The organism is Lysinibacillus sp. NPDC097279 (genome assembly GCF_044761745.1).
GTDB lineage: Bacteria > Bacillota > Bacilli > Bacillales_A > Planococcaceae > Lysinibacillus.
Genome location: NZ_JBIWDA010000004.1, coordinates 57,672 through 115,342, shown reverse-complemented (window position 1 = coordinate 115,342; position 57,671 = coordinate 57,672). Strand labels below are relative to the sequence as shown.

Below are 57,671 nucleotides of genomic sequence, written 5' to 3'. Positions count from 1 at the left end.
GGTCACGAGATTGCATTAAGCCACTGTCAAATTGTTTTTCGCCATCAACAAACACTTGGAATGTAACAGAGCCGATTGAACCATACATTTGACGGTCCACACCAACATAAGCAGAGAAGATATCTGCGTTTTTATCTGTTAAATCATAGATGATGGTTGAGTTTGAATGTGCACCGATGCCTCGTTCATATGTTTTCTCACGACCATCGTCGCCTGTTAAGCGGATTGCATGGTGACTAATAGAGATATCTTTAACAGGTGCTGCATAGCTGTTTTGTGTAGATTGCCATTCAAAATCAGTTAAGTAATGATAATCTTCCATATTTACTACAGAAATTGTGCGTTTTTTTGTTGCTTCATTGCCATCACTATCCACGACTGTGTACGTAATGTCGTAGTGACCAGCTCGATTGAAGTTTACTTGTTCTAAGCCAGTAACTTGTACTTGAGACGTTAAATCACCATCTTCAGCGTCGATTGCTGAATAGGTTTCGTTGATATTAATAGGCGTTCCTACTGTTGTTGCGACTGATTTAGGAATTGTTAATTCTGGCTTACCATTTGAAAGATAGAATTTAGCGTCAGCAAAGTTTGCATGATCTGAAGCATTGCCATTGCCAGAATCATTAGCAACTAGTTTTAACTCTTTCACACCTTGAAGCGGTACTCTCACAAGTTTTGCTTCTGTTTGATATTTCATGACACCACTGTTATATACTTCTTGCCCGTCAGCTAATACTTTAAATGTCACGCTAGAATTTCCGTTTTCAGCGATGTTGCGATCAATACCAACAAGTGTTTCAAAGTAATCGTAGTTTTTATCTGTTAAATCATAGACGATTTCAGAGTTTGCATGTGTACCAATCCCTTTGGCAAATTCCTTCACTTCTCCATTTGTTAATACTTTTATTGAACCACCTGAAGAAGATTTGTCTTTGTTGACAGTACTATACGCTGTTTGAGCAGATTTCCAGCCGATATCTGAGGCGAATTTCTCATCGCTATAGACATACACATTTCTTGTCGCTGTTGCAACGTTATGATCACTATCCGTTACTGTATATTCGATTTGGTAAATACCTGTTTTATTTGTATTGAAGCCATTAGTTGTTACTTGGATGTGCTTACTTAAATCGCCATCCTCAATATCAGAGGCAGTTACATCTTTTAGAACATCAAATTCACTATTTAATTTAACGAGAGTCAAGTCTTCAGATAGTTTTAACGTCGGGAGACTTGAGTCTTTACCAAATTTAGCATCTGCCCAAATTGTATGGTCAGATGAATTGCCGCTATCATTGGCATCCGTTGTAATTAACTTTACTTCTTTTGCACCTGTAACAGGAACGTTCACATAGCCATGATCAGTATTGGCTCTAAAGACATCACTTGCAAATTTCTTTTCACCATCGACCCAAACTTCAAAAGTAGCAGAAGATTTTTGACCTTTTGCTGCTTGATCGATGCCGATATAGCTTTCAAAGAAATCAAAGCCTTTTCCTTCAATATCATATACGACTTCAGAGTTTGCATGAGCACCAAGCCCTTTTGCGTAGGTAGCATCCATACCTTGTCTTAGTAATGTAATGGTACCGCCAGCAATTGATTTATCTTTTTGTAATGAGCCCCAACCTACTTTTGCAGATTTCGCTGTCAGATCAGAAAGATATTGCATGTCGCTAATAACGTTGACGTTCATTGTTTTTGTTTCTTTGATACCTTCATCATTTATTTCATAAACAACTTCATAGCTACCTTTTTGTGTAACATCTACCGTATTGGATTTGATGCTAATTGTTTTCGTAATATCTTTACCACTATAGGAAATTGCTTTTACATAATCCATTGGATCAAATGCTTGATGTAGTTTAATAGTGACAAAGTCTTCAGTAGATAGGGAAGGTGTAAATGCCTTAACCTCTACTGGTTTTAGTGTATTTAACTTCTTGTCGTAACCAACCACTTTATACGTATAATTTTTTGTTGTATCCACATTTTTATCGATAAATTGTGCAGTGCTAGTAAAGCCAATTAATTCATCATCTCGATAAATTTCATAGCCTAAGAAATCATCTTGGTAGGCTTTATCGATTGATAAATTTAATGTATTAGTTTTGGCAGCTTGGTTTGCAGCAAATGATACATTTACTTCTTTACCTTTCAAACCATTACCTTTATAGTCGAATGCACTATTATTTAAATACCATATTTTTTTATCTGGTTTTGGATATTTGCTTGTTTTTTCTTTCGTTTCGTCAGTTACAACAAACCCGTGACGAGCAAAATGTTCACTTAAATCTAAACCAAGTACTTCTGAAGAGAATTCGACTAAATATTGTTGCTTAGATTGTTCACCATCTTTTAATGAAACATTACGTTCACGATATAATGAGTTTAATTTACCCCAATAGCCTGGACTATACATTTCAAGTTGCCAATAAACAGCAAGTTTTTCAAATAGGCCTTGGTCGTTATAATCTTTTGTGTTTTCTTTCAGTACGTTTTTATAGATGTTTGACTCATATGGAATACGTTCATCAATTTTGCCGTAAAATCCTGACATATACTGTGGTAGCATATTATTTGTTACTTCACCGTAAGTTCTTACGCCGATATCCATACGGTGCCCGATTTCATGAATAAGGCCCCATGATCCGCCTTTTTCTTCGATAGGCACTAAAATATCAGACACAACATCATCTAATGTGCCGATATGATCGCCAGCTGCATACATATATGCATAAGGCTGCGCAAGTCGTACATTTTCTCGAATTAATTTCGGGTCATTTTTTTCATTATGACCATCTAAACCGTTATATTTAAATAATTCATCCATTAGACGATTGTACGATTCAATAGTTTGTAGTGGGCTATAGCCATTTTCGATATACGTTTTATAAGCACCTGTTGCAGTACCTGTCCAGAATAAATGGTCACTAACAACTTCTACGATATCCAGTACTTCTCGATCTTCAACCTTTGGATGCTTCGCTTTGTCTTCATCTAACTTCTTCTTATAGTCGATTAAAAATTGTTTGAACTCTTCAACATTCGTCGATTTCGTTGCAAAAGGAATTCGCTCAACGCCTTCAAAACGTAATGTCGGTGCTTTTCCTTGTTGTTCAGCTGTATAAGGGTTATCAATGTAAATTGTGCCCCCTGGTGTAACAGCCTTGTTATAAGCTGAAGTTTTTGGAATAGCAGGCACGGTAATCACGTTTTTACCAACATTTAAGCTGACATCTCTTCTCCAACTGTTCCAAGCACCTTCTTGTTGTGTAAAGGATAAGCGAGGTAGTGGACCATTTGCCACTGCGTCAACATAAACGATGATTTCATCGCCTGGTTGGGCAGCAAGACCTGTTGGTTGAAGGTTATTACCTAAACCGATTTTTAAGTTTTCGTTAGCATGCTTCACCATATTGCCGTGTTGTTCCGCTACGATAATTCTTCCTTCTGTAACGACCTCACCTTTAATGACTTTCTTAGCTAACTCAATGTTTTCTTGATAAGTAGTATATAGTGGATGCGATTTTGCTTCTTCTTCTAGTGCATGAATTAGCTCGATACTATTGAATTCTGGTGAAACAGTATTCATCGTTCCATCTGTAAATAACTTCGCCATCTTATCGTTTACTGTATCTTCTTTATAGAACGCTAATTCAGAAAGTGTTGCCCAATTTTGATTGGACTTTTTAAATTTGAATTTCACTCGTTTAAATGTTGTTGGTTCAAACTTCGCTTCTACTAATCCAGCAACCATATTATGTTTACCTGTTGCAACGAGCTCATAAGTATCACCTTTTGTTGTTTGTGAAGCGTAAATTTCAAATTCCTCTGCAAAGCCTTTACGGTCCGATGGTCTTGCTCCATAGACAACGCGATTTAATGTTACAGGCTCTATAAATTCGACTTCTACTTCATTTGAGAATGTAGCTGTGTTGCTACTATTCGTTTCCCAATATGTATTGACATTACCATCGATGGCATTTTCTATAACAGCACTAGCCCAGTGCCCGCCGTTATTGCGAATGCTCTTAATGTTTTCGTAGTCCATTCTAAATAACTGAGAGTAGGCTTCGTTTGCAAAATGGCTAAATGTTGAAGTTACTGCTGTTGTTGCGTCGATTGCCTCGGTGCTTAGTAGTGCTTTTGCATTGTCGATATCTTCTTTAAATTGAGCGTAGAACGGATGTCCTTGTGCTTCAGCATCTAATTGATTGATTGCATCAATCGAATGGAACTTGTCACTAACAGCGCTCATTGTGTCGTCAGTAAAAAGGGTTGCCATTTTGTCAGAGATTGTATCTTCTTTATAAAACTGAAATTCTGAAGCACTTGCCCAATCTTGATTTGCTTTTGTGAATACGAATTTTACTCGTTTAAATTCTGTAGGTTGGAACTGAATTTCAACGATATCACCAGTAGATCCTTTATATTCACCTGATGAAACAAGTGTAAAGTCATCACCTGCATCCGTTGTTGAGCTATAAATCTCAAACTGTTGGGCAAAGCCTTTGCCTTTTGTAGATGATTGACGAGCTGCATAAACCATTCTATTTAACGTAGTTGCTTCATTGAACTGAATTACGACTTCGTTTGTGAACGATGCGCTATTTGGATTTCCTGTTTCCCAGTGGGTATTCATGTCACCATCAATTGCTTTATCAATAGATGAACTTGCATATTTTCCACCGTTGTTCGTAATCGACTTAATGTTTGTAATGGCCATTTTAAATACATCATCGTATGCTTTTAAGATATCCTTACCATACAAATCAAATTTCTTCACTGAAGCGATCGAATGCTTAGTGCTTGCTTCAGCTGTAGTTTTGACAATATTCCCATTAGGATTTTCACTTGCCAAAACATTCAATGGTCCGCCTACTAAATTTAAAGCTAGAGCAGACACGGTTACAATCTTTACAACTTTCATATTTAAATCCTCCTTATGAAGTTTTGAATTTTTCCTACGGAGTACATAAAAAAAACTACTCATAAAAGAGTAGCTTTATCTCAAATAAGGATATAAAAAATATACAAATATACCCATTTGTAATGGGCACTGAAAAAACTAAAAGATAAACAATTCATCTTTTAGAAGTTATATTAAAAAAATATTTTTCAGTAATATGTTTTTTTATGACCTTACTAAACAAAAAGTAGTATGTACTCTTCGGCAACTGGCTGACATAGTTATAAACCTTAGTCCCTATAGCTTTGCGTCCCTAAATTTCCTTAGGTTTGCCTATTCAATTTTTCTACTATAAAGAATAGCATAGTGAAAATAATTACCACAGAACAATTTGTCCTATATTTTACCACCCTTCTTTAGGGTAAAATGGTGAAGGTTTATGACTGAATGGTATAATAATGTATTTTATTGATAGGCAATATGTTAGGTGTAAATTACTTTAGTAAGAGAAGGGTAGTTTAGTTGTAAACTACTTTTGTCACGTGTTAATAAACAAAAATATTTTCAGCGGCGACATTAGTACACAATTAGCGAAAACAACTTTCAAAATGGTGGAATTCTAAAATATTGCTGTACATATTTATCTGGTGTTTAGAACTGTTAACTTTCTACTTTGTTTTATGAGTAGAAGGTTTTTTACTTTGATTAGGTACAATATTTCATTTGTAATGGTTTGTTCATTCTCCGTTCATTTTCAGTTCATGCTCTGTTCATTTAGGCTCTATATTCTAAAAATGTGAAAAGAAATAGGAGGGGTTTTAAGATGAACCTGGCTTTAAAAGAAATGAAGAAAAATAAAGTGCGATTTGTGATTTTAGGTTCCATTGTTTTTCTGGTGAGTTTACTAACCTTTATTATTTCAGGTTTGGCAAATGGATTATCACAAGACAATGCTGCGTTAATTAAAGATTTACCAGCAGGACAGTTTTATATGAATGAGGAGGCAGATGAAACGTACAATCTGTCAAAAATAGATAGCAGTACCCAAAATGACATGTTAAACAAACAAAAGGACGCTGTTGCTTTTTCAATTCAAATGGGCTTTATAAATGACGAGGCTGGCAAGCAGCAAAGCGTTGCCTTTGTCACTGCTACCGATTCACCACTATTTGAAAAGGTGAAACATGAGGAAATTATTTTAGATAGCTCACTAAAGGATAAAGGTATACAGGTAGGCGATACAGTAACGAATAATCAATTTAGTGGCAAGTTTATTGTAAAAGGCTTTGTTGAGCAAAAGAAATATAGTCATGCCCCTGTAGCTTATATTAGCATGGAGGATTACAAAGAAATTTATCGTGTCGAAGAAATGCAATTAGTGTTCGCTCCAAATGCAGATGCTTCTCAAGACTATACAGGATTACAAGCTTTTTCAAAAAATGATTTTCTAAAGACAATTTCAAGTTATAGCGCAGAACAAATGTCTCTTAATATGATTGTTTGGTTTTTAGTTGTGATTAGTGGCATGTTGTTTGCAATCTTCTTTTACATGATGAACGTTCAAAAGATTGGTTTGTACGGTATTTTAAAGGCAATCGGTTTAAAAACAAGTAAGCTATTTAAAATGATTTGGACGCAAATGGTTGTTATAACTGTTATTTCACTCGCGTTATCAATTGTGCTAAGTCAAATCTTTAATCAATTCGCACCACAAGGAATGCCATTTAGTTTAAGTTTGGCAACGACAACCCAATTGTCGATCGTATTCATCATTATTGGATTTATCGGTGCAACGATATCAGGGATCCAAATTAAAAAAATTCAACCATTACAAGCGATACAGCAAGGAGAGGTCTAATATGACACTATTTACAATGGAGAATGTTAGAAAAACGTTTACGAATGGTGAAGTGCAAGAAGAAATATTAAAAGGTATTAATATGACGCTTAAAGAAGGAGAAGTAACCGCTTTAGTAGGTGCTTCGGGGTCTGGTAAAAGTACACTATTAACGATTGCTGCTGGACTGCAACCTACATCGGAGGGCCAAGTAATTTTTCAAGGGAAAAACATGACGGCTTTGACAGCTGAGCAAGTGCGACAAGTGCGGGCAAGTGAATTTGGTTTTGTTTTTCAATTTGCACATTTAGTTCCCTTTCTAACAGTAGAAGAACAGCTATTACTTATGCTCGAAGTGTCGGAATCAGCATTAAAGAAACACGAGCAGCAAAGAGAGGTAGAGCGTATTTTAAAATTAGTAGGGATGGACCATCGGAAAAATGCATATCCTTCGTCATTATCAGGAGGAGAGAAGCAACGAGTAGCTATTGCGCGAGCGATTATTCATAAACCGAAAGTACTTTTTGCCGATGAACCTACAGCAAGTTTAGATTCCAAAAGATCTAGGGACGTCATGGAGTTAATTAGAGACCTTACCAAAACATTAAACATTACAACGTTAATGGTTACACATGATGAAGAAATGTTAGCTTATACAGATCAAGTCATTAAAATGAATGATGGGAAAATTGTTCAAAATGTGTGATTCATTTATAGTCTAAATGGTTTTCGAAAAAAGTGTTAGATTGACACTCATGTCAATCTAACGCTTTTTTGCTATATGCTGTTTTCCTCTAATATGGCGGTTACTTTCTGCGTAGCCGACTATAATCTGTAACGCTCAATCGCCTCCGCTTCTATCGACTAGAAATACTAAATAGTTTTTACTGAATAGGGACTAATATTTCACATAGATGATTATCAATCATTTGCGATGTATATCTTTCAATGATTGGCTGTTGTCTGATGGATAGATGATTTTTGGCGATTTCAGAAAAAATATTACCCCAAAATTCGCTGACTGCCTCTTTCGTATGGTCTAACAAGAAAACTGCATATTTCCCGCCAGGTAATGTTCCACTCTGAGCAGGCTTTGCTACATGGAAATCGTTTGGAATCATGACGCAAACATCATATCGACACTCTTCTTTAGGTGTAACTTCAGGATTATCTTGAGGAATGGCAAAAATGGGTGAATCCTCAAATAAGGCATTTAGCTGTGCCCATTGTTTAAAAGATTCCATTAGCTCTTTGTTGTGCTTTTCACCATATTCCCCGACGTTTCTAAAGTAGGCAATTTTTGATTCTGCCAATTCTTCGATAGTAATTTTCAATATTTCATCCCCCTTCCTAAGTAAAGGTAATATGATTAAAAATGTTTCTCAAGTGCTTTTTAAAAGTTTTTTAGAGGGAACTTCCTCTATGCATTCAGTTAGGGCATTTTTTATGTCTTCGATGACATACCTTCTTAAGTAGGGGGGATAGCATGTTTAAAAGGAAATGGATTTTTGTGGGGATACTTACTATGGTAGTAGCTATATTTAGCCTAGTCGCTAAACTTATGGAGGTTGAAAGTACGGAAAATAAAGAGATGCAGCAATCTTTCATTACGAAAGAACAGTTAAGCATTGCGAAATTGAAAGAAAAACTGCGTGAAATATATGTTGGAGTTGATGTGAAAACGACGCCAAAGAAGCAATTGGTGTTACAAGTTGTAGCAGATGAGGATTATTTTAATTTAGTAAAAAAAGATATGGAGCCGATTGCAAAAAGTGTTATGGAAACTTCTCCATTTAAGGACTATACAGTTATTTTTGAAAGGTGGGAATTTACCTCAGAAAAGGATGATAAAAAACTTATAGATAAAGAGCTTTCTAATTTTTTGAAAGCAATTGTAGTAGGGCTTCAAGAATTTGATGTATTTAAAAATATAACGACAGATCATCACACATTTATTACTGTGCAAACGTCTATCATTGGTTCGGAGAAAAATGCACAAAAGGTTGCATTAGAAATGGAAGAAATCATATATGGAATTTTACGTTCACAAGAGAAAAATGAAGTAACTCCGATAAATGAATATAAGGTGAAAGTAATGAATTCGCAAGGGGAAGTATTAAATGAGTAGAAGATAAAATTGTGTGGGTGCCTGACACTCAGTTCCAGCAAAACTGGCTCCTGAAATCGTAAAAATCTACTGCGCTTTCCGCGAGCCCGACGTAAGCCGCAACCCTCGCTGACGCGCGGTTTGTTGCGTCTTCCGTTAGGTGAGTTCCCGCAGGAGTCACCGTAGATTCTTACTAAGCTAATCCTTGTGGGGGGGCGCTATTTAGATACGAAATTGTGTGGGTGCCTGACACTTTCCCTACACTTTCTCTGTATTAAAAATCCACTGCGCATTTTTAGGGCACAGTGGATTTTTATTATGCTCATCATCAAATGGATGACGAGCGTAGTAAATTGTAGTGAATTGTTTGAGTGCCAGGCACTTATTTTTTAAGGAAATCAGGTTTAGAGAAGCTTGGGTTTGGATATTTGTAGAAGCCTTCTCCTGTTGCGCGTCCTAATTTGCCTTTATCGATGTACTCTGTTTTTAATAAGTTTGCTAGCTTTTTCATGTTTTCATCACCAGTTGCAGCAGCTTTTGCCTCTACAATGTTATGAGCGGTATTAATACCTACAACGTCTAGAATAGCAAATGGTCCAAGAGGAGCGCCTGTCCCAATCATCCAAGTTTTATCGATTGTTTCAGGGTCAGATACTTCTTTTACTAATAGCATTTCAGCTGCATCTAAAAATGGCACGAGTAGAGAGTTCAAAATATAGCCAGGTTGTTCTTTATATAATGTTAACGGCACCATTCCAATAGCTCGAGCAAATTCAACAACTTCATCAAACACCTTCATATCAGTACCTGGATGTTTCATAATTTCGGCTGTATTATTTACCCAAATCGTATTAGCAAAATGTAATGCTAAAAATTTCTCAGGGCGACCTGTAGCTTCAGCAAATTGACTTGGTAATAAAGTAGATGAGTTTGTGGCGAAAATTGTTTTTGCTGGAGCAACTTTGCCAAGGTTTGTGTAAAATTCTGTTTTGATTTTTACAACTTCAGGAATAGCCTCAATAACAAGATCTGCATTTGCTACAGCCTCTGCTAAGTCGCTTTTAAAAGTAAGACGAGCATATGCAGCATCTACTTCTTCCTGTGTTGCGCCCAAATCGTGTTGGTATAATGGTTTTAACTTTGTAATGCGATCCTGTGCATTTTTTAAAGCATCATCATTAATATCGTATACAGTAACGTTGAATCCTTTAAAAGCAGACTGATAAGCAATCTGACTTCCTAATACGCCACTTCCTGCTACAGTAATGTTTTGATAATTCATCCTGACTTCCTCCTCTGAAATTGTTACGTTAATATAATAGTTTCTAATTAAAATAATTTTCTTATTACAATTTCATACTACTGCTTTCATTGAATGAAAATCAAATTATAAACTCAAATATTATAATGGTATAAAATTTTGTTTCATTGCTACAGAAATTTATACCTTCAAGTATGTGCTTATTAAGAAGGAATATAACCATTACCTATATTCATTTTATTGAATGGAGACTATAAGGAATATACAAAATAGTGAAAAAGGATTATTATGTAATATTTTAAATTTATAGGTATTTAAACCTTTAGTAGATAATTACTTCGAATATTTAGACTTAGATACATAATGATTTAGTAGGACTGTATGATTGTGTAAAAATAGGCCTATTATATAATTTTCAATAATTTACATATATTTATAGATTTGTTAATAGATGTTTTAGTAAACTGAATTTATGAATTGAAAGGGGCAAGAAAAATGAAGAAGACAATTTTAGCTGGCGCTCTAAGTATTGCATGCTTTACAGGAGGTTTTGGCTTACAAGCACATGCACAAGAAAAAGTAGAAGTTGCCAATATTATTCATCCTAAACAAGTTGTTGCATCGACTAATCAAGTACAATCGATGTCCTATCAAGATATTTACAAAATGTTTTTACTTTCTAAGCTAGTCATTGAGGATGATGATGATATAACAATCGTTACTTCTAAAAATAGCATTATTGTAAAAATGTCCCTTAAAGGATTAATGGCATCCTACACAGATGGGACAAACTTATTCCCAGAAGGGGAACAGGCACTAAAAGAAAACTTTGATGAGTTTAAAAAGCTGTATGGTGATGCGATTCAAATGCGCATTACTCAATCTGGTAATGGCTTCAAGACTGAAATTTTTATAGCGGGAAAATGGGAAGCAGCAAGTGATACAGATATGTTTGATTTAGTTACGGTATTTAACCGTGCTGACCTTGATTTAAAGCCAGGTGGGTATTTTACAGATGCGATTGGCCATTGGGCTGAAAGCTATATCCAATTACTTTATCAAGCTGGCGTTGTAACTGGTACTACTGATACGACATTCAATCCGAATGGGCAAGTCACTCGTGGTCAATTAGCTGCAATGATTTTCCGTGCTTCGGGCTTAGATGTAAATGAAGATTATGAAGGACCTGCTTCATATAAAGATATGCAAGGTTTCTGGGGAGCTAAGGAAGTAGCAATTTTACAAGAGTATGGCTTACTCGAAATTTTTGATGGTAATTATTTTGAACCAAACAAGCCTGCTACTCGTGAAGAGATGGCTCATGTAACTGCAAGTTACTTAGAAGCAATGGAGTTTGATGTAGCAAAGGCTAACAAAAATAATACCTTTACAGATAAGAATCAAATGCGTCAGGAAGCTGTTGAATCTATTGGCTTATTACAGCAATTAGGAATTATTGACGGTGCAAACGGAAAGTTTAATCCAAAAGGCAATTTAACACGTGCACAGTTTTCTAAAATTTTAGCACTTACGTTGATGACAGTAAGTGAAGAGTAATACTTTCTAAGCTAAAATATAGAACTTAAAATAATCCACTTCGCAGCGCTTTTGCTGGAGAAGTGGATTTTTTTAATACCTTTTAAAGTGCCAGTCACCCGAACAATTCTGATAATTTTAGCGTTTATTCCACGAATATATGAAACATATAGCTTAAAAAATAGCCCAATAAAATATATGTTATAAAGGATTTTAAGGTTACTGCTCGTACATGGTGCAAAATAAACTCTGAAATACTAGCCGTTCCGATTAACCCTATTGATAGTCCCATCAACACGCCTTGTGCCTTAATTGTTAAATTCCAATATTGACCAACTAAAATGAAAAGTATAAAAAACATCGAGAATCCGATGAAATAAATAAATAGTTTCCACAGCTTTCCGTTTTGTGAAAGAGATGCTGTTGTAAGTGCAAACCCCTCAGGAAGATGATGAAGAATGATTGATGCTGTCATTGTAATACTAAGTGCGGAATTGCCAAGTAAGTTACCAATAGCAAGACTAATAGGAACTGTATGAATGACCATTGCGATTGCAAGCAAAGAAACGGAGGGATTTTGTTGATTTGTAGGGTGAAATAAACTACTAAGTAATTGAAATATTAAATAGCCAATTAGAATGCCTAATATAATTCCAAACGACTTGTACACTTGAAAAGAAGATGGAATGATGTCTAGTACGAGCAAGCCGACTAAAAATCCACCACATAATAATGATAATCCTTGGGTTGTATGTTGAAAAAGCTTAGAGAAAACCCAAGCGATTGTTCCTCCTATGCTAACACTGAAAAAAAGAAATCCACCAATAATCATTGCACTCAACTGCGAAATTCCTCCGCCCTATAATAATCTAAGTTCGTTTTACAAAATATATGCAACGTAAGAGGTTATATGATGGAGCCCAGTGAAAATAAATGACCATTGCTGCGTGTAAGCGAAGTAAACTATGACAACTAGAACAGAACGTACAAAGAAGTGAAATGATAAGCTTTCCCAAAAAGATTTTATTTTTTAAAAAAGGGTAGTTATATTTATGAATTAATAAGTTATATAGTAGCTTAATTATGTATATTAGGGGGATTGCTATGAAGTGGGTTACGCTTTTAAGCTTTTTATTGATGATTACCATTAATGGTATAGCAAGTACAATAGGTATTAATGGCAAAACGACAGGAGAAATTTCGAACCAACAACAGGTGCTGTTTATGCCAGCGGGCTATGTTTTTTCTATCTGGCTTGTAATTTATATAGTATTAGGAATATGGATGGTTATTCATTTATTTCGTAAGAAAGCCAATCAGGAGACTGCTATTTTAAGCCTTGTTACATCAACTTGTTTATATAACATTGCTTGGCTTTTATGTTGGCATTATGAATACTTTACATTATCAATCGTCATGATGATTGGTCTCCTTGTTAGTTTAATCTTTATTTATAGAAGTTATCCGAAAGGGGATCGCCGTTTTGCAGGGAGATTACCATTTTCGATTTACATGGGCTGGATTAGTGTTGCCTTAATGGCAAATATTAGCTATGTGCTTACATATTATCAGTGGGATGGCTTTGGTATAGCTGATGTATGGTGGGCGAATTTGTTACTTTTGGTTGCCACATGTCTTGCTATTTATATTCGCTACATTGAAATCGATGTTTTGTTTCCAATTGTTATTATTTGGGCTTTTATCGGTATTGCTGTAAAAAATGGAGTAGATGCTGGAAGCTTATTCTATATGCCTTTACTGTATAGTGCCATCCTTGTTATCTCGATTTTCATCCGTAAACGAAAATAATATCGTCTGGAAAAAAGAGGGTACATTCAATTGACTGAATATTACTTTAATTCTATACTTTTGAATAGGAACACTAGATTCATAGATGTAGTTAACTACTAATGAAGGTGAGGAATGTAAGTATGAAATGGGATGCAAGTTATGATGTAGTAGTAGTAGGATCAGGCGCTGCAGGTTTGACAGCAGGACTCACAGCAAAGTTGCAAGGAATGAAGTCATTAGTCATTGAAAAAACTGATCGTTACGGTGGAGCATCTGCCTTATCGGGTGGAGCACTATGGATTCCAAATAATCATGTGATTAAAGGTGCAGGTGTTCCTGACACATATGAACTAGCACGTTTGTACTTAGATTCTACTATTGGTGAGCGTGTGCCAGCCGCTTTAAAAGAGGCGTATATAACATGTGGGCCGGAAATGTTGAAATTTTTAAGTAATCATACAAACCATATGCGTTTCCAATATGCCAAAGGCTATTCGGATTATTATCCTGAAAAGCCAGGCGGTTTATCACAAGGGCGTTCGATAGAGCCACTTATTTTTGATTTGCAAAAGATGGGAACTTTAGCTGATACAATGCGACGATCTACTATGTCGACTAAAGGTTTCACAATGAATAGCTATGAATTCCATAAGGTCAATATGATTAGACGCACAATGAAAGGAAAAACAACAGCACTAAAGCTTGGTATGCGCTTAGTGAAGTCTAAAATAACAGGTAGTGAGCCTATAGCATTAGGACAATCTTTAATTGCACGCTTACGTATGTCACTTGCGGAAGCGAATGGAGATTTATGGGTTTCAACTGCATTTAAAGATTTTATCGTAAAAAATAATCGTGTGATTGGTTTGATAGTAGAACGAGATGGACAAGAAATGCAGATTGAAGCCAAACACGGTGTAGTGCTTTCATCTGGGGGCTTTTCTCATAATCAAGCATACCGTGAGAAATATTTGCCTTCACCAACCAATGCCAAATGGACATCAACGCCAGAAGGGCAAACAGGGGATTGCATTGAACCGAGCGTTAAAATTGGGGGAAAATTAGATTTAATGGATAAAGTTTGGGGGGCACCTTCCGTAATTGATCCCGAAGGACATCCTTTTTTCTTAGTGGCAGACCGTGGTGTACCAAATATGATGGTTGTGGACAATTTAGGGAATCGTTATTTAAATGAAGCTGCCCCTTATCATGAGTTTGTAGATAATATGTTTGCACACCATAAAAAAACGAATACAGGGATACCTTCTTGGATTGTTATTGATGCAACTGCGAAGAGTCGATATATATTTACAGGTTTGTTCCCTGGACAAGCTTTTCCAAAAAGCTGGTTCGAAAATGATATTGTAAAAAGCGGTAAAACAATAGAGGAATTAGCAAATCAAATGGGTGTCCCATCAGAAAACTTACTTGAAACGGTTGCGCGTTTTAATACATTTGCACGTAATGGAAGTGATGATGATTTCCATCGAGGACAAAGTGCGTACGATAACTATTATGGTGATCCTACTTTAAAAAATCCGAACTTAGCAGAATTGAAGGATGCCCCTTATTATGCGCTCCGTTTATATCCAGGTGATATTGGCACAAAAGGTGGGCTCGTTATAGACGAGCATGCAAGGGTAGTGAAGCAAGATGGAACACCGATTGAAGGCTTGTATGCATCTGGTAATTGCTCCGCTTCGATTATGGGTGAAACGTATCCAGGCCCAGGTGCTACGCTTGGACCTGGAATGACGATGAGCTATATTGCAACATCGCATATGGCGAAATGTAGTAAGCAAGAAATAGCAGCTCTTATTGAAGCATAATTTGTTCAATACTAAAAACCTTCTTATTCTTTCGATAAGGAGGTTTTTCCATTAATAACTTGAGAAGTGTACAGATAGAAAAGGACCATTGTTCTAATTTTGTTCGTTTTTGAATATAGTGGCTACTGGGTGAAGAAATAGGATTGCACATTGGAATGCTAAAAACCCAATAATGGGGTTTTATAAGGAAGGCGATGCTTTGTTATTGAAAGTAAAAAGGAGTGACTACACACGTGCTAGAGTATAAACTCGTGACAACGATTAACGAGCTAGAGACATATAAGGATACTTGGTCTGAAATACTTGAACGTGAAAAAAACGACAATCCATTTATAGAATATGAATGGATTTCAACCTGGTGGATGATAGTGGGGCACGATGAGCATGTGGAAATTTACATTGTTGAGCATAACGGGGAAGCTATCGCATTTTTTCCATTTGTTCATACAAGTCGATTTGGTGGTATTCATCAGTTTAGCTTTTTAGGACAAGGGCTTGCTTCTTATATGGAGGTAGTTGCCGAAAAAAGATGGAAAGAGCAGGCTGTGCATTATTTATTGAAGGAACTTATAAGCAAATTTACGCGTGTTCTCTTCGTATTACATGGCCTTCTTGAAAGTAAGGATACTTCTCCAATATTAGAGAAATATACATTAGCACATCAATTGCCCTATTCGGTTTTTCGTGTTGTCACACCTTATATAGATTTTAAGTCGATTGAATTACCCGATTTTTTAAAGAAGCATAAGCGAAGATTTAAAAGTATTAATCGTCGAGAAAAGCGGTTGAAGGAACTTGGAACAATAACATATCAAAAAGCACATGCTGGAAATTTAGATAACATGTTTCAATTGTTTGAAAGAAGATGGCAAAAGAAAATGGATACGAGTGGTTTTACAGCACAACGGACAAAGGCTTTTTTTGAGCAGCTCGCAAAGCAGCAAAATGGGGCGTTAAGTTTAAAAGTTCACAGTTTGCAATTCGAAAATACTTGGATTGGTTTTACATTAGATATTTGTTGTCGAGGAAGAAATTTTTGTCATGCGATGGGGCATGAGCCAGATTTCAATATGTTTGGACCTGGACGTTTAATTGAGAAAGAAAATATGCTGAAGGCACATAGTATGAACGTTCGTCTATACGATTTTGGTATTGGATATGAGCCTTATAAGTTTGACTGGTATACACATTTAGATTTTACAAGAAAATTCATCATGAGTACTGCAGGGGTGAGGGAGCGAGCGCTTCGTACTGTAATGGTACTACAAGAATCATTATTAGCGTTGGTGAAAACAAATCGTAGAATTGTAGAATGGAAACGTAATACATTAGGTGAATTACGATATTTGTTTACAAAAGCTGGTAAGAATGAATGGCTGTCCATGCTAAAATGTAAGGTGTTTCATGGACATAAATTTACGATTTATTATTTAGAACAAAAATTAGGCCAACACCAATCTAACTTTCAGGAAATAAATATTCAATCAGTGCTCGAAAACGATCAGCGAACGGAGCTTCTTGCCCATTATTTTAAAGGCTATAAGCTCTATAGACAGAAACAGGACATTTCCTTTTTGCGACATGATAAATTTATCCACGAGGAAGCGGATGGGTTTATGCAAGAATTGCCACCAAATACTACATATATTAAAAATTATGAACTACCAAAACTCCAAATGATTGTAGATGAAGTGCAACGAGAAGGGCTTGCAATTTGTACCTCTGCTAATTGGTTTGAGTGGCGAAAACGTAAAACGTTAACTGCATTAGGATTTCGAAAGGTAGAACGTGTTTTAATAACTCAACTGTTTAAGTGGAAAAAGGTGCATCGTCATGAAAAGAAATGGGTAAAATTTTTTTTGAAACACGGACAGCAAACAGAACAACGCTGGCACCTAGCGCTACTTTCCTTCCTAATATAACAAAAAATCCTTAGCGTCTTTTTTACGCTAAGGATTTTTATTTGTCATGTAAAAGAGCTGTATATGCTTATATTAAAAGTGAATACCTGGCTTATCAATTAGCTTACAGCCTGTCCCATATTTCGCTTTTAAGGCACCTTTAAAGTTTGTTTGTTCAAGCTCTGGGAATGCCTGCTTCCATAGTTCGAATACATTATGATTCGCTGCAACGCCGTTTTTTGTTAAACGGACAATATGAAAACCATATTCATCATTGCAACGAGCTAATGGGCGATTTTCACGTACGGTAATAATACGTCCGCTTTCAGTGATTTCATAGAGTTCTTCATAGCCTGCAATTGCACGGCTTTTTTCATCCAAATTAGTTGTTTTTATAACAGCCTCTTTAACTGGTTTTTGTTCATTAGCCCCATTAGAAACTGCTGTCTTATTTTCCTCAGGAAGTTGCTCGACGATAATAAAATCCTTATTGGATGCCTTATCACTCATCGTTGCCATTACGTTCATAATGGAACCTACATAATGCATTGGTTTGTCGTTACCTTCTTCATATACGAAAATATTATAGTCGGTTTTATTAATCTTTTTCATAATAATATTTCCTGTTAAAATCGTAAAACCGATAAATTTGTTTTTATTAAGTGCTTGTAGTGCTTGTTGTTTGGTTAAAGTCATTACTAAATCTCCTAAAAAATTGTTTTTTCTATTTTACCATAAAATAAGTTTCGCTGTTTTTCAATGGATGTAGTTAGACAAAGCAAGTATAACATTGTGTTGTTTTCCGAAAATTCGAGAGAATATGTAAAGCATGCTTTACAAATGAAGGATGGTAAAGTAAACTTTACGTAAAGGTTGCTTTACATTGGGGTGGTGAAAAATGGAACAACGTATAAAAGAATTAAGAGCATCATTTGGTTGGACGCAAGAACAGCTATCCGAAAAACTAGGAGTTTCAAGGCAAACAATTATTTCTATAGAAAATGGTCGTTACAATCCATCTTTAGAGCTTGCCTATAAAATTGCAAAATCATTTCAACTAAGCATTGAGGAAGTATTCATTTTTGAGAAAGGTAGTGATTGAAGATGAGTTTGGAACAAATGTTAGGTTTTCTTGGTATAGTACTTGGCATTTCGGGAGGTCTATTTGGATTATGGTGGGGACGTAGGATGGCAGCACGTAAAAATGGGCTGGATGAAAGATATGAAAAAATTACAGTAAGCTCACTAGCGAACGGGTGGAAAATAACGGTTATTTCTATTTATGTTCTATTTCTATTATTAATAGCTGGTGTTCAGTTTTCTACCGCTCAAGCTTTAGGAATTCTTTTACTCATTCATATGGGTGGATGGGCATTTTCGACACTTTATTATAATTTAAAATATTGATTATAAGTAATGGAATTATAGAGAAAAGGAGCATTTTATATAATGGAACATAAGTTTAGTATGAATTTATCTTGGTCAAATGGAAGAAATGGGACAGGGAACTTAACAGCTAGCAAATTGAATACAATCGTTTCTATTCCTCGGGAAATGAATGGACCAGGAATCGGAACAAATCCAGATGAAATGTTATTAGGTGCTTCAGCAACTTGTTATTTAATTACCTTTGCCGCATTGCTGGAAAACGCCAAAATACCAGTAGTGGCGTTGTCGATGGATTCAGAAGGGTTTGTAGATGTAACGGATGGAGTTTTTACATATTTGAAAATTGTCCATAGACCTAATGTAAAAGTCCCGCAACTAACCGAACATGAAGAAAAACGGATGCATCGGCTAGCTCAAAAAGCAGAACAAACATGTATGATTAGTAAGGCGTTGAAGGGAAATGTTCAAATCGAATGCTACCTTGAAATTGAGCAGTCGTCTAATAGTCAGTAAGTAATTTAATATTTCCATAAAAATTAAAGGAATTATGCCAGAAGTTTTTCTGGTGTAATTCCTTTTGTCATATTTACAGGGTATTTGCTTTGTCTGAAATAGTTCTATAAATGTGCGAAATGAATATATAAAGTTAAGCACTAAAAAAATGTAAAGGATGATGTATTGCACGTCCAGACAGCTGAGACAAACACATTTTATGGTCAGTATGGAAAACGAATTTTTGATATAGTTGGGGCAATTCTATTATTACTTATGACAATTCCTCTTATGTTAGGTGTACTTCTCCTATTACTTTTGACTACAGGACGCCCCATTTTTTTCAAACAAATTCGAACTGGTTACGAACATCAAAGTTTTATCATTTGGAAATTAAGAACGATGACTATCCAGGCTACACCTGTCAATATGCCTGCATTATGCACAGAAGGTATTCCAGATGATTACTATTTTAAAACTGACCAAGATACGCGCATTACAAAAATCGGTGCAATCTTACGTAAGTTAAGCATTGATGAAATTCCGCAGCTTTTGAATGTAATGAAGGGTGAAATGAGTATTGTTGGACCGAGGCCAGAAGTACCGACAATTACAAATAGTTACAGCGCTTTACAGGCACGCCGTCTAGAAGTGAAGCCAGGTTTAACAGGGCTTGCACAAATTAATGGACGATCCAATATTTCACATGGTCAAAAAATTTCCTATGACATTCATTATGTAGAGAACGTAACGTTTTTGATGGATTTAAAAATTGTTGTGAAAACCTTTTTCGTTGTTCTAGCTAGAACAGGGGCTTACTAAAAGAGCAAGAGGTGAAGGATGCTGAAGATTGTTCAACTTATAACACGTATGGATAAAGTAGGCGGCGCTCAAAAACATGTGGAGGCACTTGCCATTAAGCTAAAGCAAGATGCCCATGAAGTGACGATTGTGACAGGTTATTATGATGCATCATTATGGCGCTTACAAGATGAGCAAATTAATGTCATCAGTATCCCTGCCATGCAACGGGCGATTCATTTAACAAAAGATATCCAAGCACTTTGGCAATTACGAATTGCTTTAAAAAAAATCCAGCCCGATGTGATTGCAGCCCATTCTTCTAAGGCAGGAGCAATTGGACGTATCATCGGGGGTCTTTTGCATATTCCAACGATTTTTACTGCACATAGCTGGAGTTTTACAGAAGGAGTACCACAAAAAAGGCAAATGATGTATCGACAGCTTGAAAAAACCGTCCAGCCATTAACAACTAAAATCATCACCGTTTCTGATTATGATCGTAAGCTGGCGTTAACGAAAGGCATTGCACCTGCTCATAAATTACAGACTATTCATAATGGCATTGAACAATTAGAAACGAATCTAGTACCAAATAGAGTGAAACATGAGCATCCGCAAATCGTTATGGTTGCTCGCTTTGAGGTGCCAAAAAGGCAAGATTTACTGTTGGAGGCTTTGCTGGAGCTAGTAGACATACCATGGCACCTGCAATTTATTGGCGACGGTTCTTTACGACCTCAGCTAGAAAGCTACGTAAAAGATAAAGGTTTTTCAGAGCGAGTTACGTTTTTAGGCAATCAATTAGATGTCACAAAATTACTTGCTCAAAGTCAGATTTTTGCACTGCTATCAGATTGGGAGGGATTACCCATCTCAATTATTGAAGCGATGAGAGCTGGACTTCCTATCATTGCCACAAACGTTGGTGGAGTCAATGAGTTAGTGACGGATAAAGAAAACGGATTTTTAATCGCTCGGGACGATCCAAACCAACTGAAAATAAGACTTAAAGAGCTTTTAATGGATGAAACGCTATGTAAAAAAATGGGCGATATAAGTGAACGACGTTTTTTACGAGATTTTACGTTTGTTCCTATGTATAAAAAAACAGTATCTATCTATGAACAGGCGATTTCAAAGTTTGCTAAAAAGGGTGATTAAATTGCAATTAATTCGCATTAGAACAGAAGATGAACTTGCGTATTATAAGGGGATTTGGGATGAGATATTAGCGAATGAACACAATGATAATCCGTTTATTGAATATGCATGGTTTTATAACTGGTGGATTACTATTGGAAGAAAGGAACGCGTAGAGCTATATGCTGTGCAAAAGGATGAGGATATTGTGGCATTTTTGCCATTGAAGGTACGAATACTTTGGGGTGTTCGTGTATATACCTTTACAGGTGAAAATGTAGCGAATTATTCAGGTATTATCGCAAGGAAAGTGTGGCAATTACCTGCTATAACGTTTGTATTGGATGAGCTTATAAAAAAGCATCATCACGTGTTGTTTTCATTTCATGGATTACTTGAAAGTAAAGAGTCATCGAAAGTCATTGAGCAGTATTTTGTTGAACGGCAATTGCGGCCATATATTTTTCGAGTAGTAACACCGTATCTTGCCTTTCAAGACGTTGACTTCAGCAGTCATTTCAATAACCGCAGAAAAATACATGGTATAGATAGAAGCGAAAAAAAGCTGCGAAATTTAGGTTCTTTACGTACAAAAACACCTGAGCAAGAAGATCTTTGGCAAATGTTTAAATTATTTGATCGACGTTGGGCAAAAAAGGTGGATACGAGTGGTTTTACTAAAGGAAAGAAAAAGGAATTTTTTGAACGTCTTTTTCACCTTAAAGGGGAAGCAATGCAAGTAGAGGTAGACGCACTTGTTTTTGAAAATCAATGGCTAGCCTTTAACTACGGTATTTGCTGTCGAGGGCGTTATGTCACTTATGCGCTTGGGCATGAGCCAAACTTTAATATTTTTGGTGTCGGTCGTTTACTTAATCAAAAGACGATTAAGCGCACTTTTTCAGAAAATTATCGTATGTTCGATATGAGTATTGGTTACGAGGCGTATAAATTCGATTGGCGCTCTGGCATCGATTTTACGAGGCGTATCGTTGCAAGTAGTAAAACAAAACGAGCAAAGTTGTTGCTTGGATGGTTTGTACGGAAGGAACGTCTAAAGGAAATGTTGAAAAGTAGTCAGCGTTTCGTTGGATGGAAACGTCACACTCTTGGTGAGATGCGTTATTTAGTAAAGTATGGAAAAGTGAAAGATTGGCTAGAATATGGACAACAATTCGTTGAAAAGTTTGTTCGTTTGAAGCAAGTGGATTTGTACGAGTTATCCCCATCTGATCGAGTCATTCCACAACAACCAGTAGGGGAGTTGTTCGAGGAAATGTCGATTCAAGAGGCTATGCCACTCGATCAAGAAGAGATTATTTCAATATTTTATAAGGGGTACATTCTTTATAAAGATTCCTTTGCCCAGACGACGAAGCCTGCATTTGCATTACATACTGATAACTTACGTGTGGATGCATTGCAAATTGTTGAACCTTTGCCAAAACAAACCTACTTTTTACACTATGATTTCTATAAAGATATAGGCGTTATTACAGCTTTTATTCAAAAAATAAAGCCAAATGAAACACTTTGGGTGACGGCAAGCTTTTGGCAATGGCGTAAGCGAAAACGATTGCAGCAATTAGGCTATAAACGTATTTCTCGAATGAAGCATTTTAAATGTGCTCGTTATGAGCGCAATCATGTAGAAAATTATACAGAGAGTGGGGGCGATGTTCATTCTATCCATTAAAAGTAAGCGATGGAATATCGCGATGCAGCATATTTACTTTGCAGAAAAGTTGGCAAATACTAGAAAATCAATGAAATTAGTTTGTCACACACATTCACTTGTTCCGAGCCGTAAGCTAGTTAAACGTGAAGCCGTTCATATTCCTTTAACAGATCATGCGAGCATGATGTATTCAGCACTTTCGAAAAACAACCGAAAACTGCTACGTCGTGCACAGGAAGAGCCCTATCAAGTGCTTTTATATAACGAGCCTTCTGAAGAAAACTTGCGAGCATTTCAACAGTTTTATAATGAGTTTGCAAAAAGAAAGAAAATCGAACAAATTACTAAATCACAAATGGAATCCATTATGCTATTAAATCAAAAAAATGCTTTGCTATTAACAGAAGTACAAAGTATTTGTGGACAAACATTATGCTATCGTTTGGATATTGTCCATTCACAAAAAGCGATGTCCTATTATGTAGCAACCTGTGATGCTTTAGTTGTGCCTGCCCATTTAAAGCGGCCATTACGGTATGCCAATCGTTTCTTGTTATGGCACAATTTAATGTATTTAAAGCAACAGGGATTTGTTCTATATGATATGGGCGAGCTAACAGATGTGCAAACGATTCGTCAATTCAAATCGAGCTTCGGTGGACAAGTCGTTAACGTATATTCAGGTTACATCGCACAATCGAAAATGAGTGCGTTGTTATTGGGCGTGCAAAAGTGGAGAAAATAGCAATCAATGCAAATCATGGTGGTTTAGTGATTTCACTGGACTTTGAGTTAAATTGGGGTGTCCATGATGTTTTTCGACATGGGCAATATAATAAAAATTTATATGGTGTTCGTCAGGCATTACCTAAAATTTTAATGCTGTTTAAGCAATATGAAATACATGCAACATGGGCTACTGTTGGCTTATTATTTGCCGAATCTAAAGGTGAGATGGCACATTATTTGCGAGGTATTCCAGTGAAATATAAACAGATGCGGTATGCAGCACATTCACAGCTTGCGAAAGTAGGGGAAAATGAACAAGAAGATCCTTTACACTTTGGTAAAGCATTAATTGAAGAAATCATGCAAACACCCCATCAGGAAATTGGTAGTCATACTTTTTCTCATTTTTATTGCTTAGAAAGTGGACAAACTGAAACGGATTTTCTGGCGGATTTACAAGCGATGAATACAATTTGTGATGGCTATATTGAACCGATGAAGTCCATCGTTTTTCCACGCAATCAAGTAAATGACAGTTACTTTGCAATTTGTCAGCAAGCAGGGTTTGTGTGCTATAGAGGAAATGAACTACACGATTTATACAACCCTAAAAAGTTTACTAAAAAAAATCGACTATCGTTAGGTACAAGGAAATGGCTGGATAGCTATATCAATGTCACGGGCAATCATATTGTACGATTAGAAGAGATGCAAGAAAATTCATTTATTAATGTTCGTGCAAGTGCATTTTTAAGACCATATAGTAGCTTGTTACGCACATTTGAGCATCTCAAAGTAAAACGAATTAAAGAAGGAATGCTTGCTGCTGCAAAGGAAGGTGCATTTTATCATTTGTGGTGGCATCCGCATAACTTTGGAAAACATATTGATAAAAATTTGGCGATGCTGGAAGAGCTTTTGCAATATTATCAAGAATTACAGAAGGATTATAATTTTCACAGCTATTCCATGCACGAGGTCGCCATGCTATGTAATGTAAGCAATAACATTTCTGAATAGAGTGTTATTGCTTTTTTATTTTATATGCAAAATGCATCTTCTACTTCATAGAAATTTTAAGAGAATAAGAGGGAAATTACTTGAGTGTGACGAAGATGTAAGTTACTTAGTGTTATTTAAAATTGAAGGGTGTATGCACAATATAGAATAGCAGAAGGAATGAAGTAGCTTTCTACATAACAAAGGGGAGTTAGGAATGATGGAAAAGCAACAAAAGCCCATTTGGATTCAAAATATTTCACAATTAGTGACAGTTGCAAGTGACAAGAAGGGCCCACGTGTACGTGAAGAAATGCGCGAGCTCGGAATTATTGAAGGCGGAAGCGTCTGGATTGAAAATGGCACTATTCAGGATCTCGGTACAACGCGTGACATGATTCTAAAATATTTGCCGCGGGCTGAGGAAGCAGAGATTGTAGATGCAACGGGGAAAATTGTGACACCAGGATTAATTGATCCTCATACACATGTTGTTTTTGGTGGAAGTCGTGAGCATGAATTTGAAATGCGTTTAGAAGGTGCCAGCTATATGGACATTATGAATGCAGGGGGAGGCATTCATGCAACAACTCGAAAAATGCGCACATTGACAGAAGAACATATTTTCAATCAAACGACGAGGCGCTTGGACTTATTTTTACAGCATGGTGTCACAACATTGGAAAGTAAAAGTGGCTACGGCTTAGATGTAGAAAATGAGTTAAAGCAACTACGTGTCATGCAGCGCTTGCAAAAAAAGCATCCAATGGACATTGTGCCAACATTTATGGGAGCACATGCCGTACCAGAGGAATACCGAGAAAATCCAGAGCAGTTTGTTGATTTAGTTATAGATGAAATGATTCCTGCAGTTGTACAAGAGAACTTGGCAAAATTTATTGATGTATTTTGTGAAGTTGATGTCTTTACACCAGAGCAGTCAGAACGTATTTTATTGGCTGGCAAGGCACAGGGGCTTATTCCTAAAATACATGCTGATGAAATTGAAGAAAATAAAGGGGCGCATGTTGCGGCAAAAGTAGGGGCTATTTCTGCTGAGCATTTATTAAAAGTTTCGGACGAAGGAATTGAGGAGCTTGCCAATTCGGGTGTTATTGCGTGTTTACTACCAGCGACAGCATTGTATTTGGGAGAGAAACCAGCACGCGCTAGAGACATCATTGACGCAGGTGTGCCTGTAGCCATTTCGACGGATTGTAATCCTGGCTCATCTCCAACAATTTCGCTTCCTCTTGTCATGAACCTTGCGTGTATTACAATGAAAATGACACCAGCTGAAAGCTTATGCGCAGCAACGTATAATGCTGCTTGTGCATTACAAATTGAAGATCGTGTTGGCTCCATCGAAGTAGGGAAGCAAGCCGATTTAGTTTTGTGGGATGTTCATAATCATCAAAAGCTACATTATATATTTGGTGTAAATCATGTGAAAAAAGTGTGGAAAAAAGGTGTGAAGGTGGTAGGTTAAGATGTTCATCCAACCTGAATGGCAGTGGAAACAAGAAAATGGCTCAGGTATGCATCAGTGGATTAAGCAAAAACAAAATCCACATGCAAATGATGTAGATATTATTGTATATGGAGCACTACTATCGTATGCAAGTGACCCATCCAAGAAAGCACAGTATCCTAATGCTTTTCGGAAAGCATGGTCCAGTTTCCAATCATATAATTTAGACGAACAAGTTGATTTACGAGCATTAGCAATTGTAGATATAGGTGACGTAGCGATAGATCCGACAAATCGAATGCTTTCGGAATCTGCAATAGAGGCGGCAGCGGAAAACTTAAGTATTGCCTATCCAAAAAGCTTCACATGCCTTATTGGTGGAGATCATGCGATTACAGCTTGTTCCTTAAGAGGAATTAAAAATGCTTATCCGAAAGAGCGAATTGGCATTATTCAGCTTGATACACATTTAGATGCACGGAATCAGGAAGAAATCGGATTAGCGATGAATTCGCCGATTGATCAACTGATTGCATCAGGCGTTGTAGAGGGGAAGCATATTTATCATGTCGGCTTACATGGCTTTTTTAATTCACCTGAAATGATTTACTATGCCCGTGAGCAGGGAATGCATATGATTACGTTAAAGCAGATGCGCCGAGACGGTATTCAGTTAACTATCCGCGAAATGCTGCGTCAGCTTATGCATGAAGTAGACAGAATTTATGTATCTGTGGATTTAGATGCACTTGATATTACGTTTGCACCAGATGTGCCTGCGGCTACTCCTGGTGGTTTAACGGCCTATGAATTATTTGATATTTTAAAGCTAATTGGTGAAAATGAAGGTGTACGCCATATTGACTTTATTTACGCTGATCCAAAACAAAATGAACTTCGTATAGAAACGGTGAAAACAGGCGTTACAGTATTTTTGCAATGGTTAACGGGCATTCAATTGGATCACCGCAATCGCGTATCAAGGAAAGAAAAAGCAGGCTATGGGGCTACCCCATAGTCTGTTATTTGCATTAAGCAAAATATTGCCGTCGATTTCCGCGGGCACACCTTAATTGTTTGAGTGCCTGGCACCTTCAACTTATGCAGTTCTCTAAGGAGCGTCTAGGGTTTTTCTGTGAATAAAGAGAAAAAATACGTGACCAGCATGGTAAATTGTTTGAGTGCCTGGCACTAATTATTAAGTCGATAGTTTGCTATAATAGAAAAATGCTTATTATTCTTTTGATAATGACTAAACGCTAGAATAATAAATTAGAGAGGATTTTTTATTATGACTACAAAACCAAAATTGCTTATTGTTGATGGCATGGCATTGTTATTTCGTTCTTTTTTTGCTTCAGCAGCAATGGGGCATTTTATACGCTTAGAGGATGGCACACCTTCTAATGGTGCACAAGGATTTGTCCGCCATGTTTTGACGGCACAATCTATTATGAAACCAACACATTTAGCTATTTGCTGGGATATGGGTTCGCAAACATTCCGCAATGAATTATATGATGGCTATAAGGCGAATCGCCCAGCGCCACCAGAGGAAATGCTGCCTCAATTTGATATGGCTAAAAATTTATCTCAACATATTGGGTGGCAAAATTTCGGCGTTGTCGGTATGGAGGCTGATGACTTAATCGGCTCAATGATTACTAAATGGCAAGATGAAGCTGATATTACGGTCATTAGTGGGGATAAAGATTTATTGCAACTGTTAACACCTTCAACGCAAATCGCGTTTACGAAAAAAGGCTATACAGAGTATGATCTTTACACACATTCACGCTTTAAAGAAGAGTACGGTATTGAACCATTTCAATTTGCACAAGTAAAAGCTTTTATGGGTGATACGAGTGATGGCTATCCAGGAGTAAAAGGTATTGGTCCAAAACAGGCGCTGACACTTATCCAAATGTACGGATCTATCGATAATGTCATTTCTTCCCTAGAGGAATTAAAGCCAGGACAACGTACGAAAATTAAAGATAATCTGGACATGCTGAAGTTATCACACGAACTAGCAACAATTCAAACGAATGTACCGATTGAAGCAGATTTTGCTCAATTAGTAGTACCAAATTATGAGCACCAAACTATTAAAGCGATAGAAGAACGTGGCTTTACACTTATTGCAAAGCAGGCACGTTCATTGTATTCCCTTATTTAGGTGCTATTTTAACGAAGCTTAACACTTTTTCATTATTTTCTATTAGAGCAGTACGGATTTGGCTGGCACGATTTTTGCCACCATTATCGTGGAAAATCAACAATAGCCCATCATCTTGCACTGCGTAGCCAATGAGTGGTACCCAATGATAAACAAAGGTAGATTTTCTATTCAACCATTGTAGGCTAAAATAACGGTCAAAGCGCATTGCAACTGGGCGTCCTGCATCAATTTCAAGCAGCGCCTCTTTTAATGTACAGCTGCGTATGTCCCATGTCGGTAACAGTTTCCGTAGGTTATAAATTAAACGCCATTTAAACAAGCCGATTTTTGTACCACCGAGTAGAAGATAAAGGTCGTTTACTGATGGGGCTGAGAGATTATAGTAGTGCAGTATCACATGGATGGTTGTTGGCCCGCAGGCAGAATTTCGATATTGAGGTGCAATGGATGCATCGTATTGTGATTTTCCTTGCAATGGCAAATACTGTTTCATAAAAATCTCCCTTCGACAATGAACGAATGAAATACATGTCATGTAAGTTGCAAACGGATACCTTCTATAAATAAGAAAAAATAGTATGCCAAGAAACACCTAGCATACTATTTTTTCTTTTGTTGCGCTTATTTTATTGTTGAGCAGCTAAAAACTCAGTCACTTGCTGAGGTGTTTTAGCGTTAGCACTATGTAAGTGTGCTAATTTTTCGCCATTTTGGAAAATTAATAAGCTTGGGATACCCATTACATCGTATTTATCAGCGATTTCAGGAAGCTCATCGCGATTAAGCTCATACCAATCAAATTGGTTGTACTCTTCAATAATTGGATCGATAAACATGTTCATGCGTGTGCAATCAGGGCACCATCCAGCATAAAATTTTACGAGCACTTTTTGTTGACCAGAGATAAGCTCATTAAATTGTTCAGCAGTTGTTATTGTTTTCATTAGTAGTTCACTCTCCTTGCTATCCATTTTACACATTTTCTCTTCATCCTGAAAGTTATCTGTTTGGAATAAGTGGACTCTACTTATTGTCTTGTTTTCGCTCGTAAAAAACAAAAAAAGTTGTATATTGCAAAAATAAATGAAGAAAAAAGATTGCTAATTTAGACAAAATAATCTACACTAAAAACAGAAAAAGTAGTTTTATTTTCATTCAGTGGAAGACTTTTCACACGTTGTAGCTGTATTGCATATCAACTGACTGAAGATAAGTCTCTGGCGCTTGTCACAGATTATGATATGATATCAGTTAAAATCTTTTAGCTAAAAATCTAAGACAATGTAAGTGATTGCAACTAACTGGCATACATTGTAAAAGGTCACCATGAATGTCAAAATCGAAGCAAAAAAACGCCAAAGCGAAACTTTGATTTTTTTTGGCTAAAAAATGAATGGCTATTCATTCAATGGGAGAATAAGGGGGAATTGCTTGTGACTTATAACATTAAAAAAGCGGCTGTTCTAGGTTCTGGAGTAATGGGCTCTGGAATTGCAGCACATTTAGCAAACATCGGTATTCCAACATTATTATTAGACATTGCACCGAAGGAACTTACGAAAGAAGAGGAAGCAAAGGGGTTAACTTTAGAGCATCCAGCTGTAAGAAATCGCTTTGTGAATGGTGCTCTTCAAAAGTTAATAAAGCAAAAGCCAGCACCACTTACTTCTAAGAAAAATTTATCGCTACTAACGGTGGGGAATTTTGAAGACGATTTAGCCAAACTGAAAGATGTAGATTGGGTTATTGAAGTTGTTGTTGAAAATCTAGCAATTAAACAAAGTTTATATGAAAAAATTGATGCTGTACGTACACCAGGTACAATCATTAGTTCGAATACATCAGGCATTAGTATTAATGCGATGGCGGATGGACGATCAGAGGATTTCCAAAAACATTTTTTAGGGACACACTTTTTTAATCCTCCGCGCTATTTAAAATTACTTGAAGTAATCCCTGCAACGACAACTGCACCAGAAGTTGTAGACTTTATGAAAAAATTTGGTGAGGATATTCTTGGCAAAGGCGTCGTATTAGCTAAAGATACACCAAACTTTATTGCTAATCGCATCGGCACATATGGTCTACTCGTAACTTTGCAGGAAATGCTAAAAGGTGGCTATTCAGTCGGTGAAGTAGATTCAGTGACAGGTCCACTTATTGGTCGTCCAAAATCCGCTACTTTCCGTACGTTAGATGTTGTTGGCTTAGATACTTTTATCCATGTAGCGAAAAACGTATATGACCAAACATCAGGAGATGAACAGCAAGTATTTGCAGTACCAGAATTTTTACAAAAAATGGTTGAAAACGGTTGGCTAGGAGCTAAGTCTGGGCAAGGTTTCTTCTTGAAGCAAGGGAAGGAAATTTTAGAAATTGATCCAAACACTTTAGCGTATAGTCCAGCACAAAAATTACAAACACCTTCAATTGAAATGGCGAAACAAACGCGTGGATTAGCTAATAAAGTTAAAACATTAACGTATGCAAAAGATCGTACAGGTGAGCTGTTATGGGGAATTTTTGCACCGACATTAATTTACTCTGCACAGCTACACGGTGAAATTGCTGATGATATTGTGGCAATAGATAATGCAATGAAATGGGGCTTCGGCTGGCAACAAGGTCCATTCGAAATATGGGATGCCATCGGCGTTGCAGAATCGGTTGCTAAAATGGAAGCGGAAGGTCGCGAAGTTCCTATATTTGTAAAAGATATGTTAGCTAAGGGCTTTACTTCATTCTATTCAGAACTTGAAGGTGACGTAGCATATTATAACGGTTCACAATACGTAAAAATTCCTGTTAATGAAAAAGAAATTAACTTGAAGCGCTACAAGAAAAAACATGGCGTTATTAAGTCTAATACAGGTGCTAGCTTAATAGATTTAGGTGACGGAATTGCCTTACTTGAGTTCCATTCCCAATCTAATGCCATCGGTTTAGATATTATTCAAATGATTAACTACGCGGTAGATGAAGTAGATGCAAATTATAAAGGCTTAGTTATTGGTAACCAAGGGAAAAACTTCTGCGTCGGTGCTAACTTAGGAATGATTTTAGTAGAAGCACAGGATGATAATATTTTCGAACTAGACTTTGTTATTAAAGCATTCCAAGATGCAATGCAAAAAATAAAATATTCTAACAAACCAGTTGTGGCGGCACCGTTCGCTATGACGTTAGGCGGAGGAGCAGAAGTATGCTTACCTGCTGCCCATATCCAAGCGACGATGGAAACTTATATGGGGTTAGTAGAAGTCGGTGTTGGTTTAATTCCAGGTGGTGGCGGTAATAAAGCGCTTTACCAAAAGTTCTTGAAAGGTTTACCGAATGGCGTTGAGGTAGACTATCAAACTATTGCTAATAAAGTATTCGAAACAATTGCGATGGCGAAAGTTTCAACGTCAGGTGAGGAAGCGCGCGATAATAACTTCCTTGATTTTGCAGATGGTATTTCAGTCAATGCAGATCACCAGATTTACGATGCAAAGCAGGCTGCTTTGGCACTTTATGATGCAGGCTATCAACCACCAGTGCCAACAAAGGTTCCTGTTGTCGGTGCATCGGGTTACGGTACGTTACTAATCGGTGCTCAAGGAATGTTTGAATCAGGTTTCATCAGTGAACATGATTTAAAAATTGCTAAAAAGTTAGCATATGTAATTGCAGGTGGAAAAGTTCCATATGGCACATTAGTAGATGAGCAATACCTATTAAATTTAGAGCGTGAGGCATTCCTAAGCTTAGTTGCAGACCCGCTATCTCAACAAAGAATGCAACACATGTTATTAAAAGGGAAACCACTTCGTAACTAACTACTAACTAGACTAAAATGTTTGCACATGAAACAAAGGGGGATTTAGACGATGCGTGAAGCCGTTATTGTAGCAGGAGCACGAACTCCTATTGGAAAAGCGAAAAAAGGTTCATTAGCAACAGTAAGACCAGATGATTTTGGGGCAGCAGTTGTCAAAGAAACATTAAAAAGAGCGGGCTATGAAGGTCCTGTCGATGACTTAATTTTAGGTTGCGCAATGCCAGAAGCGGAACAAGGGATGAATGTAGCCCGTAGTATCGGAGCACTAGCAGGGCTACCAGATACTACACCTGCGCTGACAATTAATCGATTTTGTTCATCGGGTTTACAGGCAATCGCATATGCTGCTGAACGTATTATGCTTGGTCATTCAAAGGCGATTCTTGCTGGCGGTGTTGAATCGATGAGTATGGTACCAATGGTGGGCAATACACCGCGCTTAAATCCAACATTAGCTGAAACTGCACCACAATATTATATGGGGATGGGGCATACAGCAGAGGAAGTAGCACGTCAGTATAATGTGAGTCGAGAAGATCAAGATGCATTTGCTGTACGCTCGCATTTGCTAGCGGAGAAAGCAATTAAAGAAGGAAAATTCAATGATGAAATTGTTCCGATTGAAGTGGAACAACATTATGTGGATAACAATAATAAACTACAAGTGAAGAAATTTACCTTTAGTGTCGATGAGGGTGTTCGTCCAGGCACATCCGTTGAAGGCTTAGCAAAGCTTCGTCCTGCATTCCATGTAAAAGGTAGTGTTACAGCAGGTAACGCTTCTCAAACTTCTGATGGGGCTGCGGCAGTTCTTGTAATGGATCGTGAGGAAGCAGAAAAGCAAGGAATGACACCGATGGCAAAGTTTTTAGGCTTTGCGGTTGGCGGAGTACCTCCGGAAGTAATGGGAATCGGTCCAATCGTAGCTGTTCCAAAAGCGCTTGAAATTGCAGGTTTATCCATTCAGGATATTGATTTGTGGGAAATTAACGAAGCATTTGCCTCACAGTCATTACAGGTTGTTCGTCATTTAGGTATCGACCAAGAGAAAGTGAACGTTAATGGTGGAGCAATTGCTTTAGGGCATCCACTTGGCGCAACAGGCGCAATTTTAACTTTGAAATTAATTCATGAACTGAAACGTCAGGGCAAAAAATATGGTGTTGTAACAATGTGTATCGGCGGTGGTATGGGCGCTGCTGGAGTATTTGAAATTTTATAAGTTATGTGAAATTGTTTGAGAATTGCGAATTGTATGAGTGCCTGGCACCTAAAAATAAGGAGGAATTTAACATGACAGAAAAAACAACAGATATCATTAAAGGCGGCGGATTTATCATTGAGGACGTGGCACTAGACCGCGTATTTACACCAGAGGATTTTACAGATGAGCATAAAATGATTGCTAAAACAACTGAAGAGTATGTTGCGAATGAAGTATTACCTGTAGTAGAAAACTTAGAGCATCATGAGTTTGAGCATTCTGTGCGTTTACTAAAAAGCGCTGGCGAACTTGGTTTACTAGCGGCGGATGTACCAGAAGAATATCAAGGTCTTGGCTTAGATAAAGTATCTTCTGCGTTAATCGCAGAAAAAATGTCTGTAGCTGGTGGCTTCTCGATTACACATGGTGCACATGTAGGGATTGGTTCACTACCGATTGTGCTATTTGGTAACGACGAACAGAAGCAAAAGTATTTACCGAAGCTAGCTTCTGGTGAATTGATCGCGGCTTATGCGTTAACAGAGCCAGGTTCGGGATCAGATGCTTTAGGTGCCAAAACGACTGCCAAGCTAAATGCTGCTGGTACTCATTATGTATTAAACGGTGAAAAACAATGGATTACTAACGCTGGCTTTGCTGATGTGTTTGTTGTGTACGCCAAAATTGATGGCGATAAATTCTCAGCATTTATCGTTGAACGTGCCTACAACGGTGTTTCTGTTGGTCCAGAAGAAAAGAAAATGGGTATCAAATCTTCTTCAACTCGTACATTAGTGCTTGAGGATGCTGAAGTACCTGTTGAAAATCTACTTGGTGAAGTAGGTCGTGGACACGTAATTGCATTTAACATTTTAAATATTGGTCGTTATAAACTAGGTGTAGGAACAATCGGTGGCTCAAAACGAGCTTTAGAGCTGGCAATTCAATATACAAACCAACGTCAGCAATTCAAAACGAAGCTTTCTGATTTCAACTTAACGAAAGAAAAACTATCGACAATGGCATCTCAATTATATGCGTCAGAGTCATTAAATTATCGTACAGTTGGTTTATTTGAAGATCGTTTAAGCCAGTTAAGCCCTGAAGAACAAAAGCAAGGAAAAGTGATTGCAAATGCAATTGCTGAATATGCCATTGAGTGTTCAATTGCGAAAGTGTTTGGTTCAGAAACATTGGACTATATCGCAGATGAAGCGGTGCAATTACATGGTGGCTATGGCTTTATGGCTGAATATGAAGTGGAGCGAATTTATCGCGACTCTCGAATTAACCGTATTTTCGAAGGTACAAATGAAATTAACCGCATGATTGTACCAGGTACATTTATGAAAAAAGCGTTAAAAGGTGAATTACCATTATTACAGGTCGCACAAAACTTACAACAAGAACTTCTTATGCTAATGCCTGAAGAAGTAGGAACAGAGCCACTAGCACAAGAAAAATATCTTGTGAAAAACGCGAAGAAAATTGCTGTATTAGCAGCAGGCATGGCAGCACAGCGCTATGGAGCGAAACTTGACCAAGAGCAAGAAGTATTAGTGAACATTGCCAATATCGCTAACCAATTATTCGCTATGGAGTCTACTGTGTTACGTACAGAAAAGGCGATTGCGCGTGAAGGTGCAGAAAAGTCTCATCAAAAATTACTTTATACACAAATTTTCTGCCAAGAAGCATTTGCAGAAATTGAGAAAGAAGCAAAGGACACAATTCTTGCTTCAGCAGATGGAGATGCTGCACGTATGACATTGTCAGCTTTACGTAAACTAACTCGTAACAACCCTTATAACCTTATTGCTAAAAAACGTGAAGCTTCTGTTAAACTAATCGAAGCAGAAAAATTCATCGTATAATATAATCTTTAACCTAGCTCTTTACTAAGGGTAGGAAAAATCAAAGTTTCGAAAAAAGACAACAAGTAAATCAACTTGTTGTCTTTTTTATTGAAAGGGAGGGTGTCAGGCACGCAAATAATTTAAGCCAAAGTGACAGGCACACAAACAATTCTCACTTTGCCAATTAAAACTAACTAAGTAAAAATCCACGAAGACTCCTGCGGGAACGCACGTAATGTAAGACGCAACAGGCGGCGCGCTAGTGACGGTTGCGGCTTACAACGTGCCCGCGGAAAGCGAAGTGGAATTTTACGAAATAGGAGCAGACAAAATGCCAGATGTCCACACTAAAGTGCCAGGCACACAAACAATTCTCACTTTGCCAATTAAGACTATCTAAGTAAAAATCCACGAAGACTCCTGCGGGAACGCACGTAATGTAAGCCGCAACAGGCGGCGCGCTAGCGACGGTTGCGGCTTACATCGTGCCCGCGGAAAGCGAAGTGGAATTTTTACGCAATAGGAGCAGACAAAATGCCAGTTGCCCACACTAAAGTGTCAGGCACGCAAACAATTATGAAATTAACCAATAAATGTTTCTTTTTGGCTCATACTAGTTATGATGGTATACTACAGGAAATGATAGCAGAGGAGCCTATAAATATGATTCAACTGATCCATTACCCTAAATGTACAACTTGTAAAAAAGCACAGAAGTGGTTAAACGACAATGGCGTTTCATACGAAGAGGTACACATTGTTGAACAAGCACCTACGAAAGAGCAAATTAAAAGTTATTGGCAGGCTAGCGGGCAGCCATTAAAGAAATTTTTCAACACATCTGGCATGAAATATCGCGAACTTGGGTTGAAGGATAAACTGGCGGAAATGTCGGAAGATGAACAGCTCACACTACTTGCTTCTGATGGTATGTTAATTAAGCGACCAATCGTTACTGATGGAAAAAAAGTAACGTTAGGATTTAAAGAATCAGATTTTGAACAAGCGTGGAAATAACAGCTTTAATCCTTGTTTTTATGAAAGAAGTATGGCACACTGAAAGTGAATATATTACATATTTATGGAGGGGTTTTTGGCATGAGCACACCTAAAGACTTACGTTACTCTGAAGAACACGAATGGGTAAAATTAGAAGATGGTAAAGTACGTATCGGTATTTCGCATTTTGCACAATCTGAATTAGGAGACATCGTTTTCGTTGAGCTTCCACAAGTTGGCGACGAAATTAAAACTGATGATCCATTTGGCAGCGTAGAATCAGTAAAAACTGTTTCTGAATTATACGCACCGATTTCAGGTACTGTAGTGGAAGTAAATGCAGATCTAGAAGATAGCCCAGAATTCGTAAACGAATCACCATATGAAAAAGCATGGATGATCGTTGTAGAGCCTGCTGATGCTTCAGAGCTTGAAAACCTTATGACTGCAGAACAATACGAAGAAATGATTGCAGAATAAACAAGCCTATAATAGAAAAACGTCGGAATACATACCGGCGTTTTTTATTATATAACACAGGTATGCAATTGTTTTTTGAGCTTTACAAAGCGTGACTCTTCAAGTAAATGAAAGTCCAAGTAACTCACATCAAATGTTATCCAAATTGCAAAGTGACATATAGAAAATATTGTTAACGTGTAGATCTATGCATAGTGTGGAATCCAATAATTGCAATGAATTGTTGTAGTAGATAACTGCTAAATGGGGGTGGCGTGATGTTCGAAGGGAAATGTTTAATTGTGGAGGGCCGTTCGGATAAGCTTCAAATAGAACCTATTTTGAGTGAAGATGTTACAATACTTTGTACAAATGGTACAATTGGTGTGCATCAATTAGAAGAATTACTCGACCCATATGAGGGCTATGAGCTCTATACATTTTTTGATGCAGATGCATCTGGAGATAAATTACGAGCATTGATGGACAGACATTATCCTGAAGCAGAGCATTTGCGAACGATGCCTACTTATAAAGAAGTAGAAACTACACCGAGGAAAGTGCTTGCAATGATTTTATTGCGTGCGCATTTTTCCATCCATAATGAATATATTTTGTAAGGTTGGTTAAAAAATGGAAGAATGGTCAAAAGAGCAGTGGGAAGCAGCAGTAAAATCTGGTGAAAAAACTGCCTTTTATTTATATACACCGATGTGCGGAACGTGTGCAGTTGCTTCTAAAATGATGGATATTATAGAACAATTATTGCCACAGTTAAAATTAGGTAAGGCAAATATTAATTTTTTAGAGCAAATAGCTTATGATTTTCAAATCGAAAGTGTCCCGTGTTTACTCGTTAGTGATGGTGGATCAGTTATAGAAAAGGTTTATGCATTTCAATCCGTACCTTTTTTATACGAATTGTTAAAAAAACCAATTGACTGAACTTTGCTAGCATGGTAAAGTAACAACTATATTAAAAACTATTAAATATATCGAACTCTTATAAAGAGCGGCGGAGGGAAGTGCCCTATGAAGCCCGGCAACCATCACAAATGTGAAAAGGTGCCAAATCACTCAAAGATTTTTCTTTGAAAGATGAGAGAACGGTTTAGCGTATAAAGTACGTGACCCCTTCTACTTGTCTGTGAGTGAAGGGGTTTTCTATATGAGAAAAGGAGTTTCGCTATGATACAGCTTCAAAATATTACGAAGAAATACAAAACCGCAAATGGCGAATTAACTGCTGTTAAAGATGTTAATCTTACAATTAACAAAGGTGAGATTTTTGGCATTATTGGCTATAGTGGCGCTGGTAAAAGTACGATGATTCGTTTATTAAACGGTTTAGAAAAGCCGACAACTGGTTCGGTGAAGGTGAATAACCAAGAATTTTCATCTATTAAGGGTCAAAAGTTGCGTGATGCTAGACAAAAGGTAAGTATGATTTTCCAACATTTTAACTTACTTTGGTCAAGAACAGTTGCAGAAAACATTGCATTTCCACTTGAAATTGCAGGTGTAGCTAAAAGTGAGCGAGACGCACGTGTGAAAGAACTTATTGCACTTGTTGGTTTAGAAGGTCGTGACAAATCGTATCCATCACAACTGTCAGGTGGTCAAAAGCAACGTGTTGGCATAGCACGAGCACTTGCCAATAATCCTGAAGTGCTGTTATGTGATGAAGCTACATCAGCACTGGATCCAGAAACAACGGATGCAATCCTCGATTTGCTTGTCGATATAAACGAACGATTAGGCTTAACAATCGTATTAATTACTCATGAAATGCATGTTATTCGCAAAATCTGTCATCGTGTAGCGGTAATGGAAGCTGGAGAAATTGTTGAACGTGGTGAAGTACTACAAGTGTTCCAAGCACCACAAGCAGCGATCACTAAAAAATTCGTATCACAAATTACCGATACGAAGGAAACGCAGGAGACAGTTGCACAGCTTAGAATGAATTATCCAACAGGACACCTTGTTAAGCTTGTATTTGTTGGTGAAAAGACAGAGCAGCCAGTTATATCACATTTAGTAAAACAGTTTGATGTAGAAGTTAGCATTGTCCATGGTAATATCTCGCAGACGAAAAATGGTGCATACGGTACTCTTATTGTACAAATTGATGGCACAGAGACAAATGTAGCAGCTGCATTAAATTATTTAAATACAGTTGAAGTACAAACGGAGGTGATTGCAAATGCTAACTAGTCTCTTTCCAAATGTCGACTGGGAAAAAATGTGGACAGCCACATATGAAACACTTTATATGACCACTTTATCTACAGTCGTAACATTTATACTTGGTTTAGCCATTGGCATAATCCTCTTTTTAACGAGTCCAAACCAATTATGGGCCAATAAAATTGTTAACTTTTTAACAGGATCGGTCGTTAATATATTCCGTTCGATACCATTTATCGTGTTAATTATTTTACTCATTCCATTTACGAAGTTTTTACTTGGGACAATCCGAGGAGCAAATGCAGCCCTACCAGCACTTATTATTGGTGCTGCCCCATTCTATGCACGAATGGTACTAATTGCATTACGTGAAATTGATAAAGGTGTTGTTGAAGCAGCACGCTCGATGGGTGCTAAAACGTCCACGATTATATGGAAAGTTCTAATTCCAGAATCATTACCAGCACTTATTTCTGGGATTACTGTAACGGCTGTAGCACTTGTTGGATATACGGCAATGGCTGGTATTATTGGTGCTGGCGGTCTAGGAAACTTAGCCTTTTTAGATGGCTTCCAACGTAATCGCCAAGATGTGACATTAATGGCAACTATTTTGATCTTAGTAGTCGTATTTATCATTCAATGGATTGGCGATATGATTACAACGAAAACAGACAAACGTTAAAAAGGTTAAACCGGTATTTACCGCTAACATATTGTTTGAACAAATAAAGGGAGTGTATACAAATGAAGAAGTTATTAGCAGGATTATTTTTATCAGTACTTGTATTGGCTTTAGCAGCATGTGGTGCTGGTAACAAAGACGAAGCAGGATCAACAACTGGAGATGACAGTGCAAAAACTGAAGATAAAGTAACATTAAAAATTGGTGCTTCTAACACACCTCACGCAGTTATTTTAGAACAAGCAAAACCGATTTTAGCAAAAGAAGGTATTGATTTAAAAATCGAAACGTACCAAGACTATGTATTACCTAACCAAGATTTAGAGTCAAAAACTATTGATGCAAACTATTTCCAACATATCCCTTATCTTGAATTACAAATTAAAGATAATGGCTATGATTTTGTAAATGCAGGTGGCGTACATATCGAGCCAATCGGTATTTACTCTAAAAAATATAAATCACTTGAAGACCTTCCTAAAGGTGCAACAATTTTATTATCGAACTCAGTTTCAGACCATGGCCGTATGTTGTCACTATTAGAAGCAAAAGGCTTAATTAAATTAAAAGATGGTATCGACAAAACAGCAGCAGAAATTAAAGATATTGTAGATAATCCGAAAGACTTTAAATTCGATGCAAATACTGCACCAGAGCTACTTGTGCAAATGTTTGAAAACGAAGAAGGCGATGCAGTACTTATTAACTCTAACTATGCAATTGATAATGGACTAAACCCAATTGAAGATGCAATTGCTTTAGAAGATAAAGAATCTCCATATGTAAATATTATTGCAGTTCGTGCTGGTGATGAAAATAAACCAGAAATTAAAAAATTATTAGAAGTATTAAAATCTGAAGAAATCCAAGACTTCATCTTGAAGGAGTGGAAAGGTGCAGTAGTACCAGTTAAATAATATCTATATATTAAAAAATAGTACAAACCATGAAAATGGTTTGTACTATTTTTTTAGGGAAAGATAAATAATGGTGTGAAATCCAATAATTAAATTCTATTATTTTTCCCAAACTGTTTAGAATTTGTTTAGATTCATTTAATATGATTACTGTTATAATATAATTCGCTAATCATACTGAAAGATTTTGGTACTTAGTCCTAGTGGAGGTGAAATCCTATATTAAAAAATTTTTATTGTGGTATTTTAGTTATATTTTTCCTTTCAATCGTTTTAATAGGGTGCTCTCAAGGGAAAGAAGAAGTAACTAAAGTAACTAAGGAGCCAATTTCATCAACTGAACAATTTGTTATTGAGGAATTAATGACAAAAGATAACTTATTACGTACTGATTTAACGCAACAAAAAGATGTGTTTTTATCTGAATCTGTCGGTTTATGGTTGACCTATTTACTAGAAAAAGATGATCAAGCTCGCTTTGATGAGCAGTTTGAGGTGATCAATCATTATTTTTTAGAGAAGAAATTTATAGTATGGCGAATTGATGGTAAAAAACAAGCTACTGTTAATGCGCTGATTGATGATTTGAGAATTATGCGAGCGCTATTTGATGCAGGTGAAAAGTGGAATGATGAGCGTTATATTGCGTTAGGGAAGACCATTGGTAAAAACATTGTAAAGTATGGAATGCAAAAAGGGACGTTTATAGATTTTGTTGACGTTCATACACATAAGAAAGCTAACACAATTACATTAAGTTATATTATGCCTTCTGCACTTTTAAAGATGCGACAATATGATGTTTTATCTAAAGAACAACTAGAGCAACAATTATCGATTTTAGCAAAAGCGCCAAAAGCTCAAGCAGGCTTTTTTCCAAAGTATTATGATGTCGTAACCAATAACTATGAATATGATACGGAGTTACATATGATCGATCAATTGTATACGGCTTACCATAGCGCCACTTTAGGTTTGGAGACGAAGCCATTTACTAATTGGATGCTGTCTTTATATAGTAGAGATCAAAAATTGTACGGCCGCTACGATGCTACTACTGGTGAGCCAGCTGTATCATTTGAATCACCTGCTGTGTACGCAATGGCTACGCGTTATATGTTAGAAATTCATAATGATAGGATGGCTGAAGAGTTTTTCCGTAAAATGGAATCTCTCAAAGCTGATGCAAATACGGGGTATGTAGATGTGCAAACAAATGCGACACATATATTTGATAATTTATTACCACTTCTAGCGGAAAGAGAGGTCGACAATGCGAACAGCAATAAAATGGAATAAAGCTATATTTGTTTATGGCGTTTTACTTATTTTGCTTCTACAATTACCTGCTTATTTTTTACTACATCAGGATAGTGAAAGTTTATTATTATATATCTTCTTAATACTTTTAGTCATTATCACACTGTGGAGAGGTACGGTTACGGGGCTAATAAGTAGTTTGGTATTTATTTTTATCAGTGGCTCAACCTTACTGTATATCGGTTTGACAGGTTCTATAGCATTGTTAAGTACAGCATTTTCAATGCAACTATTTTTGGCATACGGTGTTGTATTACTACTTTTAGTATTATGCGCTGGAAAAATTCATGAGTTATTGATGGCACAAGAAAAATATATGAAAAATTTACAGCAGGATGTCAAAAACTTTGTAGCAATTGATGTTGAAACTGGCTTTGATAATGAATCGCGTATGCGTGTCATTGTTAATGAAGAAATGCGAAGAGCAGATCGTCATCAACATACTTTTGTGTTTATTATGTTAAAGCTTGAAAACTATGAAAAATTTAAAAAGCTTTATGGTTTTAAAGAAGCACAATATTTGTGGAGGCAACTGGCGGAAAAAATACAACAATCTGTTAGACAAACAGATAAAAAATTTCGGTATCGTGAAAATTATCTTGGCATTTTATTAATTGATACGTCAGAACAATACATTGATATTATTTACGAGAAGTTAGATCAAGCTTTAAAGAACCATCAATTATTAAATAAGCGATGGGTGACACTAAGCTATAAAACAAGTTATTTTACTTACACGCCCCAGATGGATCAAAGTTTTGATGACTTGTTAGCAGAAATGGAAAGAGAGATGAAAACAAGTGCGCTTTAAACTAGGCTTGTTCGTCTTCATGGTCCTTTTTATTTTGTTTAGTATGCCACAGCATTATTTAGCAAGTGCCGATAGCAAAGACATTGCACTTATTTATGTAACTAGCAATCAACAAGTAGATGAAGAAGTACAAATTCTACGAGAAATGCTAAATGCTTATACAGATGTCGATGTCATACCAGTGGAAAATATTAAAGAAGATTCTTTGGATGTTTATAAACGTATTGTTATTTTAAACTCCTATAAGATGCATATACCATTGCCAGCATTAGAAGCGATGAATAATTTCCAAGGACCCGCTGTTGCTATAGGGGAAAATATTGAACAGTTTCCCTTATTCTCACATTGGCAAAAGGGGAAAAAAGTGGAGTTACGAAAAGTCGGGGAACATGTATTGGATCGGCCGATTGAGTGGGCTGTAGTGAACCCACCTAACGATGCTGAAGTAATACAAATGGCATCCACATTTAATGAAGACTTCCCTTTTATTGTGAAAGAAAAAAATAGCAATTGGTCTTATATTGGTAAGATGATTCAATCTTCCCCTTTAGTATATGACTGGCCTTCAATATTTGGTGAGCTATTGAAATTATCATCTACCAACTTACATCCTGCATTCATTGTGTTAACAGATATTAATATGGAAACGGATGTTTTGAAGTTAAAGAAAGTAGTTGAACAATTAAAGCAATTTGATGTTCCTATTAACTTACAGATAAGCCCGCTATATGAGAAAGATGGCGCTATTTATTATTTACAGGACAATAAAGCGTTATTGAAATATTTACAACAGTTACAGCAGGAGGGGGTAGCTTTTATTTTATCTTCTCCACAAGCTAACATTGAAAAAAGTCTAGATTATTTAGTGTTGAGAAAAATTTACCCTACCTACATTCTAGAAGATAGTGCGCTTTTTAGTGGGGTGTTGCGACAACAAGACAATCATTTTTATATAACAGAAAGTGATGAGCAAAAAATTTATCCCTATACAATAGCAGCGATAAATGATGCGAGTGTATACCCACTGTATGCTGTGCAGCAGTCAATTCGTCATATGAATAAAGCGCCAGGTTCAACGATTGGAATTCAATATCCTAGTTATTTAGGGGCTCACCATATGCAAGAGCTTGTTGAACTCTTAAACAAACAAGTAGAGCTAGAATGGCTTGATTTTAGAAAAACAGAACAGCTTGTTCAGACATCAAAGGTTTCAATAATGCAATCAGCAAATGGAGAGCAAAAAATTCAGCTTTCTTTTACCAAACTGGATCGCTTAAAAAAGATGTTTGATGAGCGGCCATTTGAAGTAGTTTTATGGCTGTTAGTAATCATTGTATCGTTATTTGTTATTGTATTTTTTATGAATACGTTGCGACTACGTATAACACTACGAAAGCGATTATTTGAGGAGAGGAAAAGTAATGGCTGATATTTTGTTTTATATTTCATTGTTTCTCATATGGATTATGTTGTTATACCATATGTTTTTAATGCAAGGGGGCTATTTGCATTTTCGATCTTATGAAAAGGTAATCGATGAATGGTCAACGAAAATGATAGATGTTCCAACAGTGAGCGTCTTCATTCCTGCACATAATGAAGAGGTTGTTATTGAACAAACTTTACGTGCCATGTCCCGATTGTTTTATCCGAAAGATAAGTTAGAAGTAATTGTCATTAACGATAATTCATCAGATAGAACAGGAGAGATTGCAAAAAAGTTTACAGAAAAATACCCATTTATACGAGTAATTGAAACAGTAGAACCTTATAAAGGGAAGGGGAAATCTTCTGCATTAAATGCTGCATTAGCCGATTCCACTGGGGAAGTAGTTATTGTCTATGATGCAGACAATACACCAGAGCGTATGGCAGTTTGGTATTTAGTCATGGGGCTTGTAAATGACCCGAAAGCTGCAGCTACTGTAGGGAAATTTCGTGTGGTAAATGCGACGGAAACATGGTTAACACGATTTATTAATATTGAAACAATTTGTTTTCAGTGGATGGCACAAGGTGGTCGTTGGAAGTGGTTTAACATCGCGACGATTCCAGGCACAAATTTCGCCATTCGCCGTAGTATTTTAGAGCAATTAGGTGGATGGGATGTAAAGGCGTTAGCGGAAGATACTGAATTAACGATTCGTGTCTATAATTTAGGCTACCATATCCGCTTTTTCCCTAAGGCTATTACGTGGGAACAAGAGCCAGAGACGTTGAAAGTATGGTGGAAACAACGAACGCGCTGGGCAAGAGGAAACCAGTATGTTGTGCTAAAGTTTTTAAGCCAATTTTTTACCTTAAAAAGAAAAAGTATTATTTTTGATTTGTTTTATTTCTTTTTTACTTACTTTTTATTTTTCTTCGGCGTTATTTTGTCCAACATTTTATTTATCACCAATCTTTTTTACGATATTGGGCTAACAGTTGGAGATATTGCTATTGTTTTATGGGTATTGGCTTTCTTGTTATTTTTAGGTGAAGTGATGATTACCTTAAGTATTGAAAAAACAGAAATGAATCGTAAAAATTTTTTCTATGTCATTTTAATGTATTTTACATATTCACAAATGTGGATTGTATTAGTTATTTGGTCGCTATTTTTAGAGATCAAAAGAGTTTTTACTGGTCAAGAAGTGCAGTGGTATAAAACTGAGCGCTTTGCAAAGAAAACAAAATAAGGAGAACAATAATGAGAGTCTTACTTTATATTTTAACAATCTTAATCAGTTTGCCGTTCCTAGCTACGCATGCCCTAGCTGCACCAATCACAGTAGAAAAACAAACAATAGCTATTGAGGCAAACAGCTTAGCCAAAAAACCATTGTTGTCTCAGGCAATTGAATTACAAGGGCCTTCCTCTTCAAGAGATTTCTATTACACGCTCAGTCAAGATGTAGAGGCAAAGGGACAAACAGTTTCATTTCAAATACAGCAGTCAGAGCTGTTAATAGCTCCATCCTCTTTTACGATAAAAGTGGATGATATTGCAATTAAATCGATTGCCTTAACATCAGATTTATTGAAGCAAACGGTTACTGTTACTTTACCCGAAAGTGCTTTAGTGAAAGGGACGCATAAAATAACAGCTAGTTTTTATGGTGTGTTAAAAGAAGGTGTCTGTGTAGCCCCAGGGAATGAGGGCAATTGGTTACGTATCGATATTTTATCGTCCATTTCCTCTTTTAATGATAGTGAACAATGGTCATTGAGCAGCTATCCTGAAGCGTTTGTAGGCTATGAAGATTATAGTACGACGCTTATAGTACCTGATGAAGCTTCAGAACAAACATTGAATGCTAGTTATCAACTTGCTGCTTATTTGTCAGAGCAAGGAGAGAAAGACGTTAGTATTAAACGAGAATCAACTGTTGCACGTGTTGCTGGACCAGTTATTGTTGTAGGCGCAAAAGATGAATTTAGAACAAATTATATGATTAAAATGCTTGAGACTGCTAACAGTCAATATGAAGATGGCCTGTCACTTAATGTTCATAGTCTTAAAAATGATGACAGTAGTCAAAGTGTGCCGATCCTGTTTGTCACAGCCGCTACGCCAAATGCACTTCAAGAGCGAATTTCGTTATTAACGGATACGAAATTATATAGTCAATTTGCAGGAAGTACGTTGACAGTGGATGATTTACCGATTGTGGATATTACTGATAATTCAACGCTGCTATTTTCTCAACTAGGTTTTGACCATCAAATATTATCGAGTCAAGCAACGATGACACCGCACTATTATGTGTCATTGCCACAGGTTGAGGCTGATAAAGAAGCAAACATGCGATTAGTTTTAAAGAAATCTGCTCTACTACCTGAAAAAGGTAACAGTAATGAACGTGAAGTGGAATTGATTGTATGGGTGAATGATATACCGCATGCAGTTGACCTGAAGAAGTTAGAGTCAATTTCTTCAGATTTATATGAAGTGAATGTGCCGATTGAAACAAATGTATTAAATAAACAATCGATGACAGATATCCAATTTGAAGTAACTGGGTTTCAATTAGAAGATCCATGTGAAACGACGAATGAACGTTATTGGATTTATATCGATGGTAGCAGTACATTATCTATTACAAAAGAAGCGACAACACCAACATTTACATTAAGGGATTTCCCGAATGCATTCCAAGAACAAGCTTTAATTATTGTTCCGAATAAAACGGTGATAAACGATACACAAATGCTCTTGCTGTATAAGTCTTTAATGATGAATGGAGAAATGGCTCAAACAATATTGACAAAAGAACAAGACGTTAAGGAAGAGGAATTAAAACAAAGTGCTATTATTTTTGCTGGAGCTTCCGCTGATTTCTCAACGCTTATAGGAAACAATAATGATGTCCCTCAATCGTCAGAGGATTATTTAAAGCAAGGTTTTCTTCCAGAAACAATTGCTCAGTATACATTTATTACAAAAAGTTTTTGGGATGATAAACAGCCGCTATTAATCATTCAAATGTTGGATGAAGCAGCAAATCAAAAAGACTTTTTAGCGCAATTGAAGGGAACAAATGAACAGGTAACCTCTGCTATTGAAACAAAAGAGGGAAAATTTGTCGTTGCGGCTAGTAGTGCAGCAGACATTGAAAAATCTGCCTCAGAGCAGAAAAATTCTATTTCATTTGTGCTTATAGCAGAATTTGCTGTGCTGATTTTAGTGATCGGGCTTATTTTATATTTTATTTTACGTAGAAGAAGAAAAAATCTAGTTGTTGAGGATGAAGAAAAGTAGCATTTGAATTTCATCTTACGTGTTGTGAAATTTAAGCAGGAGACATTTACTTTGCGCTTCAATCAACAAAAGAAAAGGCATCAAGAACTTGATGCCTTTTCTTTATATTGTGAGACCCAGTGCATTTCACTGGGTCTTTTCTTGTTATTTAAAGGTGTTACTGAAACTGCGAAAGTCGGGAAAAGAAATTAGTGACGAAGTCTAAAAATATTTTTTCAGATGGTGCAATTTCTCGATTTACAGGTGAAATAATGCCAACTGTTCTTGGTATTGTAGGCGATTCTATTGGCACTTTGATTGTGAAGCGGGCTGCTGAATCGTATAGGGAGCTCTCAGGTAGTAGGCTGACACCAATTCCAGCGGCCACTAAACCTTTTAAAGCATCTAAGTCCTCCCCTTCAGATATAACATTTGGTAAGAAACCTGCAGCACGGCAAGCATCCATCGCAACTTTATGTAATATATAGCCATCTGGAAAAAGAACAAAAAGATCATTACGTAAATCTGCTAGCTGAATACTTTCCCGTTTCGCTAAAGGGTGGTTAGCTGGCAATAAGGCTGCAATGTTTTCGGTGAATAATATGTTTGATTGTATTGCTTCGTCCTTCGGTGGCAGCGGTCCTAAAAATGCTAAGTTAAGCTCGCGGTTTTTAACAGCGTCAATTAAAAAGCGATAAGAGCCTTGGCGCAATTGGAATTGCAAATCTGGGTATTCACGCTTAAAAGCTGAAATAACAGTTGGTAATACATAACTTGCTAAGCTTGTAGGGAAACCGATTTTAATAGTTCCTTTAGCAGGATCTAAATATTCCTCAACTTGCTTGGCGGCAAAATCGATTGCTTTTAAAGCGGTGATTGTATGTTCAAGAAAAGTTTTACCTATCGGTGTTAATTTTACATTTCTGCCGACACGTTCAAAAAGTGGTGTACCTAATTCGTCTTCTAAATTAGCAATTTGACGACTTATTGCTGATTGGGCAACATGAAGGTGTTCTGCAGCTTCAGAAATATGCTCACGCTCTGCAACCTCCACAAAATAACGTAATTGACGTAACTCCACTGGATAATCACCTCTATCTAATCGAAAAATCCGATTAATTATATTTTAATTATATAATATTTAAGATATAAAAAGACTGAAAAAAATAACATCGTGCTAAAAAATGAATTAATGATTACGTTGGATTGCGCCAATTGTATAACAAGCTGAATGTTCCTATTTAAATGGAATATATATAAAACGCCTCAAATCATGCAGTTGTGCTATATATGCTAGACACACTTCCGATGAATGCAAAGAGTATTTTTTTCAAGTAGGAAAGTGTATGACTGTTTGATGTGAATAGAGGAGTGCTTTTTTAGTAAAAGAATTGGTATTAATAGCGCTATTACTCTATAATTTTATTTTCTTATAGTGATTCCATTCTAATGAAATAGGATATAGTATAGGTATGGCTGTTTGTGCATTTTTGTCACAAAACCGCTACAATTAACGCTTTATGCGAGGTTTCCACTATGTAGCTAGATGAAATCCATTCTCATTTAGGGATATTTCATTGAAAATAGACTTTACCAATTCTCATTGGCGGTTTCGATTCTCAAAAATCTGAAAATGCTTAAAAAGTCTTTATAATTCAAGATTTCATCATTGAAAAGTGAAAGTGGTTAAAATGGTTTGCATAGAGAACGATTTTCAGTTAAGATTAGAATGATGATAATTAAGGAATGGTTGCCCATTCACAGAACACACTATGGAGGTATTTTCATGTCAACTTTAGTAATTAAAGATCTTCACGTTGAAATCGACGGGAAAGAGATTTTAAAAGGCGTAAACCTTACAATTAATACAAATGAAATTCATGCAATTATGGGACCAAACGGAACTGGTAAATCAACACTAGCTTCTGCTATTATGGGACACCCAAAATATGAAGTTACTTCTGGTACAGTTGAACTTGATGGTGAAAACGTACTTGAAATGGAAGTTGATGAGCGTGCACAAGCTGGCTTATTCCTAGCTATGCAATACCCATCAGAAATCGCTGGTGTAACAAACGCTGATTTCTTACGTTCAGCTATTAATGCACGCCGTGAAGAGGGCGACGAAATTTCATTAATGAAATTCATTCGTGAATTAGATAAAAATATGGAATTCCTTGAAATGAACGAAGACATGGCACAACGTTATTTAAACGAAGGTTTCTCTGGCGGTGAGAAAAAACGTAACGAAATTCTTCAATTAATGATGATTAAGCCAACTTTCGCTATTTTAGATGAAATTGACTCTGGTCTTGACATTGATGCATTAAAAGTTGTTTCTAAAGGTATTAATGCAATGCGTGGCGAAGGCTTCGGCTGCTTAATGATCACGCACTACCAACGTCTACTTAACTACATCACACCAGATCATGTACACGTAATGATGCAAGGTCGTGTAGTAAAATCAGGTGGCGCAGAATTAGCACAGCGTTTAGAAGCAGAAGGTTATGACTGGATTAAAAAAGAATTAGGTATCGAAGAAGAAACAGAAGAACAAGAAGCATAAGAAGGAGGACGAATTAGCATGACAGTGGAACTTAACTTGCCTGTAACAGTACAGGACGTGCGCTCGTTCTCAGAAGCAAATGGTGAACCAACTTGGTTTGCAGAGCTTCGTACGGCAGCACTAGACAAAGCAGCTGGTTTAGATATGCCAAAACCAGATAGAACAAATATTTCAAAATGGGATTTCATGAACTTCCCAAGCCATTCAGTTGTTAGTGAAAAATACACTTCACTAGATGAACTACCAGAAGAGGCACGAGGCTTAATTAACCTTGAGCAAGAAAACCTATATATTCAACGCAACAATACACCTGCGTTTATTAAAACATCACAGGAGCTAGCTGACAAAGGCGTTATTTTTACAGATATGTTAACAGCTATCCGTGATCATGGGGAGCTTGTTCAAAAGTACTTCATGACGGAAGCGGTAAAAGTTGATGAACATAAATTAACAGCACTTCATGCAGCACTTGTGAATGGTGGCGTATTTGTTTACGTACCGAAAAATGTCATTATTGAGCAACCGTTACAAGTTGTCTTTTTAAATGATAATGCAGAAGCTTCACTTTATAACCATGTATTAGTTGTAGCTGAAGCAAATTCAGCTGTCACATATGTGGAAACATACATTTCTACAGTTGAAGAGGCAAAAGCACAAGCTAACATTATTTCAGAAGTCATTGTACAAGATAATGCACAAGTAATTTACGGTGCGGTAGATGTACTTGCAAAAGGTTATACTACTTACGTAAATCGTCGTGCTCGTCTAGCGCGTGATGGAAAAGTTGACTGGGCTCTTGGATTAATGAACGATTCAGATACAATTTCTGAAAACATTACACACCTTGTTGGTGACGGTTCACATGCTGATACAAAAACAGTTGTGGTTGGTCGTGGAGAGCAAAAACTAAACTTCACAACAGAAGTTCGTCACTGGGGTAAAAACTCAAATGGTCACATCTTGAAACACGGTGTGATGAAAGATGCAGCACAATCAATTTTTAACGGTATTGGCTATATCGAACACGGTGCTACAAAAGCAGATGCGCAACAAGAATCACGTGTGTTAATGCTTTCTGAAAAAGCACGTGGCGATGCTAACCCAATTCTATTAATTGACGAAGACGATGTAACAGCAGGACACGCAGCATCTGTAGGACGAGTAGATCCACTACAACTTTATTACTTAATGAGTCGTGGTATCTCGAAAGCAGAAGCAGAGCGCCTTGTTATTCATGGATTCCTTGCGCCAGTTGTTAAGCAATTACCTATCGAAGGCGTTCAAAAGCAACTGACGGAGGTTATCGAAAGGAAAGTTCGCTAATGATCAATAAAGACATTAAAAGCTATTTCCCAATCTTAAATCAACAAGTAAATGGTCATCCACTTGTTTACCTTGATAGCGCAGCAACATCTCAAAAGCCTACTCAAGTAATTGAAGCAATTAAGCATTATTATGAATTTGATAACTCAAATGTACACCGTGGTGTACACACATTGGGGAATCGTGCGACTGACAAATACGAGGGTGCTCGTGAAAAGGTACGCAATTTCATTAATGCAAAGTCAACTGAAGAAATTATTTTTACACGTGGTACAACAACTGCGTTAAATACAGTAGCTTCTAGTTATGGTCGTGCAAATGTTGAGCAAGGTGATGAAATTGTGATTACACATATGGAGCATCACTCCAACATTATTCCTTGGCAACAGCTTGCAAAAGAAAAAAATGCAACATTAAAGTACATTGACCTTGAGGCAGATGGCACAATTGATCTTGAAAAGGTTCGAGCAACGATAACACCGAAAACGAAAATCGTGTCAGTATCAATGGCATCAAATGTTCTCGGTACAATTAATCCGATTAAAGAAATTGCAAAAATTGCACATGCTAATGGTGCCGTAATGGTAGCAGATGGTGCGCAAGCTGCACCGCATATGAAAATTGATGTGCAAGATTTAGATGTAGATTTCTTAGGGTTTTCAGGACATAAAATGTGCGGACCGACTGGAATAGGTGTACTATATGGTAAAAAAGAGCACCTTGAAAAGATGGAGCCAATTGAATTTGGTGGCGAAATGATTGATTTTGTTGGACTACAAGATTCAACGTGGAAGGAATTACCGTGGAAATTTGAAGGTGGTACGCCTATCATTGCAGGTGCAATCGGTTTAGGCGCTGCTATTGATTTCTTAACTGAAGTAGGGTTAGACAATATTGCACAGCATGAGCATAAACTTGTAGGCTATGCAATGGATCAACTTGAAACAATTGAGGGACTTAAAATTTTCGGTCCACGTGATCCAATGAAACGATGTGGTCTTGTTACATTTAATTTAGATGATGTACATCCACATGATGTGGCAACAGTTCTTGACATGAATGGTATCGCTGTTCGTGCAGGACACCATTGCGCTCAGCCACTAATGAAATGTCTCCAACAAGTAGCTACAGCGCGCGCAAGCTTTTATCTGTATAACACGGAGGAAGATATTGACCGCTTAGTTGACGGGTTGCGTTCTGCGAAGGAGTATTTTGGCGATGTCTTTTAATAATTTAGATCAACTATACCGTTCAGTTATCATGGATCATTATAAAAATCCTCGAAACAAAGGATCTTTAGAAACTGATGCTGTAACAATTGATATGAACAATCCGACTTGTGGTGACCGCATTCACTTAACGCTTAAAGTGAATGATGGTATTGTAGAAGATGCGAAATTCGATGGCGAAGGCTGTTCTATTTCGATGTCCTCTGCATCAATGATGACACAAATTGTCAAAGGAAAAAAAGTAGAAGAAGCATTAGAGCTTGCTGATATTTTCTCGAAAATGATGATGGGTGAAGAATATAGCGATAAATACGACCTTGAGGATGTTGAGGCACTGCAAGGTGTGTCTCAATTCCCTGCACGAATTAAATGTGCGACATTGGCTTGGAAAGCAATGGAAAAAGGCGTAAAAGAATAATAATTTGTGAACGGAGGAGAAATAATGGCTAAAAAAATGCCGGATATTGGCGATTACAAATACGGATTCCATGACAAGGACGTATCAATTTTCCGTTCAAAACGTGGTTTAACTGAAGAAATCGTCCGTGAAATTTCAAATATGAAACAAGAGCCTGAGTGGATGCTTGAATACCGCTTAAAAGCGCTTGAAACTTTCTATACAAAACCAATGCCACAATGGGGTGGCGACCTTGGAGATTTAAATTTTGATGAAATTACGTACTACGTAAAACCATCTGAAGCTACGCAAAAATCTTGGGATGAAGTACCTGAAGAAATTAAAGCTACATTTGATAAATTAGGTATTCCTGAGGCAGAGCAAAAGTATCTTGCAGGTGTATCTGCTCAGTACGAATCTGAGGTAGTATACCATAACATGAAACAAGAACTTGAAGACCTTGGTATTGTGTTTAAAGATACTGACTCAGCTTTACGTGAAAACGAAGATATTTTCAAAAAATATTGGGGTAAAGTAATTCCGTATACTGACAACAAATTTGCTGCACTAAATTCAGCAGTTTGGTCAGGTGGTTCATTTATTTATGTGCCACCAGGTGTAAAGGTTGAAACACCTCTACAAGCTTACTTCCGTATTAACTCTGAAAATATGGGGCAATTCGAACGTACGCTAATTATTGTTGATGAAGGTGCACATGTACACTACGTTGAAGGATGTACAGCTCCTGTTTATACAACAAACTCTTTACACTCAGCAGTAGTAGAAATTATCGTCGAGAAAAATGCTTACTGCCGTTATACAACGATTCAAAACTGGGCGAACAACGTTTACAACTTAGTAACAAAACGTACAGTTGTTGAAGAAAACGGTACGATGGAATGGATCGATGGTAATATCGGTTCTAAATTAACGATGAAATACCCAGCTTGTATCCTAAAAGGTGAAGGCGCTCGTGGTATGACATTATCAATTGCATTAGCTGGTAAAGGACAACACCAACATGCTGGAGCTAAAATGATTCATATGGCGCCTAACACATCTTCTACAATCGTTTCAAAATCGATTGCGAAACAAGGTGGTAAAGTAACATATATGGGTCAAGTACGTTTCGGTCCTAAAGCAAGTGGTGCACGTGCCAACATTGAATGTGATACGTTAATCATGGATAACCAATCTACTTCGGATACAATTCCATACAACGAAATTTTAAATGATAATGTTTCTTTAGAGCATGAAGCGAAAGTTTCAAAAGTATCAGAAGAGCAATTATTCTACTTAATGTCTCGTGGTATTTCTGAAGAAGAGGCAACTGAAATGATCGTAATGGGCTTTATCGAACCATTTACTAAAGAATTACCAATGGAATACGCAGTAGAAATGAACCGTCTCATCAAGTTTGAGATGGAAGGTTCTATCGGCTGATTTATTGTTGATGTACATGCGACTAGAGCTAGTTTAGCTTTAGTCGCTTTTTGTTTTTGTAAGTTTTTTCACGGATATAGTGTGTGCTATCATTATGTACGTAGGGAGGGAGTCACTTGATTCGAGTCGGGTTAACAGGTTGGGGCGATCATCCTTCGTTATATAGTGGTGTGACTGCCTCAAAGGATAAATTATTTGATTATGCTGGTCATTTTTTAACGGTAGAATTAGATACATCTTTTTATGCTATTCCATCAGTTGAAAATGTTCGAAAATGGTGTGAGCTAACACCAGATTCATTTCGTTTTGTAATAAAGGCATACCAGGGAATGACAGGACATTTGCGTGGGGAAATTCCATTTGAATCTAAAAATGATATGTTCAATGCTTTTATCGAATGTGCCAATGAATTTAAACGGCATGGGAAGTTAGCAATAATATTGGCACAATTTCCTCCGTGGTTTGATTGTCAGTCAAAAAATGTACAATACTTATTGTATATTAGGCAACAATTAAAAGCGTTCGATGTGGCGATCGAATTTCGCAATCAAACATGGTATGCGGACAAGGTCGTCAAGCAAACAATGGATTTTCTAAAGGAACATCAATTTATTCATACGATATGTGATGAGCCACAAGCAGGTATTGGCTCTGTCCCTTTTTATCCTGAAGTAACGGCAAATAAGGCACTCGTTCGCATTCATGGGCGAAATATTCATGGTTGGCGTAATACGGGTAATTCAGAAAACTGGCGCAAAGTTCGTTTTCTATATGATTATAATAAAGACGAACTACAGCAAATCGGACAGCATGTCCAAAGCATTGAGCGGAATGTGCAGGAGCTATATGTTTTATTTAATAATAATTCTGGACAGCATGCTGCGAAAAATGCGAAAGAACTTCAGGAGATGTTAGCTATTCGAGATGTTGGTTTAGCACCAAAACAATTAAATATGTTTGAAGGAGAAGTATAATGGAGTTTATTCTTTTAGTAGTGATTGCACTCGCCTCGGGGCTCATTGGTTCACTTGTAGGGCTCGGCGGAGGGATTATTTTAGTACCTGCAACCTTATTTGTTGGACTAAACCTTGGGATGCTCCCTGATATTACACCACAAAAAGTGGTCGGGCTATCGGTTGTAATGATGATCTTCACTGGGCTTGCATCAACTTTAAGCTACATGAAATCCAAAACAGTAGATTATAAAAGTGGGTTTATATTCTTTTTAGGTAGTATTCCAGGGACGATGTTAGGGGCATGGGTAAATAAAGGTTTAGATTTACCGTCATTTAACTTATATTTTGGAATTTTATTAATTGTTATATCGATAATTTTACTTGTGCGCGATAAATTGAAACCTGTACAATGGTTTGTGAAAAATGGTACACAACATCAGTTTATCGATACATCTGGTCAAACGTTTATCTACGGATATCCAATTTGGTTTGCATTATTATTTTGTTTTGCTGTTGGCTTTGCCTCAGGATTATTTGGTATTGGTGGCGGCTCAATGATTGTGCCTGCCATGATTATTTTGTTTTTATTTCCGCCACATGTTGCCGTCGCAACATCGATGTTTATGGTATTTTTAACTTCAATTGTTAATTCTGCGAGCCATATTTATTTAGGGCATGTACCGTGGCTTTATACAATTCCTGTTATTCCTGGTGCTTACATTGGAGCTAAACTAGGGGCAGCACTCAATAAAAAAATTAAATCCGATACACTTGTCCTAGCACTACGAATTATTTTATTATTATTAGGAATTCGTTCCATTATAGAGGGCTTATTGTAAAGAAGAGGTGGCTTGAATGCTGGAAAAAATTCATATTTTTCACACAAATGATGTGCATAGTCATTTTAAGTATTGGCCACGAATGCAAAAGTATGTGAAAATGCAACGTGCTCAGTATGAGGCATTAGGTGAAACGAGCTATTTAGTTGATGTTGGGGATCATTTAGATAGGTCGAATATTTATACAGATGCTACTATCGGTAAGGGCAATGTCCAATTATTAAACAAAGCTGGTTATGACGTTGTAACAATAGGTAATAATGAAGGGATAACACTGTCGCATGAAGAGCTATTTCATCTATATGATGATGCGCAATTTGACGTCGTAGTAGGAAATGTAAATGCAGCAGAAGGGGAAAATCCAACGTGGTTGAAACCTTACGTTGTGTTAACGACAAAATACGATACAAAAATTGCAGTCATTGCTGCGACAGCCATGTTCGAAATTTATTATAAGGAATTAAACTGGCAAATAGATGATGCTCGAAGCTCCCTAATCCGTTTAACCCACCAACTTCGTAAAGAAGTTGATATTGTTGTTTGTCTGTCACATTTAGGAATTACTGAAGATGAACTATTAGCAGAGGAATGTCCAGAAATCGATGTCATCTTTGGTTCACACACCCACCATACGCTACCAAATGGTAAGGGTATCAATGGTGTATTGCTCACAGGTGGAGGAAAATTCGGACAATATACGGGACATCTTGTGCTAGAATACGATAAAAAAACGAGGGAAATTGTTGAAAAAAAGGATACTTTAATTCATAATAAGGACTTGCCAATTGTTGAAAATGAAAAAGAGTTTCTGCTATCTTTAGAAGAAGAAGGTAAAAGCTTATTAGACAAGCCTGTATTTTCAACGAAAAAGACGTACAATAAAGAATGGTTCCACTATTCGCAATTATCACATCTATTTGCGCAAGCCATATTAGAAAAAAGTGGTGCGGACTGTGCGTTATTTAATGCAGGGATTTTTTTAGACGGCCTTCCAAAAGGAACGGTAACAGCGCTTGATTTGCATAAAATTTTTCCACATCCTATTAATTTATGTACAATTGAATTGTCAGTTTCGGAAATAAAAGAAATTTTTCAACAATCGAAAAATGAAGAATGGCCCAATATGGAACTTAAAGGGTTAGGTTTTAGGGGCGTAATTTTTGGTAAGATGCTGACATATGGCTTTGCTATGAATGAGGATCGTCAATTGCTCATAAATGGTAAGATTGCAGATAATGATCGTACTTATAAATTAGTGACACTTGATTTGTTTACGTTCGGTTATTTTTATCCAAGCTTTAAATATGCAAAGAAAAAATATATTTTACCTGATTTTTTACGAAACATTATGTTAGATTATGGGCAAAGTTTCTTTAAGCGATAGATAAACAAAGCTTTAAGAATGGATTGGGGAAGAAGTCATGCGATTAATTTCAATCGATGTATTAAAAGAAGGTATGGTATTAGGAAGGACCATTTGGAATGAGGCAGGTCATCCACTTTTAAAGAAAGACGTTGTCATTAATGAACGTATTATTGAAAGACTTCAACAGTTGAATACGCATTATTTATATATAGACGACAAACTTTCTGAAGGTATTGAAGTAAAGGAGACGGTTCCTCCTGATGTCCGAAACAAAACCATTTCGACCATAAAAAATTCTTTTCAATCAATAAATGGTTTAAGTACGGTTAATGCCTCTTATATACTTGATCAGCAATCGAAAGCGATTGTCACGATTGTCGATGAACTACTCTCAGCTGTTACAGGTAACAATGAAATTTTGACGGTTTTAACGGATGCTTATTTATTCGATGAATACTTATATCAGCATTCTTTTCATGTAACTTTATATTCGATTGCTATCGCAAA

At 36.9% G+C, this 57,671-nt stretch carries 50 protein-coding genes and 2 riboswitches (2 of these 52 cut by a window edge); of the genes, 42 read left to right on the top strand and 8 right to left on the bottom strand.

Translation table 11 applies throughout. The features are described from left to right. On the bottom strand, positions 1 to 4,936 hold the 5' portion of the coding sequence (locus tag ACIQ1H_RS16530; protein ID WP_402890168.1) for an NPCBM/NEW2 domain-containing protein. Its footprint begins 869 nt before the window's first position; 4,936 of the gene's 5,805 nt are visible here — the first part of the coding sequence; the start codon lies at positions 4,934 to 4,936; its stop codon lies off the left edge, out of view. Between the two features lie 239 nt (positions 4,937 to 5,175). After that, a riboswitch (cyclic di-GMP riboswitch) is annotated at positions 5,176 to 5,259 on the bottom strand. A 479-nt stretch (positions 5,260 to 5,738) separates the two neighbouring features. On the opposite strand from ACIQ1H_RS16530, the gene ACIQ1H_RS16525 reads away from it, so the two are divergent. Both ACIQ1H_RS16525 and ACIQ1H_RS16520 read left to right on the top strand, forming a co-directional pair. Then, positions 5,739 to 6,773, top strand: coding sequence for an ABC transporter permease (locus ACIQ1H_RS16525; protein WP_402890166.1), 1,035 nt, complete (start codon positions 5,739 to 5,741; stop codon positions 6,771 to 6,773). 1 nt (position 6,774) lies between these two features. Continuing rightward, entirely contained in the window at positions 6,775 to 7,458 is a 684-nt protein-coding gene (locus ACIQ1H_RS16520) for an ABC transporter ATP-binding protein (protein ID WP_402890164.1), read from the top strand. Positions 7,459 to 7,636: 178 nt separating this feature from the next. On the opposite strand, the gene ACIQ1H_RS16515 is transcribed toward ACIQ1H_RS16520, so the two are convergent. Next, a complete protein-coding gene (locus ACIQ1H_RS16515) occupies positions 7,637 to 8,086 on the bottom strand; it encodes an AraC family transcriptional regulator (protein ID WP_402890162.1) in 450 nt (149 codons plus the stop codon). A 152-nt stretch (positions 8,087 to 8,238) separates the two neighbouring features. On the opposite strand from ACIQ1H_RS16515, the gene ACIQ1H_RS16510 reads away from it, so the two are divergent. Continuing rightward, positions 8,239 to 8,880, top strand: coding sequence for a hypothetical protein (locus tag ACIQ1H_RS16510; RefSeq protein ID WP_402890160.1), 642 nt, complete (start codon positions 8,239 to 8,241; stop codon positions 8,878 to 8,880). A gap of 361 nt (positions 8,881 to 9,241) precedes the next feature. On the opposite strand, the gene ACIQ1H_RS16505 is transcribed toward ACIQ1H_RS16510, so the two are convergent. Beyond that, positions 9,242 to 10,141, bottom strand: a complete 900-nt coding sequence (locus tag ACIQ1H_RS16505) for a 3-hydroxyacyl-CoA dehydrogenase (protein ID WP_402890159.1) — start codon at positions 10,139 to 10,141, stop codon at positions 9,242 to 9,244. A 474-nt stretch (positions 10,142 to 10,615) separates the two neighbouring features. Here ACIQ1H_RS16505 and ACIQ1H_RS16500 point away from each other — a divergent pair, with 474 nt between their 5' ends. Next, positions 10,616 to 11,677, top strand: coding sequence for an S-layer homology domain-containing protein (locus tag ACIQ1H_RS16500; protein ID WP_402890157.1), 1,062 nt, complete (start codon positions 10,616 to 10,618; stop codon positions 11,675 to 11,677). A 124-nt stretch (positions 11,678 to 11,801) separates the two neighbouring features. Here the strand turns inward: ACIQ1H_RS16500 and ACIQ1H_RS16495 are convergent, their stop codons facing one another. Further along, complete coding sequence (locus ACIQ1H_RS16495) at positions 11,802 to 12,488, bottom strand: ZIP family metal transporter (protein ID WP_337982235.1); 687 nt, start codon at positions 12,486 to 12,488, stop codon at positions 11,802 to 11,804. Between the two features lie 272 nt (positions 12,489 to 12,760). On the opposite strand from ACIQ1H_RS16495, the gene ACIQ1H_RS16490 reads away from it, so the two are divergent. From ACIQ1H_RS16490 to ACIQ1H_RS16480, 3 genes are all read left to right on the top strand, one after another. Beyond that, entirely contained in the window at positions 12,761 to 13,465 is a 705-nt protein-coding gene (locus ACIQ1H_RS16490) for a tryptophan-rich sensory protein (RefSeq protein ID WP_402890155.1), read from the top strand. Positions 13,466 to 13,587: 122 nt separating this feature from the next. Next, the gene (locus ACIQ1H_RS16485) at positions 13,588 to 15,276 is read left to right on the top strand and encodes an FAD-dependent oxidoreductase (RefSeq protein ID WP_402890153.1); all 1,689 of its coding nucleotides are present in this window, start codon (positions 13,588 to 13,590) and stop codon (positions 15,274 to 15,276) included. Positions 15,277 to 15,509: 233 nt separating this feature from the next. Then, positions 15,510 to 17,198: a GNAT family N-acetyltransferase gene (locus tag ACIQ1H_RS16480; protein ID WP_402890151.1), complete on the top strand. Its 1,689-nt coding sequence runs from the start codon at positions 15,510 to 15,512 to the stop codon at positions 17,196 to 17,198. Between the two features lie 72 nt (positions 17,199 to 17,270). On the opposite strand, the gene ACIQ1H_RS16475 is transcribed toward ACIQ1H_RS16480, so the two are convergent. Then, on the bottom strand, positions 17,271 to 17,873 hold the full coding sequence (locus tag ACIQ1H_RS16475; protein WP_402890150.1) for an NUMOD4 domain-containing protein: 603 nt from the start codon (positions 17,871 to 17,873) through the stop codon (positions 17,271 to 17,273). A 202-nt stretch (positions 17,874 to 18,075) separates the two neighbouring features. Here ACIQ1H_RS16475 and ACIQ1H_RS16470 point away from each other — a divergent pair, with 202 nt between their 5' ends. From ACIQ1H_RS16470 to ACIQ1H_RS16420, 11 genes are all read left to right on the top strand, one after another. Continuing rightward, positions 18,076 to 18,279: a helix-turn-helix transcriptional regulator gene (locus ACIQ1H_RS16470; RefSeq protein ID WP_340822660.1), complete on the top strand. Its 204-nt coding sequence runs from the start codon at positions 18,076 to 18,078 to the stop codon at positions 18,277 to 18,279. A 2-nt stretch (positions 18,280 to 18,281) separates the two neighbouring features. Then, positions 18,282 to 18,584, top strand: a complete 303-nt coding sequence (locus ACIQ1H_RS16465) for a hypothetical protein (RefSeq protein ID WP_402890148.1) — start codon at positions 18,282 to 18,284, stop codon at positions 18,582 to 18,584. Between the two features lie 39 nt (positions 18,585 to 18,623). After that, positions 18,624 to 19,079, top strand: coding sequence for an SACOL1771 family peroxiredoxin (locus ACIQ1H_RS16460; protein WP_402890544.1), 456 nt, complete (start codon positions 18,624 to 18,626; stop codon positions 19,077 to 19,079). Positions 19,080 to 19,244: 165 nt separating this feature from the next. After that, positions 19,245 to 19,880 carry a sugar transferase gene (locus ACIQ1H_RS16455; protein WP_402890147.1) on the top strand — a complete coding sequence of 212 codons (636 nt, stop codon included), beginning with the start codon at positions 19,245 to 19,247 and terminating at the stop codon, positions 19,878 to 19,880. 18 nt (positions 19,881 to 19,898) lie between these two features. Continuing rightward, positions 19,899 to 21,023, top strand: a complete 1,125-nt coding sequence (locus ACIQ1H_RS16450) for a glycosyltransferase family 4 protein (RefSeq protein ID WP_402890145.1) — start codon at positions 19,899 to 19,901, stop codon at positions 21,021 to 21,023. A 1-nt stretch (position 21,024) separates the two neighbouring features. Beyond that, entirely contained in the window at positions 21,025 to 22,698 is a 1,674-nt protein-coding gene (locus ACIQ1H_RS16445) for a GNAT family N-acetyltransferase (RefSeq protein WP_402890144.1), read from the top strand. Next, positions 22,679 to 23,425, top strand: coding sequence for a hypothetical protein (locus ACIQ1H_RS16440; RefSeq protein ID WP_228134161.1), 747 nt, complete (start codon positions 22,679 to 22,681; stop codon positions 23,423 to 23,425). Before ACIQ1H_RS16445 ends, ACIQ1H_RS16440 begins: the two co-directional genes overlap by 20 nt. Continuing rightward, positions 23,413 to 24,429 (top strand): polysaccharide deacetylase family protein, encoded by a 1,017-nt coding sequence (locus tag ACIQ1H_RS16435; protein ID WP_402890143.1) that lies wholly within the window; start codon positions 23,413 to 23,415, stop codon positions 24,427 to 24,429. Before ACIQ1H_RS16440 ends, ACIQ1H_RS16435 begins: the two co-directional genes overlap by 13 nt. Positions 24,430 to 24,625: 196 nt before the next feature. Then, entirely contained in the window at positions 24,626 to 25,897 is a 1,272-nt protein-coding gene (hutI, locus tag ACIQ1H_RS16430) for an imidazolonepropionase (RefSeq protein ID WP_228134159.1), read from the top strand. A gap of 1 nt (position 25,898) precedes the next feature. Further along, positions 25,899 to 26,897 carry an agmatinase family protein gene (locus ACIQ1H_RS16425; protein ID WP_402890141.1) on the top strand — a complete coding sequence of 333 codons (999 nt, stop codon included), beginning with the start codon at positions 25,899 to 25,901 and terminating at the stop codon, positions 26,895 to 26,897. A gap of 273 nt (positions 26,898 to 27,170) precedes the next feature. Continuing rightward, positions 27,171 to 28,058 (top strand): 5'-3' exonuclease, encoded by an 888-nt coding sequence (locus ACIQ1H_RS16420; RefSeq protein WP_337980514.1) that lies wholly within the window; start codon positions 27,171 to 27,173, stop codon positions 28,056 to 28,058. Here the strand turns inward: ACIQ1H_RS16420 and ACIQ1H_RS16415 are convergent. Then, positions 28,051 to 28,554, bottom strand: coding sequence for a C39 family peptidase (locus ACIQ1H_RS16415; RefSeq protein ID WP_402890139.1), 504 nt, complete (start codon positions 28,552 to 28,554; stop codon positions 28,051 to 28,053). The two genes, ACIQ1H_RS16420 and ACIQ1H_RS16415, sit on opposite strands and share 8 nt — an antisense overlap. A gap of 133 nt (positions 28,555 to 28,687) precedes the next feature. Further along, positions 28,688 to 29,041 (bottom strand): thioredoxin family protein, encoded by a 354-nt coding sequence (locus tag ACIQ1H_RS16410; RefSeq protein WP_402890137.1) that lies wholly within the window; start codon positions 29,039 to 29,041, stop codon positions 28,688 to 28,690. A gap of 453 nt (positions 29,042 to 29,494) precedes the next feature. On the opposite strand from ACIQ1H_RS16410, the gene ACIQ1H_RS16405 reads away from it, so the two are divergent. The 15 genes from ACIQ1H_RS16405 to ACIQ1H_RS16335 all read left to right on the top strand — a co-directional run bounded on the left by ACIQ1H_RS16405 (position 29,495) and on the right by ACIQ1H_RS16335 (position 47,066). Further along, the gene (locus ACIQ1H_RS16405) at positions 29,495 to 31,879 is read left to right on the top strand and encodes a 3-hydroxyacyl-CoA dehydrogenase/enoyl-CoA hydratase family protein (RefSeq protein ID WP_402890136.1); all 2,385 of its coding nucleotides are present in this window, start codon (positions 29,495 to 29,497) and stop codon (positions 31,877 to 31,879) included. A gap of 51 nt (positions 31,880 to 31,930) precedes the next feature. Further along, positions 31,931 to 33,103, top strand: coding sequence for an acetyl-CoA C-acetyltransferase (locus ACIQ1H_RS16400; protein WP_173479540.1), 1,173 nt, complete (start codon positions 31,931 to 31,933; stop codon positions 33,101 to 33,103). Between the two features lie 71 nt (positions 33,104 to 33,174). Beyond that, on the top strand, positions 33,175 to 34,959 hold the full coding sequence (locus ACIQ1H_RS16395) for an acyl-CoA dehydrogenase family protein (protein WP_337980517.1): 1,785 nt from the start codon (positions 33,175 to 33,177) through the stop codon (positions 34,957 to 34,959). 645 nt (positions 34,960 to 35,604) lie between these two features. Continuing rightward, positions 35,605 to 35,958: an arsenate reductase family protein gene (locus ACIQ1H_RS16390; protein ID WP_228134524.1), complete on the top strand. Its 354-nt coding sequence runs from the start codon at positions 35,605 to 35,607 to the stop codon at positions 35,956 to 35,958. Between the two features lie 81 nt (positions 35,959 to 36,039). Then, positions 36,040 to 36,420, top strand: coding sequence for a glycine cleavage system protein GcvH (gene gcvH / locus ACIQ1H_RS16385; RefSeq protein WP_228134158.1), 381 nt, complete (start codon positions 36,040 to 36,042; stop codon positions 36,418 to 36,420). A gap of 257 nt (positions 36,421 to 36,677) precedes the next feature. Then, complete coding sequence (locus ACIQ1H_RS16380; RefSeq protein ID WP_228134157.1) at positions 36,678 to 37,019, top strand: toprim domain-containing protein; 342 nt, start codon at positions 36,678 to 36,680, stop codon at positions 37,017 to 37,019. Between the two features lie 13 nt (positions 37,020 to 37,032). After that, complete coding sequence (locus ACIQ1H_RS16375; protein WP_402890132.1) at positions 37,033 to 37,344, top strand: thioredoxin family protein; 312 nt, start codon at positions 37,033 to 37,035, stop codon at positions 37,342 to 37,344. Positions 37,345 to 37,399: 55 nt separating this feature from the next. Next, a riboswitch (SAM riboswitch) is annotated at positions 37,400 to 37,504 on the top strand. A gap of 83 nt (positions 37,505 to 37,587) precedes the next feature. Beyond that, a complete protein-coding gene (locus ACIQ1H_RS16370; protein ID WP_228134155.1) occupies positions 37,588 to 38,616 on the top strand; it encodes a methionine ABC transporter ATP-binding protein in 1,029 nt (342 codons plus the stop codon). Next, positions 38,606 to 39,274, top strand: a complete 669-nt coding sequence (locus ACIQ1H_RS16365) for a methionine ABC transporter permease (RefSeq protein ID WP_228134154.1) — start codon at positions 38,606 to 38,608, stop codon at positions 39,272 to 39,274. Before ACIQ1H_RS16370 ends, ACIQ1H_RS16365 begins: the two co-directional genes overlap by 11 nt. 62 nt (positions 39,275 to 39,336) lie before the next feature. Then, on the top strand, positions 39,337 to 40,191 hold the full coding sequence (locus tag ACIQ1H_RS16360) for a MetQ/NlpA family ABC transporter substrate-binding protein (RefSeq protein WP_228134153.1): 855 nt from the start codon (positions 39,337 to 39,339) through the stop codon (positions 40,189 to 40,191). 363 nt (positions 40,192 to 40,554) lie between these two features. After that, complete coding sequence (locus ACIQ1H_RS16355) at positions 40,555 to 41,490, top strand: glycosyl hydrolase family 8 (protein ID WP_402890128.1); 936 nt, start codon at positions 40,555 to 40,557, stop codon at positions 41,488 to 41,490. Then, complete coding sequence (locus ACIQ1H_RS16350; RefSeq protein WP_402890126.1) at positions 41,465 to 42,322, top strand: diguanylate cyclase domain-containing protein; 858 nt, start codon at positions 41,465 to 41,467, stop codon at positions 42,320 to 42,322. The genes ACIQ1H_RS16355 and ACIQ1H_RS16350 overlap by 26 nt, the downstream gene beginning before the upstream one ends. Continuing rightward, positions 42,312 to 43,751: a hypothetical protein gene (locus tag ACIQ1H_RS16345; protein ID WP_402890124.1), complete on the top strand. Its 1,440-nt coding sequence runs from the start codon at positions 42,312 to 42,314 to the stop codon at positions 43,749 to 43,751. The genes ACIQ1H_RS16350 and ACIQ1H_RS16345 overlap by 11 nt, the downstream gene beginning before the upstream one ends. After that, positions 43,744 to 45,003 (top strand): glycosyltransferase family 2 protein, encoded by a 1,260-nt coding sequence (locus ACIQ1H_RS16340; protein ID WP_402890122.1) that lies wholly within the window; start codon positions 43,744 to 43,746, stop codon positions 45,001 to 45,003. Before ACIQ1H_RS16345 ends, ACIQ1H_RS16340 begins: the two co-directional genes overlap by 8 nt. Positions 45,004 to 45,014: 11 nt before the next feature. Continuing rightward, the gene (locus ACIQ1H_RS16335; protein WP_402890120.1) at positions 45,015 to 47,066 is read left to right on the top strand and encodes a cellulose biosynthesis cyclic di-GMP-binding regulatory protein BcsB; all 2,052 of its coding nucleotides are present in this window, start codon (positions 45,015 to 45,017) and stop codon (positions 47,064 to 47,066) included. Positions 47,067 to 47,223: 157 nt separating this feature from the next. On the opposite strand, the gene gltC is transcribed toward ACIQ1H_RS16335, so the two are convergent. Further along, on the bottom strand, positions 47,224 to 48,126 hold the full coding sequence (gltC, locus tag ACIQ1H_RS16330; protein WP_401012699.1) for a glutamate biosynthesis transcriptional regulator GltC: 903 nt from the start codon (positions 48,124 to 48,126) through the stop codon (positions 47,224 to 47,226). A 705-nt stretch (positions 48,127 to 48,831) separates the two neighbouring features. Between gltC and sufC the strand changes: the two genes are divergently transcribed. The 9 genes from sufC to ACIQ1H_RS16285 all read left to right on the top strand — a co-directional run. Then, positions 48,832 to 49,611 (top strand): Fe-S cluster assembly ATPase SufC, encoded by a 780-nt coding sequence (gene sufC / locus ACIQ1H_RS16325; RefSeq protein WP_370635669.1) that lies wholly within the window; start codon positions 48,832 to 48,834, stop codon positions 49,609 to 49,611. An 18-nt stretch (positions 49,612 to 49,629) separates the two neighbouring features. Continuing rightward, on the top strand, positions 49,630 to 50,934 hold the full coding sequence (gene sufD, locus ACIQ1H_RS16320; protein WP_173479793.1) for a Fe-S cluster assembly protein SufD: 1,305 nt from the start codon (positions 49,630 to 49,632) through the stop codon (positions 50,932 to 50,934). Further along, entirely contained in the window at positions 50,934 to 52,163 is a 1,230-nt protein-coding gene (locus tag ACIQ1H_RS16315) for a cysteine desulfurase (RefSeq protein WP_402890118.1), read from the top strand. Before sufD ends, ACIQ1H_RS16315 begins: the two co-directional genes overlap by 1 nt. Beyond that, positions 52,153 to 52,581 carry a Fe-S cluster assembly sulfur transfer protein SufU gene (sufU, locus tag ACIQ1H_RS16310; protein WP_173479791.1) on the top strand — a complete coding sequence of 143 codons (429 nt, stop codon included), beginning with the start codon at positions 52,153 to 52,155 and terminating at the stop codon, positions 52,579 to 52,581. Before ACIQ1H_RS16315 ends, sufU begins: the two co-directional genes overlap by 11 nt. Before the next feature lie 24 nt (positions 52,582 to 52,605). Continuing rightward, positions 52,606 to 54,003 (top strand): Fe-S cluster assembly protein SufB, encoded by a 1,398-nt coding sequence (sufB, locus tag ACIQ1H_RS16305; protein ID WP_173479790.1) that lies wholly within the window; start codon positions 52,606 to 52,608, stop codon positions 54,001 to 54,003. Positions 54,004 to 54,119: 116 nt separating this feature from the next. Beyond that, a complete protein-coding gene (locus ACIQ1H_RS16300; RefSeq protein ID WP_402890115.1) occupies positions 54,120 to 54,977 on the top strand; it encodes a DUF72 domain-containing protein in 858 nt (285 codons plus the stop codon). Further along, positions 54,977 to 55,798: a sulfite exporter TauE/SafE family protein gene (locus tag ACIQ1H_RS16295; protein WP_402890113.1), complete on the top strand. Its 822-nt coding sequence runs from the start codon at positions 54,977 to 54,979 to the stop codon at positions 55,796 to 55,798. Before ACIQ1H_RS16300 ends, ACIQ1H_RS16295 begins: the two co-directional genes overlap by 1 nt. 16 nt (positions 55,799 to 55,814) lie before the next feature. Next, a complete protein-coding gene (locus ACIQ1H_RS16290; protein WP_402890111.1) occupies positions 55,815 to 57,182 on the top strand; it encodes a bifunctional metallophosphatase/5'-nucleotidase in 1,368 nt (455 codons plus the stop codon). A 37-nt stretch (positions 57,183 to 57,219) separates the two neighbouring features. Further along, a protein-coding gene (locus tag ACIQ1H_RS16285; RefSeq protein ID WP_173479784.1) for a cyclic di-GMP phosphodiesterase crosses the window boundary here: on the top strand, positions 57,220 to 57,671 show its beginning. The gene runs 658 nt beyond the window's last position; only the first 452 of its 1,110 coding nucleotides appear in the window; it begins with the start codon at positions 57,220 to 57,222; its stop codon lies beyond the right edge, outside the window.

Bases quoted from the DNA above. Each gene is read 5' to 3' on its own strand.
- ACIQ1H_RS16510 (WP_402890160.1), top strand. From the start codon at position 8,239: ATGTTTAAAAGGAAATGGATTTTTGTGGGGATACTTACTATGGTAGTA.
- hutI (WP_228134159.1), top strand. From the start codon at position 24,626: ATGATGGAAAAGCAACAAAAGCCCATTTGGATTCAAAATATTTCACAA.
- ACIQ1H_RS16415 (WP_402890139.1), bottom strand. From the start codon at position 28,554: ATGAAACAGTATTTGCCATTGCAAGGAAAATCACAATACGATGCATCC.
- ACIQ1H_RS16295 (WP_402890113.1), top strand. From the start codon at position 54,977: ATGGAGTTTATTCTTTTAGTAGTGATTGCACTCGCCTCGGGGCTCATT.
- gcvH (WP_228134158.1), top strand. From the start codon at position 36,040: ATGAGCACACCTAAAGACTTACGTTACTCTGAAGAACACGAATGGGTA.
- ACIQ1H_RS16495 (WP_337982235.1), bottom strand. From the start codon at position 12,488: ATGATTATTGGTGGATTTCTTTTTTTCAGTGTTAGCATAGGAGGAACA.
- sufB (WP_173479790.1), top strand. From the start codon at position 52,606: ATGGCTAAAAAAATGCCGGATATTGGCGATTACAAATACGGATTCCAT.
- ACIQ1H_RS16355 (WP_402890128.1), top strand. From the start codon at position 40,555: ATGACAAAAGATAACTTATTACGTACTGATTTAACGCAACAAAAAGAT.
- ACIQ1H_RS16520 (WP_402890164.1), top strand. From the start codon at position 6,775: ATGACACTATTTACAATGGAGAATGTTAGAAAAACGTTTACGAATGGT.
- sufC (WP_370635669.1), top strand. From the start codon at position 48,832: ATGTCAACTTTAGTAATTAAAGATCTTCACGTTGAAATCGACGGGAAA.
- ACIQ1H_RS16315 (WP_402890118.1), top strand. From the start codon at position 50,934: ATGATCAATAAAGACATTAAAAGCTATTTCCCAATCTTAAATCAACAA.
- ACIQ1H_RS16500 (WP_402890157.1), top strand. From the start codon at position 10,616: ATGAAGAAGACAATTTTAGCTGGCGCTCTAAGTATTGCATGCTTTACA.
- ACIQ1H_RS16465 (WP_402890148.1), top strand. From the start codon at position 18,282: ATGAGTTTGGAACAAATGTTAGGTTTTCTTGGTATAGTACTTGGCATT.
- ACIQ1H_RS16395 (WP_337980517.1), top strand. From the start codon at position 33,175: ATGACAGAAAAAACAACAGATATCATTAAAGGCGGCGGATTTATCATT.
- ACIQ1H_RS16290 (WP_402890111.1), top strand. From the start codon at position 55,815: ATGCTGGAAAAAATTCATATTTTTCACACAAATGATGTGCATAGTCAT.
- ACIQ1H_RS16380 (WP_228134157.1), top strand. From the start codon at position 36,678: ATGTTCGAAGGGAAATGTTTAATTGTGGAGGGCCGTTCGGATAAGCTT.
- ACIQ1H_RS16370 (WP_228134155.1), top strand. From the start codon at position 37,588: ATGATACAGCTTCAAAATATTACGAAGAAATACAAAACCGCAAATGGC.
- sufU (WP_173479791.1), top strand. From the start codon at position 52,153: ATGTCTTTTAATAATTTAGATCAACTATACCGTTCAGTTATCATGGAT.
- ACIQ1H_RS16365 (WP_228134154.1), top strand. From the start codon at position 38,606: ATGCTAACTAGTCTCTTTCCAAATGTCGACTGGGAAAAAATGTGGACA.
- ACIQ1H_RS16425 (WP_402890141.1), top strand. From the start codon at position 25,899: ATGTTCATCCAACCTGAATGGCAGTGGAAACAAGAAAATGGCTCAGGT.
- ACIQ1H_RS16525 (WP_402890166.1), top strand. From the start codon at position 5,739: ATGAACCTGGCTTTAAAAGAAATGAAGAAAAATAAAGTGCGATTTGTG.
- ACIQ1H_RS16440 (WP_228134161.1), top strand. From the start codon at position 22,679: ATGTTCATTCTATCCATTAAAAGTAAGCGATGGAATATCGCGATGCAG.
- ACIQ1H_RS16360 (WP_228134153.1), top strand. From the start codon at position 39,337: ATGAAGAAGTTATTAGCAGGATTATTTTTATCAGTACTTGTATTGGCT.
- ACIQ1H_RS16410 (WP_402890137.1), bottom strand. From the start codon at position 29,041: ATGTGTAAAATGGATAGCAAGGAGAGTGAACTACTAATGAAAACAATA.
- ACIQ1H_RS16420 (WP_337980514.1), top strand. From the start codon at position 27,171: ATGACTACAAAACCAAAATTGCTTATTGTTGATGGCATGGCATTGTTA.
- ACIQ1H_RS16375 (WP_402890132.1), top strand. From the start codon at position 37,033: ATGGAAGAATGGTCAAAAGAGCAGTGGGAAGCAGCAGTAAAATCTGGT.
- ACIQ1H_RS16505 (WP_402890159.1), bottom strand. From the start codon at position 10,141: ATGAATTATCAAAACATTACTGTAGCAGGAAGTGGCGTATTAGGAAGT.
- ACIQ1H_RS16350 (WP_402890126.1), top strand. From the start codon at position 41,465: ATGCGAACAGCAATAAAATGGAATAAAGCTATATTTGTTTATGGCGTT.
- ACIQ1H_RS16475 (WP_402890150.1), bottom strand. From the start codon at position 17,873: ATGACTTTAACCAAACAACAAGCACTACAAGCACTTAATAAAAACAAA.
- ACIQ1H_RS16335 (WP_402890120.1), top strand. From the start codon at position 45,015: ATGAGAGTCTTACTTTATATTTTAACAATCTTAATCAGTTTGCCGTTC.
- ACIQ1H_RS16485 (WP_402890153.1), top strand. From the start codon at position 13,588: ATGAAATGGGATGCAAGTTATGATGTAGTAGTAGTAGGATCAGGCGCT.
- sufD (WP_173479793.1), top strand. From the start codon at position 49,630: ATGACAGTGGAACTTAACTTGCCTGTAACAGTACAGGACGTGCGCTCG.
- ACIQ1H_RS16340 (WP_402890122.1), top strand. From the start codon at position 43,744: ATGGCTGATATTTTGTTTTATATTTCATTGTTTCTCATATGGATTATG.
- ACIQ1H_RS16470 (WP_340822660.1), top strand. From the start codon at position 18,076: ATGGAACAACGTATAAAAGAATTAAGAGCATCATTTGGTTGGACGCAA.
- ACIQ1H_RS16490 (WP_402890155.1), top strand. From the start codon at position 12,761: ATGAAGTGGGTTACGCTTTTAAGCTTTTTATTGATGATTACCATTAAT.
- ACIQ1H_RS16390 (WP_228134524.1), top strand. From the start codon at position 35,605: ATGATTCAACTGATCCATTACCCTAAATGTACAACTTGTAAAAAAGCA.
- ACIQ1H_RS16400 (WP_173479540.1), top strand. From the start codon at position 31,931: ATGCGTGAAGCCGTTATTGTAGCAGGAGCACGAACTCCTATTGGAAAA.
- ACIQ1H_RS16450 (WP_402890145.1), top strand. From the start codon at position 19,899: ATGCTGAAGATTGTTCAACTTATAACACGTATGGATAAAGTAGGCGGC.